The sequence below is a fragment of the Hydrogenophaga sp. genome (assembly GCF_030651625.1).
GTDB lineage: Bacteria > Pseudomonadota > Gammaproteobacteria > Burkholderiales > Burkholderiaceae_C > Hydrogenophaga.
In genome coordinates, this window is sequence record NZ_JAUSCF010000039.1 from 110759 (window position 1) to 168037 (window position 57279).

Consider the following 57279-nt stretch of genomic DNA (forward strand, 5'->3'; position numbering starts at 1 on the left):
CGTCTGCCGCTTCTCCGCAGGCAGCCATCCTGTTTCCGGTGAAGAGTGCGCTCGGTCACCCCGGGAGTTGCGCCCTCATAGCGCTGGCACCGACGGCACGCTGGTTCAAAGACACGGTGCTCACGCGCGCCGGTGTCTGGCAAGTGCGCCTGATCAACAAGTCCCGCCGTGCTGTGGTCGTTGACGCCTACGTAGAGCGCGACGATGTGCCGCTCGGCGTAGCCAACACGGGCGCTCGCCAGTCCTGGCTGGAAGACCGGCACTACGACACCAGCGGTGGTCTGGGGGGCTTCATTGACCACCCGGACAACCCTTCGCTGGTACGACGCAGCGGCACCTTCAATGACATCGCCACCGGCGCAGGCACGGTATCGGTGGGCGGTGTGCGCTACTTTGCCAGCTCTCAGGACCCGATGGCCCTCTACAGTCCGCGCACACCCGACCCGGATGCCTCACGGCCTGAACGCAAGGGCGTACAAAAGGTACCTGATCGATTTGCCGTCAGTGATGACAGCGCCGGCCTCTGGGGCGTGCGCGCGGCGGGCACCCGTAGCGCGGCTCAGGTGCGACTGGTGGGCACCAGCATGGCCGCACCCCAGATCGCACGCGACTTTGTCAATCAGGGGTGCAAGAAGTGACGTGCTGCCGGCTCAGGGCCAGCCCGTTGCCGATTCAGCTTTTGGCAATTGACTGCAGCCCGTGCCCAGGAGGCACGGCGGCAAGCTCACCAGCGCGCAGGCAGGGTCTTGAGCAGCCAGATCCAGCGCTCGCGCACGGCTATGTAGCCGCCGGTTTCCAGGTCGCGCAGCAGGCGGCTCACCATTTCGCGGGAACACGCCAGGTGCTGTGCCATGGCCTGGTGGGTCAGCCGCTCGCGCAGCATGCGCTCGCCCTTCGCGTCGGGCTCCCTGGCCATCTGGTTGAGCAGCCGAACCAGCCGGCCATACACGTCAATGAGCGCCACGCTGCGGGCGCTCTCTGTGGCCAGACGCGCACGGCGGATGAGCCGGGCCATGAGTTCAAGGGCGAATTCCGGCTCTGATGCGATGTAGCTGAGCAACACGTCGCGCGAGACGACCGAGCAGGTGCAATTCTCAGACGCTTCCACATTGGCCGAGCGCGGGCCGCCGTCGAGCGACATTTCGCCTACGTACTCCATGGGTCCGTAGCTGCCCAGCGTAAGCTCCTTGCCATTGCCGTCGGCCAGGAACGCTCGCAAGCGGCCTTGCTGAACGATATAAAGCGTGTCGCCCGTTTCACCCTCTTGGATCAGCAAGGCGCCACGACGGTAGCGCCTCTGAACGCCCAGCCGGGCCAGGGCCTGAATATGGTGGGTGGATTGGGGGGCTTGAAAGGTGGGGAGCGCCGCGTTCATCCCTCCGATTATGGATGGACGAACTCCGTTGCGCCATGCGCCATGGGTGTGATGATGCGCAGGGCGGGCACCACCGGGGGCAGGCTGTTCACCCGCTGCATGAGCCGGCGGATGCTGGAGCAGCCGGTTTTCTCGCGCAGCGACTTCACCTGGCTGCGCACGGTGGACTCGGCCACGCCATGCTCACGGGCGATCTCGGGCACGCCCAGACCACGGCACAGACCGATCATGACCGACTCTTCACTGGGGCTCAGCCCCTTGGTGCGGGCAAACATGCGCACCGCCAGGTTGTCGCAGGTGCTTTGGCGCTGCAGCAGCACCAGCACGGTGGGCGATTCGGCCTCCAGCGGGTGGCTCAGGGGGATGAAGGCCAGCGACAGCTCAAGATCGTTGTGCTCCAGCAGGACGAGCTTGCGCTGGCCCTTGCAGGCGTGGTCCAGCCCTTGCTGGATCATGGCGCTGTGTTCGGTGGAGCTGCCGAACAGGGAGTTGCCACGCACCATCACCAGTCGAGAGCTGGCCAGTTCGTGACGGGCGAGGTGGTTGGCGTGCTGGATCTGTCCCTGCCCGTCGATCACCAGAACACCGTAGTCGATCTCGTCGAGCATGCGCAGCAGCATGGCTGCACCGGGGCCCTTGGGGGTGGGCGACTGGCGACCCGCCTGGGCCGCCGTACCGTAGTCCATTTCGTTGAGTTGCCACATGATCGGAACCTCCTGAAGTTGGCTTCAGTGTAAGAAGAAGGTCCGTCAAAAGCGCGTATCAAGGTACCCGTCAGTTTGTGCGGTATTACCACTCTGAATTCGGTACTCCCCCCTGGATTGGGTACTCCCCCCTGCGCCGCTGACGCGGCTTCCCCCCTCTCTTGCGCACCTTCGGTGCTTGGAGGGGGGACGGCACCCTTGGGCCGGCGGAGCCGGACCTTCGGTGCCCCTGGATTTGGCGCTACCTCGTGCGTTGTGGACTGGCTCTTTTGCTCAGGCCCCTTCGTCCAACGCCGATGGTCAGGCCTTCCCTATGGCGCTTAGCGTGGCGCGGGTGGTGATGACTTCGAGGTCCAGTACCACCTCGATGAGTGCACCACCCTCCCCCTGCAGCGCGCGCAGCAGGGCCGGCTCGAACTCGCTGGTGTGGGTGATGCGTTCGGCGCGGTAGCCGTACGCTGTGGCGAGTGCGCAGAAGTCGGGGTTGTGCAGGTCGGAGCCGCTGGTTCGGGCGGGGTACTCGCGCTCCTGGTGCATGCGGATGGTGCCAAAGCTGCTGTTGTTGAGCAGCAGCACGATGCTCTTGGCGCCGTGCATCACGGCGGTGGCCAGTTCCTGTCCGTTCATGAGGAAGTCGCCATCGCCCGCAATGGTGAAGGCTGAGCGCCCGGTGAGGATGCTTGCTGCCACACCAGCGGGCACGCCGTAGCCCATGGCGCCGTTGGTGGGCGCGAGCTGGGTCTTGTGGCCTTTGACCAGGCCGTGGTAGCGGTAGAACCGGTGCAGCCAGCTGGCGAAGTTGCCGGCGCCGTTGGTGAGCACCGCATCTGCCGGCAGGTGTTGCTGCAGGGTGTGAATGATGGCCGGCATGTCGATGGTGCCGGGCAGCGTGATGCCGCCGTTGGCGGGGTCGATATTGGCCAGGTAGTCGGCGTGGCAGGCGTTGGCCCATTCGGCCCAGGGCACCGAGGGCGGTGCCGACAGCACTTCGAGGCTGCGCGCGGCGGCGTTCATGGTGGCGCAGATGGCCAGGGTGGCCTGGTACACGCGGTTGAGTTCTTCGGCGCTGGAATGGATGTGCACCAGCTTCTGCCGGGCCACGGGCGCCTGGATGAGCGTGTAGCCCCCTGTGGTGGACTCGCCCAGCCGGGGCCCGAGCGCGATCAGCAAGTCGCTGTCGCGCACGCGGGCAGCCAGCGCGGGGTTGATGCCCAGGCCCACGTCGCCGGCGTAAAGCGGGTGGTGGTTGTCGAAGGTGTCCTGAAAGCGGAAGGCGTTGGCCACGGGGAGTTGCCAGTTCTCTGCAAAGCGCTGCAGGGCTGCGGCGGCCTGCGGAGTCCAGCCGCCACCGCCTGCAATCACCAGCGGGCGCTTCGCCTGCATCAGCAGCTCGCGCAACTCACGCAGCGAGCCCGGGTCGCTCCAGGCCTGCACCGGCTCCACGCGTGGCAAGGGTTCGGCATCGACAGTCTGCGTGAGCATGTCTTCCGGCAGTACCAGCACCACCGGTCCGGGCCGGCCGTTCATGGCGGTGGCAAAGGCGCGGGCCACGTATTCAGGGATGCGCCGGGCGTCGTCGATGCGCTCCACGCGCTTGGCCATGCCCTTGGTACCGGGGCCAAAGAAGGCGCTGTAGTCGACCTCCTGAAAAGCCTCGCGATCGCGCGCGTCGCTGGCCACGTCACCCACGAAAAGCACCATGGGCGTGGAGTCCTGAAACGCGGTGTGCACACCAATGGAGGCGTTGGTGGCGCCTGGCCCCCGGGTGACAAAACACACCCCGGGCCGCCCGGTGAGCTTGCCCTGGGCTTCGGCCATGAAGGCAGCGCCGCCCTCTTGCCGGTTGGTGATGAAGCGGATGCGGTCGGCACGCGCATGAAAGCCGTCCAGCACGGCAAGATAGCTTTCGCCCGGCACGCCGAATGCGTGGGTCACGCCCTGGGCGATGAGGCAATCAACGAGAAGGTGTCCAGCAAGTTGGTTCGTCATGCGGCAATTGTGCCCGCACACGCGCGACGATGGCTCAGCGGCTTTCGCCTGCTGGACCGCTGTTGTCTTCGTTGCCGGCAATGGCCTGAATGGCCATCTGCACCACCGCGTGCGTGTCCACCGGACGCAACCAGCGGCGGCGAATCAGCTTGATGCAACTGCGCCGGCTCATGGAATGCGCCCTCCCGCCGCTGCTGGTGAACATGAACAGGGTGCCGCGTGCGCTGGCCCAGATCATCTGGGCGCGCAGCCATTCGCCGTGCGAGGACAGGTCGATCCAGTCGCCGACGCGCAACTGGGACAGAACGGTTTCGGCGTCCTGATCCGACATGGGTGCGCCAATGGCGGGCGCTTCGTCGTCGCCGGCCTCATCGGCCGGAAAATCGGACAAGTCGCCAAAGTCGGTGGATGGTCCCTCTTCAAAGCCGGCCGCATGGAGCTCCCGCCGGTCCAGCCAAGGCTCTTCGGCGTCGCGCAAACGCAGTTGCTCCGAGGTGGCCGGCAGCGTTTCATCGAGGTCCATGGACATTGACGAGTTTTCCAGCGGCGTGGGGCCAGAGATCGTTCCGTCGTGCCTAACCCGGGCGCGGCGAGCCCCCAGCACGGGCTCGTGCAGGCGCATGAGCGCATCGAAAAAGGGCTTGGTTTCGTCCTTGCTCATGCCCAGCATGTCGAGCCCTTTGTGCAGGGTCTGGATCAGATCGGGCAAGATTTCAAAAAGCTGGACGGGGCGGCGCATGACCACCTCTTTGCGCCCGCACCAGAGCAGCGGCTCCACGGCGGCGCGGTAGCCACCTGGATCATCGCCACCATGGGGGTGGGTCAGGCGTGCCGAGGCGATCACGAGCGACCAGATACGGCTCAGGAAGTCCACGATGAAGCCGGGCACACCCTCCAGATCGGCCTGCTGGCCCAGTTCGCGGGTGAAGTGGTCGGCCAGTGCCTGGCGCTCGTCGGCAAAGCGCATGGCGCGCAGGCGCTGGTCCTTGAGCACCTTTTCGCGTTGGTCCTGGTTGTCCCAGAGTTCACGCATGGCGGTCAGCACGTCCGCAAAAACCTTGGGGTCTTCGGTGGCGGAATCGTTGAGCAGGTTGAACGCGAGGCGCACCGGCTGCATGAAATCGTTGAAGTCCGCAGAGAACTCGTCGTTGTACTTGAAGGAACGCTGGGCCACGCTTTCCACCAGCCGGCGCGCCGGGTGATCGGCTTCGCTAAAAAAACGCGGGTGAACCAGTGCCAGCCTGAGCAAAGCGGGTTCAACGGCCACTATGCCTTCGCGTACGGGTGCCAGCAGCAACGGGTCGCGCGCCACCTGGTTCACCAGACGCCGAACCACGTCAATGCCCATGGCCTGCGCCACATGCTCGGCCTTCAGCTTGAGCATCAGCACCACGCGAGCGCGCTCGCGTGGATCGGCGAAGGCGCCCCAGTCGGTGGCGTTGAGGCGGGAATCGATGTCGACCTCCCGCGCCGAACGGTCGACCGCTGGCAGGGCCTGGTCAAGATGCGAATGGTCCACCACCTCACTGAGCACCGGCAGGGCTGCGTGTTCGTCAAGCTGCGCCAGTTCCTGCTTGACCTTCTCAAAATAATCGTCTGTCAGCGCCCGCGCAAAGGGCACGCCACCGTGATGCAGAAACGCCAGCAAGATCGCCTGGCTCACTTCCGACTTGGCGCGGGCCAGTGCAGGCATGGTGGGCAGCACCAGCCGCGCCGGTTTCGCCGCAATGGAGAAAGCACCGCCCCGGCCTTCCAGGCCAGATTCGTCGCCGAGCAGGTCCCGGCGCGGTGGCGGTGCGGGCTGGGGGGCTTCGACCAGCCGCACCCGGTAGCTCACCTGGTCCTGGGTGGCACGCTGGAGCATGAGCGCCAGGTGCTGGTAAAGGCGACGCAACTCAAGACCCAGCGTGGGCGAGAGGTGACGAAGCCAGATCGAGCGGGTTCCAGGACTGGGTTCGACAGATGCCATCAGGTCGCGCAACACGCCCACGAAGACCGAGGGTCGCAACGGGGTGTTTTCGACATGCACCGCACTCTGCCCGCTGAGCGAGCTCAAGCGGGCATCCAGCGCCGCCAGGTCCTGTTCAACCAGCGTCTGCAGTTCTTGAAGCAGACGGGCTGCATCAAGCCATTCGTTCACCGCCTGTTCGTCTTCCAGGGCCAGTTCGTGCCTGGAGGCGTGCAGGTGCAGCGCCTTGTCGGGCCCTTGGTTGCCGTGCTGGCCAGCGGTGAAGGCCTCACGCAGCAAGTGGGCGTAGGCATGGCACCAGTCGGCCTTGTTCTGAAGCAGGTCCCACCAGACCTTGGACGCTGCGTCATGAACCACCACCTCGCGCCCCTGCCCAGCCAGCGCCTTGAGAGAGGTCACGGCGTCGTCGAGGCACCTCCCGATCAGATCAGGAGACCGCCGCAGCGCTTCCTTCAGGCACTGTGACAACAAGGGGGAGGTGACCAACATGGCAGAAAACTGACTCGATGCGGATGTAGTGGGTGCGAATTTATACCCGGGAACCGGGTGCCTTCATGAGGGTTGTCGGTCATGCAGGCGATGCCTGAGCACCCGAGGTTCCAGACGGCGCCTACTGAGCTACCGGCGGTCAATTCTGGGATCACCGACCCGTCGATACCCTGGCGGCTGGTCGGACCACCCCCGATGCGGCGCACTTGGCCCGCAGTCGATGGGTCCGGAAATCAGGCCGGCTCTGGTGCCGAGGGCTGGGCCACATCGCGGGCCATGGCCGTGATGGCCTTCTGCACCACGCCGCGCGATTCGATCGGACGCAGCAGGCGGTTGGCGATCAGCCGCTCGCAGCTGCGTTTTGTCATGGAGTGCGGCCGACCCCCACGGCTGACGAACATGAACAGCGTGCCTTTGCTGCTGGCCCAGATGAGTTGAGCCCGCAACCACTCACGGCGCGAGTTCAGATCGACCCAGTCGCCCTCGCGCAGCCCCGCCAGCACGGTCGCCGGGTCGATCGACTCCAGGCTGTCGCCCGCGACCGCCTGCACCATGGCTTGCTCGTCTGCCTCGTGGGCCTGCGCGGCCACCTGGCTTTCAATGAGGTCGGCGTAGTCGGTGGGCAAGGTGTCTTCGAACCCGGCAGCGTCGAGTTCACGCCGGCCCAGCCACGGCTGGCCAGACTGACGGGGTTTGCGCTGCTCGGGCGTCGCGGGCAGGGTTTCGTCCAGATCCATCGACATGGACGAACTCTCCAGCGGCACCGGACCAGACGCGCTGGCGTCGTTGCGGGTGCGGGCGCGGCGCAGGCCCAGCACCGGCTCGTGCAGTCGCATCAGGGCGTCGAAGAAGGGTTTGGTTTCTTCGCGGGTCTGGCCCAGCATGTCCAGCCCAGAATGCAGGGTGCTCAGCATCTGGGGAATGATCTCGAAGAGCTGGGCAGGCCGTTTGAGCGTGACTTCTTTCTTGACGCTCCAGAGCAGGTGAGACACCGTCTTCTTGTATCCACCCGGATCATGGTGCTGCGTCTGGTCGTTGAGCTTGGCCGACGCGATCACCAGCGACCAGGGGCCGTACAGGAAGTCGAGAATCACACCCGGTGCATGATCAATGTCGGCACGCTGGCTCAGATCCCATGCGATCTGGTCGGCCAGTGACTGGCGCTCCTCGGCATAGCGAACCGACTGCAATCCCTGGTCCTGCTGCTGCAGGTCGGCTTCGTCTTGCGACCGCCAGCGCTCTTCCAGGTTCTCAAGGACATCGGCAAAGGCGGTGGAGTCGGCATGCTTAGAGGCGTTGAGCTCCCGGAAGGCCTGCTGCACCGGCTGGAAGAACTGGTCGAACTCGCTTGCGAATTCATCGTTGTATTTGAAGCTGCGCTGGGCGACGCTCTCGATCAACCGCCGCGCAGGGTGCTCGTCCTCGCTGAAGAAGCGGGGATTGGCCATGGCCTGGCGCAGCAGCGCAGGTTCCAGCGCCACCACCGCTTCACGCACGGGGGCCAGCAGCAGCGGGTCGCTGGCCACCTGGTTGACGAGTGTGCGCACCACATCGAGGCCAACCGCCTGGCTGACCTTCTGGGCCTTTTGCTTGAGCTGCAACAACAGCCGCGAGCGTTCGTGAGCGGCGGCGAAATCACCCCATGCGTCAGCGCTGAGCTCACTGCCAATTCCCACCTCACGGGCGGGCCGGTCCACCGCCGTGACGTCGCGGTATTGCATGCGTTGCTGCTGAAGCAACCGCTCGTCAACCGGCGCGGCGGGCGCCATGCGCTCCACTTCCTGCAGCTCGCGCTCAACCTGCTGGTAGTACCCGCCTTCCAGAGGGCGCTCGTAGCGGCTGTGATCGTGTTCCAGAAAGTCATGGAACACGCGGTGCTGCACGTCAGACTGCAACCGCCCCAGGTGCGACATGGGCGGCAGGTCGTGGCCGGGATAATCCAGCGGCGCACCACCGGAATGGCGCCCGTTCGCACCGCCCTGCTCGCTCAGTTGGCCCCACTGCGACCCTTCTGTTCCACCCGCAGCACGCGGACCCTGTCCGTCTGGCGCCAGCCGCACGCGGTAGCCCGCCTCCCTCACGTTGGCCTGCTGCAGCAGCAAAGCCAGCTTTTCGTAAATCTTCTTGAGTTCTCGCCCCAGCGGATGTCCCATGTGGCGCAGCCAGAGACCCCTGATTTCGGAGTCGGGCTCGTCGCTCGACATCAGGTCGCGCAACACCCGCACAAACACAGAAGGGCGCAAGGGGTTCAGTTCGGCGCGAACGGTGCCCTCACCAATGACCGAACTCATCAGCGCATCCAGAACCGCCAGTTCCTGTTCAAGCGCAGGCTGGATGCTCTGCAGCAGGCGCGCAGACTCCAACGATTCATTCACTGCCTCTTCGTCCACCAGCGACAGCATGACCGACTCCGACAGCGTAGCCGGTCGGGAAAACTGGGTATCGCTTGTCACGCCGTCGAAGGCTTCGCGCAATCGCTGCGGGTAGGCTTGCGACCATTGGGCCTTGTGCTGGAGCAGGAGCCACCAGCCCCGGGCCACGCGATCCCGCATGGCCGTGTCAGATCCCTGGTTTTCGGCGGTCTGCAATTCGGCAATGGCGGTCTCCATGCAGCGGCTCAGCATTCCAGGCGCTTCGATGAGCACTTGCTGAAAACACTTTTGGAGCAATCGGGGGGGCGCCGTCATTGTCGGTCTGCGGGTATCTGCCAGGCGATCAGGAAGTGGACAAGCCGCAGTTATACCTTCTCGAACGATGGGCAGCCGCACCAGAGGAAAAATTTCAGCGGCAGCGCAAAGGACTGCGACGTAAATTCAATCGAAAGACCTCAGCGCGGCGGTTGTGCCGCTGGTTTGTTTCCTGATCAAGCCACGGCAAGCGCGGTGCGCCTGACACGACGCACGTTGAATGCACTCACGATGAGCACGCCCTGTACCAGCGCCAGCCCGAGCAGCACACCCTGGAAAAGGCCCCTGTCCATCATCAGGCCGAAGATCAGAGGCGCGATCGCCTGTCCGATGTCCAGGCCAGAGTAAACCACCCCATAAACACGACCCGTGGCGTTCTCGGGTGTGGACTTCTTGACCAGCAGGTCACGGGAAGGCCCGGCAATACCGGCCGCAAAGCCCATGGCTCCGAACAGCACAGGCACCGCCATCGCCGCCAGATTGCCAAACGCGAGCAGCAAGGCAATGCTGGCAGCGATGCCAAAGCCCACGCCCACCACCCGCTCGCACCGAGCGGGGTCGGAAGCCAGGAATCCGCCCAGCACCATGCCCCCGGCCGCGCTGAGCATGTAGGTGGTCAGGCAGACCGCCACCAGGGCCAGTGGCACGTCGTGCAACTGTCGCGCGGCCTCCGGGGCGAACGCCTGCACCACACTGAGCGCCATGGCGAAGAGAAAAAAGAAGGCAAAACACATCCATACCGCCGGGATGCGCAGAAATGCCAGCGAACTCTCGGCAGCGGATGGACCAGTCGCACTGCGGTCGGGCTGCGGAGCGGCGGGCAGGTTCAAGCGTTCACGGTGAAACCACAGCACCGCCAGCACGACCAGAACCAGCACGCCGGCGCTTATCAGCGCCGCGCGCCAGGAATACGCCAGGGCGATGGGCACCAGCATGGCCGGCGCCAGCGCCCAGCCCAGGTTGCCGGTGATGCCATGCACGCTGTAGGCATGCCCCAGGCGCAGGGCGCTGACCTTGCGATTGAGCAAGGTGTAGTCCACCGGATGAAACACCCCGTTGCCCACACCGGCCACCACGGCAAAGGCCGCCAGCATGCCGTAGCTGGTGCTTGCGGCAAAGCCGAAGGCGGCCACCCCAAGGAGAGAAAGACCCGCAAACAGAACCGGGCGCGGCCCGAGGCGATCGACGACAAAGCCAGACGCGGTCTGCACAGCACAGGAAGTGACGAAAAAGACCGTCATCAAAAAACCCAGCTCCGCGTAACTGGCATCGAACGCGTCTTTCAGCCAGGGGAACAGCGGCGCCAGCAACAGCTGGCTGAAGTGGCTGATCATGTGCGCGAGCCCCACCAGCCCGATCAGGCTGGCGTCCTGCCGCAGCGGGACTTGGCCCATGGGAGGCAGGGCGTGAGAGGTGCTTGATGAAGACATGACGAGATCGTAGACTCGACCAGAATCGCCGAATCACGACGATACGTCATGTTTCGTCGATTTGAAGCCAAACTGTGTTCGCCTGCGCATGCCCTCACCTCGACCAAAGCCTCCTCTGCACCGCCCCCCACCAACACCGATCGGCGACACCGATCCCTTCACACCCGATGAAGTCCGGCCGGTGCGGGTGCGCGCACGCGCACTCAGCGCCGACACCCACTTCGAACCCCATTGCCACCCATGGGGCCAGTTGGCGTACTGCGCCACAGGTATCGTGCAAGTCATGGTGGAGCCAGAAAACGTGGGGCTTCAGGCTGTGACCTTCATCGTTCCGCCCTCCCGTGCGGTATGGATTCCGGCCAATACGCGGCACGCGGTCTCGGTGCGCGAAGCGGCTGAACTTCGCACGCTGTACATCCACGCAAATGCCCAGTCTTGTGTGGGGTTGTCCTGCCGCATGATTCGCGTCTCACCACTGCTGCGCGAGCTGGTACAGGCCATGGACGCAGACTCTCGCCGCGCCGCCGAGCCTGTTCGCGATCGTCTGCTGACCGGTCTGGTGCTGGACGAACTGGCCCATGCCGACACCCAACCGCTTGGCGTACCGCTGCCTCATGACAAGCGTCTGAAGGCGCTGTGCGAAGCCGTGTTGCGCGCGCCCGGCGAACGCGCCACCCTGGCGCAATGGGCTGCGAATGCGGGCGCCAGCGAGCGCACCATGGCCCGGCTGTTTCGCGAAGAGCTGGGCACCACGTACCAGGAGTGGCGGCGGCAGGCGATGCTCGCGCACGCCCTGCCTTTGCTGGCGCGCGGGGCGTCTGTGGGTCTGGTGGCGGCTGCCACTGGCTACAGCAGCGACAGCGCCTTCAGCGCCATGTTCAAGGCGGCAGTGGGACACCCGCCCACGCGCTGGAGCCAGCAGGCGGATTTTTAGGCCGTGCTGCACGCCTCCCGAGCGCTGGCGCGGCAAACGGTCAAGGCACTGTCATATCTGACAGGTAACCTGTTAGAGGGGTAGCGTCACCTCTGTCAAAGTGACGTCGTGTCCCACTGACGCAGGGAGAAAACACATGCCCACCATCCGACGATTCATGAAGACACCTCGCGCATGGGAAGCGCTGGCACGACCCGACCTGATGGGTCGGGAAGCGCACACCCTGCTGCTGATGGCCAACGGCAGGCGCAGCAGGCTTGAACTCTCGACCCTGCTGGGTCAAGACATCGACGAGCTGGCGAACAGGTTGCAGGCGAGGGGTTACCTCAAGGAAACGGAACTGAGACTGCCCGGCGATGTCGACGAGGAAAGCTCAGCCAGCGCCTGAACTGGAATTGCCAGAATCAAGCGAGCGGGTCATCAAGCCAACGTAGCCTGCGAATCGACCTCTTGAAGAACACGGGTGCCGGTGCCGCGAAGTGCGGGGGGCAGCCTCCATTTGCGTCAGAGCCAGCGTTTCAACAGGCCAATGACCTGAGCAAACCGCTTACCGTAAGGGGGGTAGAACAGGTGGCCCATGGCGAACCTGGACTGCACCAGCACCGGCTTCTCCTGGGTGAAGCGCAGGAAACCCACCTTGCCGTGGTAGGCACCCCAACCGCTTTCACCCACACCGCCGAATGGCAGGTGTTCGTGCGCCACGTGCATCAGGGTGTCGTTCACACTGACACCTCCGCTCACAGTGCGCATGAGAACCTTGTCGCGGTTGGCATCGTCACGGCCAAACCAGTACAGCGCCAGGGGGCGGGGGCGGGCGTTGATGGTGGCAATCGCCTCGTCCAGACTGCCATACGAGAAAACCGGCAAGACGGGACCAAAAATCTCCTCTGTCATCAATCGCGCATCGGGCCGCACATCAAACACCAACGCTGGCGCCAGCTGGCGCCGGGCCGAGTCTGCCGAAGGGGTCACATCCCACCCCGACACACGCGCACCCTGCTTTCGCGCTTCATCGACCAGCGCCAGCAGCCGGACACGGTGACGTTCGCTGACGATGGATGCGTAGTCGGGATTGCCTTCGAAGGAGGGGAACAGTTTGCTTGCGGCAGCCCAGTAGGCGCTCTCGAAGGCGGCCTCCGTACCCCTGGGCAACATCACGTAGTCCGGAGCGATGCAGGTCTGGCCGGCGTTGAGCAGCTTGCCATGGGCAATCTTGATGGCCGCATCTTGCAGGTCACAGGACGCGTCAATGATGCAGGGCGACTTGCCGCCCAGTTCCAGGGTGGTGGGCGTCAGGTTGGCGGCTGCAGCCGCGGCCACCTGCCGGCCCACCTGCGTCGAGCCAGTGAAGAAGAGGTGATCGAACGGCAGCCGGGAAAACGCCTGCGCGACATCGCTGCCGCCCTGAACCACACAGAACTCGTCAGCCGCGAAAGTCTGGTGCACCAGTGAAGCCATCAGCGCAGAGCTCTGGGGTGTGAGTTCGCTGGGCTTGAGCATCACGCGGTTGCCTGCGGCCAGCGCCGTGGCGGCAGGACCCAGCGTGAGCTGCAGTGGGTAATTCCAGGGACCAATCACTCCAACCACGCCCAGTGGCTGAGGCTGGATGTAACCCCGGGCTGGCAGCAGGTAGAAGGGCGTGCGCACCCGGTGGCGCTTCATCCATCGCGGCAATTCCTTGTGCAGCTGGGCCATGCCGGCGCGCAGGACGAAGAGATCGGCGGCTTCGGTCAACGACCTGGAGCGCACGCCGAAGTCCGCCTCTACAGCATCGGAAAGGGCCGCCGCATGGGTTTCGATCAGGTCACGCAGCCGGCCAAGCCGGTCACGACGCAAGCTCAAGGGCACGTCCACTTGCGCCCGGCTTGCGGCGTGCTGCGCCTCGAACAAGGCATGCAGCGGAAAATCTGGCGGGTTCTGGGTCATGAGAGGCATGATAGGCCGCGAAGCCTGTCTCGGGTAGGGCCTGGGCTCCAAACGGTCTGGAGCCCAGGCCTTTGCCGTCCGGTGACGCTCAGGCAGCGCTCAAGGCCTCGCCGAACTCGAACACACCGGGGTTGCGCACCGGATCCACCCCTACCGGAATCACCGACTTGGGTGGATACCGCCCTTCCAGCAGCAACTTGGAAAGCGGGTTCTCGATGCGCTGCTGGATGGCGCGCTTCAAAGGCCTGGCACCAAACACGGGATCGAAGCCCACCTTGGCCAGTTCGGCCAGGGCGGCGGGTGCCACCTCCAGCCGCAGGTCCATCTTCTGCAGGCGCGCTTGCAGCGCCTTGAGCTGGATACCCGCGATGGACTCGATGTGCTGAGCGTCCAGCGCGTGGAACACCACCGTCTCGTCAATGCGGTTCAGGAATTCGGGCCGGAAGTGGTTCTTCAGCTCGCCCCAGACCGCGTCCTTCACGTCCTCGTAGGGATCGCCCACCATGGCCTGGATGAGGTGCGAGCCGATGTTGCTGGTCATCACGATCACGGTGTTCTTGAAGTCCACGGTGCGGCCCTGGCCGTCGGTCAGACGACCGTCGTCCAGCACCTGCAGCAACACGTTGAACACGTCGGGGTGGGCCTTCTCCACCTCGTCGAGCAGCAACACGCTGTAAGGCTTGCGGCGCACCGCTTCGGTGAGGTAGCCGCCCTCCTCGTAGCCCACGTAGCCCGGTGGCGCGCCGATCAGGCGGGCCACGGAATGCTTCTCCATGAACTCGCTCATGTCCACACGGATGAGATGCTCTTCCGTGTCAAACAGGAAACCCGCGAGCGCCTTGCAGAGCTCTGTCTTGCCCACGCCGGTCGGGCCCAGGAACAGGAACGAACCGGTGGGCCGGTTCGGGTCAGACAGCCCCGAGCGCGAGCGGCGAATGGCGTTGGCCACGGCGGCAATCGCCTCGTCCTGCCCCACCACGCGGTCGTGCAGCTTGACCTCCATCTGCAACAGCTTGTCCCGTTCGCCCTGCATCATTTTGGACACGGGGATACCGGTGGCACGGCTCACCACCTCAGCAATCTCTTCGGCCCCCACCTGGGTGCGCAACAGCTTGGGTGCAGACCCTTCGGTGCCTTTGGCGGTTTCCTTGTCCTGTGCTTCCTTCAACCGCTTTTCCAGTTCTGGCAGGCGGCCGTACTGCAGTTCGGCGACCTTGTTGAAGTCACCCTTGCGGGTCTGTTCCTCGATCTGCAGCTTGAGCTTCTCGATTTCTTCGCGCACGTGCTGGCTGCCCTGGGCCTGGGCCTTTTCGCTCTTCCAGATTTCATCCAGGTCGGCAATCTCTTTTTGCAACCGGTGGATCTCTTCCTCGATCAGCGCGAACCGCTTTTGCGAAGCTTCGTCCTGCTCCTTGCGCACGGCTTCGCGCTCGATCTGCAGCTGGATCAGGCGGCGATCGAGCTTGTCCATGACTTCCGGCTTGGAGTCGATCTCGATCTTGATCTTGGCGGCGGCCTCGTCGATCAGGTCGATGGCCTTGTCGGGCAGGAAGCGGTCGGTGATGTAGCGGTGCGAAAGCTCGGCCGCAGCGACGATGGCCGGATCCGTGATCTCCACGCCGTGGTGCACTTCGTACTTCTCCTGCAGGCCACGCAGGATGGCGATGGTCTGCTCCACCGTGGGCTCGTCGACCAGCACCTTCTGGAAACGGCGCTCCAGCGCAGCGTCTTTCTCAATGTATTTGCGGTACTCGTCCAGCGTGGTCGCGCCAATGCAATGCAGTTCGCCCCGTGCCAGCGCAGGCTTGAGCATGTTGCCGGCATCCATCGCCCCCTCGGCCTTGCCGGCCCCCACCATGGTGTGGAGTTCGTCAATGAACAGGATGATTCGGCCCTCGTCCTGCGAAACTTCCTTGAGCACCGACTTGAGGCGTTCCTCGAATTCGCCGCGGAATTTGGCGCCCGCCAGCAAGCCCGCCATGTCGAGCACCAGCACGCGCTTGTCGCGCAGGCTCTCGGGCACTTCGCCATTGACGATGCGCTGCGCAAGGCCTTCCACGATGGCGGTCTTGCCCACACCAGGCTCACCGATCAGCACCGGGTTGTTCTTGCTGCGGCGCTGCAGCACCTGGATCGCCCGACGGATCTCGTCGTCACGACCGATCACCGGGTCCAGCTTGCCGGAGCGGGCGCGCTCGGTGAGGTCCAGGGTGTATTTCTTCAGCGCTTCGCGCTGGCCTTCGGCCTCGGGGCTGTCCATCTTCTGACCACCGCGCACGGCTTCAATGGCGCTTTCCAGGCTCTTCCTCGAAAGCCCGTTCTCGTTTGCCAGTCGGCCGATTTCGCCTTTGGCATCGGCAATGGCCAGCAGGAACAGCTCGGAGGCCACGAACTGGTCTCCCCGCTTGATGGCCTCCTTTTCGGTGGCCTGCAGCAGCTTGGCCAGCTCCTGCCCGACCTGCACTTGGTCCTGGCCCTGCACTTCTGGCAGGCGCTTCACGGCGGCTTCGGCTGCCTTGCTCAGGCTGGCCACGTTCACGCCGGCGCGTTGCAGCAGCGACTGCGGGCCGTCGGGCTGGCGCAGCATCGCCAGCAGCAGATGGGCCGGTTCGATGTAGGCGTTGTCATTGCCCAGCGCCAGCGTCTGGGCTTCGCTCAGGGCTTCCTGGAACTTGGTGGTGAGTTTGTCGAGTCGCATGCGGAGGCACTCCGGAAAAATGAATTACAGGCCATCTGGCGCTTTTTCTTTCATTTTCAAGCGGGGTTTGCATTCGCACCCGTCAAGCGCACACAAGGTTGACGCAAGTCAATCGGACCCGAGAGAGTCAGTCGATCGCGCGCCAGTAGCTGTAGGGCCATGCCGTGACCATGCCGGCCCGCCGGTAAAGAACCAGCGCGGCGGTGTTGCCCGCATCGACCTGCAGAAACACCTTTGACAAACCGCGCCTTTGGGCCTCCTGCGCCATCGTGACCAACACGCGGCGCGCAAGCCCTCGACCTCGATGCGCCGCATGGGTGCGCATGCCATGCACGCTGAGCCAGCCCTGGCCGAAGGCCGCCGCACCCGAGGCGACCGTGCACCCCGCCTCCTGCACGCTGGCGAACAGCGTGTTTTCAGCCCGGCTCAACGCACGCGCCCTGCTCGCGCCATCCACCGGGTCGAGGCCGGGCCCCAGAAACATGGCCATCCACTGTGCATCGGCCTGGGCGTGCAGTTCACCTGCCGGACCGGGATGCAGGCTCAAGAGGTTCTCGACGTTACCGACCATTGTGAGCGAAGGCTGCTCGCGCACAAATCCCAGGCTCTGCAGCTGTGCATGGAAGTCGCTGAAAGCAGGCAGGTCCGGCAGGCGAAAAGCGGGGGCAAACCCCAGCGCCAGGTAGCGCTCGGCAATGGGCCCGATCTGGGTGGTGTCGGGCTGGCCATGCTGCAGGGGCACGGCCGATCGGGCCCTTCCCACGGTCCCGTCAAAAATGGGCAGCAACCAACCTTGCATCTGCTCCATGCGATCGGGCACCACCGCCTCCAGCGTGGCGCGTTCAATGGAAGCCACTTCTGCGTCCGCGAGCGGCAATGTCATGGGCGGCCCGGTGTTCAAAGGAGCCGCCCCGGGCTGACGTTCAGGCATTCTGGCCTGCGATGCCCCAGCGCTCCAGGGCCGCATCGTCGCTCACACGCGCATCCACCCAACGCGCACCGGTCGGCGTTTGCTCCTTCTTCCAGAAGGGCGCCTGGGTCTTGAGGTAGTCCATGAGAAATTCGCAAGCCTGGAAGCTTTGTCCACGGTGGGCCGATGTCACGACCACAAGAACGATCTGGTCCATGGGCTGCAAGACGCCCACGCGGTGAATCACCCGTGCGCCGAAAATGTCAAAACGCTGTTGCGCCTCGTCGATCATGGCCTCGATGGCCTTTTCGGTCATACCAGGGTAGTGCTCAAGCTCCATCGAATGAACACCCTGGCCTTCGTTGCGGTCCCTGACAGTGCCAACGAATGCGCAGACGGCACCCACGCCCGGATTGGTCTCGCGGAGCCGGACCACCTCCATGGACAGATCAAAGTCTTCGGCCTGGATACTCACACGTGCCGTCATAAGCTTCACCTGGTGGTTGAGTGCGATCGCAGCGCCAACGTCAGCCGCCGGTGACCGGCGGGAAAAACCCCACCTCGGCACCGTCTGAGAGCGCCGCAGCCTCTTCGCTCATGGTCTGATTCAACGCGACTCGCACCGCCTTTCCACGAGCGAGTGCCTCGGCATAGGCGCCTCCGCGCGCAATCAGTTCATCGCGCAGTGCGCCCAGCGTCGGGGAACTTGTGACAATCGCTTCACTGCTGGTCGAGAGATCCTCGCGGATGGACGCGAAATAACGAATGTTGACGTTCATGCAAGCCACTCGGCAAACGATACAAAAGGAACCAGGTCGCCATGGGCAATGGTGCGACCTGCGGTGTTGTCCACCAGGCCATCGGCCCACGCAACCGATGTGAGCACGCCTGAACTCTGGTTGGGAAACAGGTCCAGACCACCCGCGTCGTTGCGCCGCACACGGATGAACTCACGGCGCTTGTCGGCGCGGGTCACGTCAAAGTGGGCCGGCAGCATCACGGGAACGAGGGTGGCGCGTGCAGCTGAATCTCTCACGCCCTGCAATGCCAGCAAGAACGGACGCACCAGCAGCACAAAAGTGACGAAACTGGACACCGGATTGCCAGGCAATCCGATGAAGTGGCACGGCTGATCATCCGCACCTGGAGCAGCGTGGCGCCTCACCGTGCCGTAAGCGAACGGCTTGCCAGGCTTCATGGCGATCTGCCAGAGATCCAGCGTACCCAGCTGCTGGACAGACGGCTTGATGTGGTCTTCTTCACCGACCGACACGCCGCCGCTGGTGAGAATCAGATCGTGGTGGTCGGCCGCCGACTGCAGTGCTGCAAGCGTCGCATCGCGCCGATCGGGCACGATGCCCAGATCGCTCACCTCGCAGCCCATGCGCTGCAGCAGAGCCCGGAGGAAAAAGCGGTTCGAGTTGTAGATGGCCCCCGGCGGCATTGCTTCGGGCGGTACGTCTCCCGGCATGACCAGTTCGTCACCTGTGGAAAACAATGCCACGCGCGGCCGTACCACCACCGACAACCTGGCCCGACCCAGACTGGCTGCCAGGCCAAGACCGGCTGGCGAGAGCCGCTCACCCCGAGCCAGAACCACCGACCCCAGAGCCACATCTTCACCAGCCCGCCTCACCCACTGACCGGATTGCGGCAGTGCATGAATGTGCACACCGTGGATGTCACCGCCCACTTCCTGTGTGTCTTCCTGCATGACCACGGCATCAGCGCCCGCAGGCATGGGGGCGCCGGTGAAAATGCGGGCACAGGTGCCTTCGCGCAAGGGATTGGCCGGATGGCCGGCGGCGATGCGCTGGGACACCGGCAAGACCACACCAGGTGCGCTCACATCCGCACACCGCACCGCATAGCCATCCATGGACGAGTTGTCGTTGGGCGGTACCTGGAGCGACGAAACCAGGTCTTCGGCCAGCACGCGACGGTCGGCATCGAAAGTGGCAACCGACTCGACGTCTGACAAAGGACGGACGCGCTGCAGCAACTGCGCCAGAGCAAGGTCCAGTTCCATCAATGGGGTACGCGCGTGAACGGGAGCGGTCATGAGAGAAGGGTGTTTGACTTCAGCAAGGAGCGAATTTCAGGCTCGGTCGCCATATCTCGCCTGTCAGCCGTGTGCTTCCGGGTTGTAGACGAAACGTTCACCATTTTCAATCAGCCAAGCCGCCACGTCATCCGGGAGGTTCAAATCCATCACGGGGCGCTGGGTGGGCTCGGGAAGTTGGTTCGGGCTGTTGGTGGCAATGGCCGCAACAAAAGGGTCGTGGGGGTAAAGCGCCGCCTTGCCATTCTCTGCCCGCCAGACCTCGATCTTGAGCAGATCGCAATCCTTGAAGCCTTCGACGAACACCCAGTCGATGCCATCGTACAGCTCAGCAAGCAAATGGTGCACGCCCAGATCGACAGGCCGCTCGAATTCGCGCATCAGCACCATGCGGTGCCTCGATGCCGCCACGACCTCGAATGCGCCCGCTTCTCGGTGACGCCAGGTGTCCTTGCCAGGATGGTCAATGTCGAATTTGTGGTGGGCGTGCTTCACCACCGACACCCTCGCCCCGCGCAACCTCATCGCGGGAATGAGCTGTTCGACCAGGGTGGTCTTGCCGGAACCCGAGTAGCCGGCGAAGGCAACAACTTTCATGCGTCGCTGCAGTGCTGAACGATGTAGCGCTTCACAGCCTCCACGTCTGCCGGCATGCGATGGACCCGTTTGGGCAAGGCCTCGATTCCTTGAAACTGAGGGGGACGATCAGGTTGACGCCCCAGCGCCTCAACAATGGTTTCCGAAAACTTGATGGGCAATGCGGTTTCCAGCACGATCATTGGCACCGACTTGTCCAGATGTTCGCGCGCCACCTTCACGCCATCGGCGGTGTGGGTGTCGATCACCAAACCAAATCGTTCGAACGTGTCCTTGATTGTGGCCAGGCGATCTGCGTGGGTGCTCTTTCCGCTGACAAAACCATAGTGGCTCGCAGCTTCGGCAAACACCGGGTCCGCGCCCAGTTCAAAACGGCCCTCCCGGCTGAGCGCGACGCCGAACAAAGCCTTCACCCGCGCGCTGTCGCGGCCCAGCAGATCGAACACGAAACGCTCGAAATTGCTGGCCTTGGAGATGTCCATCGACGGGCTGGATGTCTCGTAAGTATCGGTGCTGGCTCGCACCCGGTACACCCCGGTGCGGAAAAACTCGTCCAGCACATCGTTTTCGTTGGTCGCCACGACCAGGGTCTGGATGGGCAGCCCCATCTGGCGCGCCACATGGCCCGCGCAGACATTGCCGAAGTTGCCGCTGGGCACGGTGAAACTGACCTTCTGCGAATCACTCGAGGTCGCCTGGAAGTAACCAGCGAAGTAATACACCACTTGCGCCAGCAATCTGGCCCAGTTGATCGAATTGACGGTGCCGATCTTGTACTGGCGCTTGAAGGTGAGCTCGTTTGAGACGGCCTTCACGATATCCTGGCAATCATCGAACACACCATCGATGGCGATGTTGTGGATGTTCTCGTCCATCAGACTGAACATCTGCGCCTGCTGGAAGGGGCTCATTCGGCCGTGCGGGCTGAGCATGAACACCCGAACGCCTTGCTTGCCCCGCATCGCGTACTCGGCCGCGCTGCCGGTGTCGCCACTGGTGGCACCCAGGATGTTGAGTTCTTCACCACGGCGCGCCAGTTCGTACTCGAACAGGTTGCCCAGCAACTGCATGGCCATGTCCTTGAACGCCAGCGTCGGCCCGTTGGAGAGTGCTTCAAGATAGAAGCCGTCTTCCAGTTTCTTCAGCGGCACGATGGCCGCCGTGCCGTACACCGCCTCTGTGTAGGTCTTGTCACACAGGGCTGTCAGGTCGCTGGCCGGAATGTCGTCGATGTAGAGCGACAGCACCTCAAAGGCCAGTGCGGCGTACCCACCGGAGGCACCACCATTGAATACAGCGCGCAAGCGACCCAGCATGGCGGCGTCCACCTGCGGATAGCGCTCGGGCAGGTACAAACCTCCATCGGGCGCCAAGCCTTCGAGCAGGATTTCGCAGAAGCGTTTGCGGTCAGGGTGGCCGCGGGTGGATAGGTACAGCATGTCAGTGATCCAGATACATCAAGCGAAACGCAGCGCGAGTGAGGAACTATCGAACAAGCCACAGAAGCGGCTTCGCCGGACCGCAGGCATTGCCCCCTGGGGGGTTGCGCCGCAGGCGGCGCGAGAGGGTCAGTTCAACTCCTCTTTGCGGATGCGCGTGATCGGCGCCAGCACGGAAGAAAGGCCCTGCATATCGGCCAGCGCCCGGTTCATCACGCCCTCACGGGTTTCGTGAGTCAGGATGATCAGATCGGTCGAGGCGGCGCCTGCTCCCGGCAGATCGGCACTCACCTCCTCGGCCCGGCGCTGCAGCAGCGCATCGATGCTGATGCCGGCCTCGGCCAGCAGGCCGGTGACCTTGGCCAGCACGCCTGCCTCGTCTGCCACGCGAAGCCGCAGGTAATAGCTGGTGACCACCTCGCTCATGGGCAGCACCTGCAGATCGCTCATGGCGTCGGGCTGAAAGGCCAGATGCGGCACCCGGTGGTGCGGGTCGGCTGTGTGCAGCCGCGTCACGTCCACGAGATCGGCGATCACGGCGCTGGCGGTGGGCTCGCTGCCCGCACCTTTGCCGTAATACAGGGTCGTACCCACGGCATCGCCCTGCACCACCACTGCGTTCATGGCGCCTTCCACGTTCGCGATCAGCCGCTTGCTGGGCACCAGCGTGGGATGCACGCGCAGTTCGACGCCAGCCTCCGTGCGTCGGGTGATGCCGAGCAGCTTGATGCGGTAGCCCAATTGCTCCGCATAGCGGATGTCTGTGCCACTGAGCTGGGTGATACCTTCGACGTGGGCCTTGTCGAACTGCACCGGTATGCCAAAGGCAATGGCGCTCATCAACGTGACCTTGTGCGCCGCATCCACACCTTCAATGTCAAAGGTCGGGTCGGCTTCCGCATAGCCCAGCCGCTGCGCCTCCTTGAGCACCACATCGAAGTCCAGCCCCTTGTCGCGCATCTCGGAAAGGATGAAGTTCGTGGTGCCGTTGATGATGCCCGCAATCCACTGGATGCTGTTGGCCGTGAGGCCCTCGCGCAGCGCCTTGATGATGGGAATACCGCCCGCCACTGCGGCTTCAAAAGCCACCATCACGCCCTTGGCCGATGCAGCAGCGAAAATTTCGGTCCCGTGCACGGCCAGCAGGGCCTTGTTCGCGGTCACCACATGCTTGCCAGCCTCGATCGCCTCCATCACCAGGGCGCGGGCAATCCCGTAACCGCCAATCAGCTCCACCACGATGTCGATGTCGGGATTGGCAATGACCGCACGTGCATCGTTGACCACGGCCACGTCAGGCCCCACCAGCGAGCGGGCGCGTGCCACATCCAGGTCGGCGACCATGGTGATCTCAATCCCACGGCCCGCGCGCCGCTTGATTTCCTGCTGATTGCGGTTGAGGACATTGAATGTGCCACTGCCCACGGTGCCTATGCCGAGCAGGCCTACTTGGATCGGTTTCATGCTTTTCTCAGTCAATTGAACAATCGGGATACCGATGCCGCCGGGTGCCTCAGGTCGAAACTAGGCGACAGGCCACACGACATTGATGACCATTGCTGCGTGCAATGATGCCCAGTCAGGTGCCATGCCGTTTGCGCCAGCCTTCGAAGAACCTGGCCACCCGTCCTATGGCTTCACGCAGGTCGTCCTCATGTGGCAGGAAGACGATGCGGAAATGCTGATTGTCCGGGTAGTTGAAGCCCGACCCCTGCACCAGCATCACGCGCGTTTCCTGCAAAAGCTCCAGGAAAAGTTGCTGATCGTCGTCCACAGGGTAGACCTTGGGGTCGAGCTTGGGGAACATGTACAAAGCCGCCGACGGCTTGACGCAGGTCACGCCGGGGATGGCGGTGATCAGCTCGTAGGCGAGGTCGCGCTGGCGCCGCAGCCGACCGCCTTCACAGACCAGATCGTTGATGCTCTGGTAGCCACCCAATGCCGTCTGAATGGCCCACTGACCCGGCACATTGGCACACAGACGCATGTTGGAGAGCATGTTCAAGCCCTCGATGTAGTCCTTGGCCGGCTTTTTGTCGCCCGAGACAATCATCCACCCTGCCCGATAGCCGCAGGAACGGTAGCTCTTGGACAGCGAATTGAAGGTCAGTGTGAGCACGTCGTCCGACAGGCTGGCGATCGCCGTGTGTTTGGCACCGTCGTACAACACCTTGTCGTAAACCTCGTCTGCAAAGATCACCAGACCATGTTCGCGGGCAATATCGACAATCTCGCGAAGGAGCTCATCAGAATAGAGCGCGCCGGTCGGGTTGTTCGGGTTGATGACCACAATGCCTTTGGTGGCCGGCGTGATCTTGCGGCGAATATCATCCAGATCGGGCATCCACCCGTTGGCTTCTTCACACATGTAGTGAACTGGCGTACCGCCCGAGAGGCTCACTGCCGCTGTCCAGAGGGGGTAGTCTGGTGCCGGCAGCAGCAATTCGTCGCCATCGTCGAGCAGCGCATTGGTCGCCATGACGATCAGCTCGCTCGCGCCGTTGCCCAGGTAAATATCATCCAGCGTGACGCCTTTGATTTCCTGCTTCTGGGTTTCGTGCATGACCGCCTTGCGCGCAGCGAAAATCCCCTTGCTGTCCGAATAACCGGCCGAGTTCGGCAGATTGCGGATCATGTCCTGCTGGATCTCTTCCGGCGCATCAAAGCCGAACACCGCGAGATTGCCGATGTTGAGTTTGATGATCTTGTGCCCCTCCTCTTCCATCTGGCGCGCCGCGTCCATGATGGGGCCTCGGATGTCGTAACACACGTTGGCCAGCTTGGCGGATTTATGGATGGTCTTCAAAGTCCCTCCCGCATGGGGCAGTGAGAATGTCTGCAACAGATTGGGGCGGATTAGGGCCGCTATATTCAAGGCTGATGCACTTGGGAAAACCCGCAATTTGAACACAGTTCCGCACCGCGTTCGTGCCTGAAACCTGCCACCTCGCCGCCTTGTGTCCCGGAAACCTTTGATGAAACTCCACGCCGACAAACCCGACGCCAACACCATCACCGCCTACGGCGACGGCTGGATCGCCGTGAATGGCGAGCGCCTGGGCCACAGCGTGGTGCTGGCCTCCAGCGGCGAGCGCATCGACTGGCACTGCAAGGCCCACGACGAACTGGGCGAAGAACACTTCAATTCGCTTCTGGCGTTGATGAAGGCGCCACCCGAACTGGTGATTTTCGGTAGCGGCAAGCACTTGCGATTCGTCCGCCCCGCCCTGCTTCAAACCTTGATCAAGCAAAGAATCGGGGTCGAGACGATGGACACCCAGGCCGCCTGCCGCACCTTCAACATCCTTGCAGGTGAAGGGCGCCGTGTGATCGCCGCCCTGCTGATCGAAAGCGGTGGCTCAGAAGGGCCGCACCCATAGCCGACAGTGGCGGGCGACATGGCCAAGCGGCGGCCGCTGCACGGATCACCGGGCGCGACAGCCGAGCATTGCCAGTTCAGAGTAAAATAGCGGATTGTTTCCTGCCATGACTTCGTTTGCCAGCCGGCAAACCACCAGCATCATGAAGCAGCCGGGAAGCCAACGAATCACCACCAACTTACGTCAGGGGCCCACGCAGTATGGCAGTCGTTGTCAATAAACCTATTCCCGAATTTGAAGCGCTCGCCACCGGCGGTCTCAAGGTCAGCAACCAGACGCACCTCGGCCAGACGATCGTGCTCTATTTCTACCCCAAGGACAACACCCCGGGCTGCACCACCGAGGCCATGCAGTTTCGAGACAAGTACAAGGACTTCGTGAAGGCTGGAGCGCAGGTGTTCGGTGTTTCGCGCGACAACATGAAGTCACACGACGACTTCAAGACCAAGCTCGAACTCCCCTTCGAGCTGATCGCAGACACGGAAGAGAAGATGTGTCACATGTTCGGCGTGGTCAAGAACAAGATCATGTACGGCAAAAAGGTTAAAGGCATTGAACGCAGCACCTTCCTGGTCGGTCCGGACGGCGTACTGAAGCAGGAATGGCGCGGCCTCAAGGTGCCCGGCCATGTTGAAGATGTGCTCAAAGCCGTAAAGACACTGAAAAAAACCGCCTGACGGAGGCAGGTCCTTGCTGGCGCCTGCGAGCGACGATGCGGTCACATGACTCGTGCATAATGAATTCATGACGTTAGGAAGTCCTTCCGCATTCCCCTGTTTTCCCACATCAAGCCGCTCTGAAAGCCGCCCGGTTCTCCCGGCGGCTTTTTGTTTTCTGGCGCTCCGCTGAACACCACTCATCCATGCCACTGCCACCCGCTCCCACCAAACGCGCCGCCCTTCTCGCACCCGAGTCCTACAGTCTCAAAGCCGCCGAAGACCCGTTTGAACCGGTACTGGACACCTTCGCTGACTCAGCACCGGCTCTCGTGCCTGTGACTCAAGCTGGAGAATCGAGGATGCCAGCGCCGCGCAGGGAAAACCGACCCCGAGCGCAAAGAGCCGAAAAAGCGCCGGAACACGATAAGCCCTCGTCCAAGCGTCACATCGCTCCAGTGTTGGCGCCGCCTCCGGCCCAAGCACCTGTGGAATCCAGAAGCAGCCAGCCACTTGCCGAAGCACGCGCACCGGCCAAAGCGTCCGGTGTCTCACCCGTCGCAAGCAACCGACGCTCTGGTCGCGGCAAAACCGCCACCAACGGGACCCGCCGGCTGTTCGTGCTGGACACCAACGTGCTGCTGCACGATCCGATCAGTCTGTTTCAATTTGAAGAGCACGACATCTTTCTCCCCATGATCGTGCTCGAAGAGCTTGATGGGCACAAGAAAGGCATGACCGAGGTCGCGCGCAACGGTCGCCAGACCAGCCGTACCCTGGATGCCCTGGTGGCCCAGCAGGGGGCCGACCTCACCAAAGGCCTCAAGCTGTCTGCAACAGGTCACCAGGCTGCCCGAGGCTCCCTGTTCTTCCAGACAGAACCATTGGACAGCGAGTTGCCATCCAGCCTGCCACAGGGCAAGGCGGACAATCAGATCCTGGGGGTGGTGAATGCGCTGAGGAACAAGTTTCCACAAAGGGAAGTGATTCTTGTCTCCAAGGACATCAACATGCGGGTCAAGGCCCGGGCTCTGGGCCTGGCAGCCGAGGACTACCAAAACGACAAAACCCTGGAAGACGGCGACCTTCTGTATGCCGGTGCGCTGGCGCTTCCCCAGGATTTCTGGACGCGACAAAGCAAGACCATCGAAAGCTGGCAAAGTGGGAGCCACACCTTTTACCGCGTCAGTGGTCCTGCGGTGGGCCAGTTCTATATCAACCAGTTTGTGTATTTCGAGGCACCCGGTGAGCCTTCGTTGTATGCCCGAGTCACCGAAATCCGCGACAAGACGGCCGTCCTCAAGACCCTGAAGGACTACACCCACCTGAAAAACGCGGTGTGGGGTGTGACCAGCCGAAACCGCGAACAGAACTTCGCGCTCAATCTCCTCATGGACCCGGAGATCGACTTCGTCACCCTGGCTGGCACGGCCGGGACCGGAAAAACCTTGATGGCGCTGGCCAGCGGCCTCACGCAGGTTCTTGACGACCGTCGCTACACAGAAATCATCATGACGCGTGCCACAGTGAGTGTGGGCGAAGACATCGGCTTTCTGCCAGGCACCGAAGAAGAAAAAATGGGCCCCTGGATGGGCGCACTCGATGACAACCTCGAGTTCCTTGCCAAAGGCGATGGCGGCAACGCAGGCGAATGGGGGCGCGCCGCGACCAACGAACTGATCCGCAGCCGCATCAAGGTCAAAAGCATGAACTTCATGCGGGGTCGCACGTTCATGAACAAGTACGTGATCATTGACGAGGCGCAGAACCTCACACCCAAACAGATGAAGACGCTGATCACACGCGCCGGCCCCGGCACCAAGATCATCTGCATGGGCAACCTGGCCCAGATCGACACACCCTACCTCACAGAAGGTTCATCAGGCCTGACCTATGCGGTAGACCGCTTCAAGGGCTGGCCACACGGCGGTCATATCACCCTGGCACGAGGCGAACGTTCAAGGCTTGCAGATTTCGCCAGCGAAATACTCTGAACACCGCTGCACAACAGGCCGTCCGAAAAACGAAGAAGCCCTGGTCGCAAGACCAGGGCTTCAGTTTTTCTGGCAGGACATAGAGGGCTAAAAGGTGGTGGACTGTCACACCCCGAAAAGAGAAAAGCCCGCTACCTGTCAGATAGCGGGCTTTTCAACCCCCTCGAGGGGATACTGGTGGGACGTGCGGGGGTCGAACCCACGACAAACGGATTAAAAGTCCGCTGCTCTACCAACTGAGCTAACGTCCCGTCAAAACAAAAACTTGCTGCCCGCGCGATCCAGAGGATGGTGGGGCGTGAGTGACTCGAACACTCGACCTACAGATTATTTGACTGCTGCGCCAAGCCTCAAATTATAGCGTCATTCTGCGCGGTCTTTCAATCGAAGGTGATTTTCGTGCGCCTCTTGCCAACGTATTCAATACCCAGCCTGCTGCACACATACCAAAGGTCGCCGTCACGCTCACCACCGAACCGTAGCCATGGCAGTTCAACGTCCCATCCGTTGCTGTGAGTTCGCACGACGCATCGGGAGGAGCAACCGTCTCCCTGCTGCATACACAGGGCACGCCCATAAGACCTGCGCGAACGCCGCCATGATGGCGTCGAAGCCCGTAGCGCAGTTTGGCCAGCAACGGATCGTGCGTGACTTCGCCAAGATCGCTCAGTTCCACCCGTTGTGGTTCGCGTTTGCCGCCAGCGGCACCCACGGTCACGAAGCGCACGTGATGGGACAAGGCCCATGCGGCCATGGCAGTCTTGGCCTTCACCTGATCACACGCGTCGACGAGAGCAAACGAATCGAACGCTTCGTCTTCATCCAGATGCGCTCCGGCCAAGAGCATGTCTGGCCAGTTTTCTGGCGTCACAAAATCGTCAATGACGTTGATCTTGCAGTCCGGGTGAAAGTGCTTGATTCGCTCGCGCATGGCCTGCACCTTGGCTTGCCCCAACGACGGCTCCACGGCGTGAATCTGTCGATTGAAGTTCGATTCCGACACATGATCCATGTCGATCAGCGTCAGTTCGCGCACACCGCTGCGGGCCAGAGCCTCGACCGTCCAGGAGCCCACGCCACCCACACCGGCCACCACCACATGCGCATCAAAAATGCGTTGCGCGCCTTCGATGCCGTACAACCGGCGCAATCCACCGAACCGCCGCTCAAAGATCTCTGTGGCCAAATCGTTCACTCGCGGTCCAGCAGCCACATCTGAAAACGAAACCCGCCAAGCGCACCGAGCATGATCCCGGTGACAGCGATCACGCTGGACAGACTCAGTGTGGAAAGCCCTGACAGGCCCTGCCCCACTGTGCACCCCAAGGCTGTCACGCCGCCCACACCCATGCAAGCAGCGCCAACCATGTGCAGGGCCGTGTCCTGCGTGCTGTGAAACCCCTCCCATCGAAAACTGCGATCGAGCAAAGCACACAGCAGCGCCCCGACCACCACGCCCGCCACCGTGACCACGCCAAAGGTGAGCACCTTGGAGGTGTCGCTGTAGAAAATGATCCAGTCCAGTGTGTAGGCCATGGGCGCTGTGAAGGTAAGTGACTCCATGCGCCGCGAGTTGCTGGCCAGGTAGACCGATTCAAGCGTTTCTGGATGTTCCGGCACAAAGCCCAGATGACCGCTGACCCACCACATGGCCACGATGACCATCCCCAAGCCCAGTCCTGCAAGAAGATTGTTTCCCGTGCGAAAGTCAGGGCCCGCCAGCGCCCAGATGATCAATCCCCCACCAATCACGAGCGCCGCCAGCAGGCCAGCGACTGCTGGGGTCCAGCCAAGTCCTGCAGAGAGCCAGAATGGCACTGCCCCGCCAGCGCTCACTTCAAGAACAACCTGATCGATCGTGCTGTTTCGCCAAACCGCCACCACGCCGCGCAGGGTTGCAAAGGCGGCAAACCCCATCACGAAAAACACCACGAGAGACTTCAAGCTCCCTGCACCGATGCGCACCAGCGTCTTGCTGCCGCAACCTGATGCCAGCACCATGCCAAATCCAAAAAGTGCGCCACCTGACAGCGCCGACAACCAGAGAATCTGGCCCGATGTGTAGATGGACTGGGTAGGGTCTATCCACCCCATCCATGCCATGCCATAGAACCCGATCATGGCCACACCGACTGCCATGCCCCACATGCGCATGCGGGTCCAGTCGCCCATGTTCACGATGTCACTGACGGCCCCCATCGTGCAAAAGTGCGTGCGTTGCGCAATAAAGCCAAAGGTTGTTGCAACGGCAAACGCCGCCCAGAGAACCCATGCGTAGAGTTTGTTGAGTTCGTCGATTTCCATGGCCGCCATTGTAGGAGCGGGCCGGGCGTCACATTGAACCCGACCCTGACGCCACGCGCGCCGGGAATTTATCAGTCCTTACCTGAACATCTCGCTGTTCAGAGGCTCATTGCAGCCGAAATCGGCAACCAGCGCTCAGACAGTGCACGTGCAGTTGGTCAACGCAAGCGCGACAGGCGCTCCCGAGCCACGGTGGCTGCTTCAGATCCAGGATGCATCTTCACAAGATCTTCAAGGGTTCGGCGAGCGGCTCTGCTGTCTTTCATTTCCACCTGGCTGTTCGCCATCGCCAACATACCCTCGGGCACGCGCTGGTGTCCGGGGAACTGGGCAATCAGCCGTCGATGGCTTTCGATCGCCTCGCTGTAGGCCCGGTTTGCATACTGGGCATTGCCAAGCCAATACAGAACCGAAGGTGTATAGCCACTCTCAGGATAGCGCTGGAGGAACCCTGCGTATGCGGTGGCGGCAGCAGGAAACTCCGAGCGCCGAAGCACAGCCATGGCTGCCTCATATTCACGCTGCTCCGCCGGTGTCGCGGTGAACTCTCGCCCGTCCAGGGTAACGGTGGTGGGGGCAACCTGCTTCAGGCGCTCTTCGAGCCCCGACTGCACGTCTCTCTGTTTACGCTGCAATTCGGTGACTTCGCGTGCCAGTTGTTCATTCTGACCGCGAAGATTCGCGACCTCAGATCGAAGCTGTTCGATCTGATTGGCCAGATCCAGCAAGCTTCGCTGACCGGTATTGCCCTGTGAACGGGCCTCTTCAGCCAGGCGTGCCTGTCGGGCTTCACTGGCTTCAAACCGCTGACGCAATTCGATGATGGCCCTACGAGCTTCGTCATCACCCAGGAAAGCTTGCGCCTGCATGGGTGCAAGCATCGAAGCAATCGCAACGCCGCTGGCAACCAGTTGAAAGGAAAGCCGCTTCATCGAATGGAACATGCTGATCAACGGTAGGTGATTTCGACCCGACGATTCTGGGCGAATGCGCTCTCATCGAAGCCATAGACAGCGGGCTTCTCTTCGCCAAAGCTCACGGCCTCCATCTGTGCTTCACTCACTCCCAGCAACTGCATGGCACGCCGCACGGCCTCGGCGCGTTTCTGCCCAAGGGCCAGGTTGTATTCACGACCACCACGCTCATCGGTGTGCCCTTCAAGCGCCACGCGGCGGCTCGGGTTGGCCTTCAGAAAAGCGGCGTTAGCTTCCAGGGCACCCATGAACTCTTGACGCACCTCAAAACTGTCATAGTCAAAGTAGACCACTCGAGCCATATTGGCTGGCTGCTGTGCGTCGATTCCAGGCACCTGCACACCCGACACCCCGCTGGGATCCACGCCACTGCCTGCTCCACCTTGCGAACCAGCGGCTCCTGCAGCAGCGCCGCGATCTTCCACCGGTGCTTCGTCGAGTTTGACGTTGGAGCCGCAAGCAGCAAGGGACAGCGCCAGCACCACCGCAAAAAACCCACTCACCAACGATCGATTTGAACGTGGCGTGGCAGGTGCGAACAGCTTGGTTGGGTTGAGCATGAAGGATTCCTTTTCAGATGGGATTGAAGTTCGAACGAATGGGAGAAAACTGCTGCACAGAGGACATTGACACTAGCGTGCGAACGGGCCCCACTGGGGTTCGCGTATGTCGCCGCGCGCACCCGCAAGCCGTGTCTTGATGCGACCGTCAACCGTGGTGGTCATCAGCGCCTCCTGGCCGTTTTCACGGGTGGCGTAGATGATGAGACGGCTATTGGGCGAAAAGCTCGGGCTCTCGTCAGCACCGGTTGAGGTCAGCGCAGTGACGTTGCCGCTGGCCAGCTCCATGACGTGCAGGCGAAAGGCACCGCTCACACGCGAAATGTAGGCAAGCCAGCGGCCATCTGGACTGGGCGAAGGCGAAATGTTGTAGTTGCCCGTGAACGTCAGGCGCTGCGGATTTCCTCCTTGGGCTCCCATTCGATAGATCTGTGGTGAGCCCCCGCGGTCGCTCACAAAAAACAGCGACGTGCCGTCGCCGGAAAACACAGGCTCGGTGTCGATGCTGCCAGATTGGGTCAACCTGCGCGGCTCGCCACCATTGGCGCTCATCACGTAAATCTGGGCATTGCCCGAAATTGACAGCGTGGCAGCCAGTTGACTGCCGTCTGGAGACCACGAGGGCGCGCTGTTCGAACCGCGGAAATTGGCCAGCAGTCGACGCCGGCCAGTGGCCACGTCGTGCGTGTAGATCACCGGTTTGCGAGACTCAAAAGAAACATAGGCGAGTTGATTGCCGCTGGGCGCCCAGTTGGGCGAGATGATGGGCTCAGGACTGGTGAGGGCCGCACGTGCGTTCTCTCCATCGGCGTCTGCCACCCAAAGAATATGTTGTGAACCGGCTTTGGATACGTAGGCAATCCGGGTGGCGAACACGCCCTTTTCACCGGTGAGCTTCTCGTACACGTAATCGGCAATCCGATGCGCCGCCAGTCGCAGGTCCTGTGTGGTCACCGGGTAGCTGAGACCACCCAGATCCCTCGCTTGAACCACATCCCAGAGCCTGAAGCGCACGTCATGGCGGCCGTCTGGCAGGCGCGTCACGCTTCCGGTGAGCAAGGCGTCGGTGGTGCGCGCGCGCCACGGAGCAAGATCGGGCCGCGACGTCTCATCCAGTTGGCCGGGCAATGGGTCCACGAAACGGAACTGGCCGCTTCGCTCCAGATCAGCGCGAACAATGGCCGCCATATCCTGGCCTACCTGCGCATTGCCACGAAAGGCAGTGGCGGAAAACGGGATCTGGGTCATGCCAACCCCTGTCACCTCGACGCGAAACTGCGCCAAGGCATTTGACAGGGGCAGAGCACCGGCTGGAAGTAGAACGGCCTGAGAAAGCAACCGACGCCGTGATAGCGGCCAATGATCTCGATTCAAATCCTGCATTCCTTATGAGTGAATGGATGCTTTGGCCCGAAAACTCAGATTGAGTTCCCCTTGCAAACCTCCAGCAGATAATACCGGATCAATCTCGTGCACCCGTGACAAGATGTGCTCGAATGCCAGTGTCTTTCCCGGGCGCCCATCCCAGAGTTGCGCGCGAAGCTTCTTTCCCGCTTTACCCCTTTCAGGCTGCCACGGACTTGACAGAATCACTTCACACAACACCCGCTCCGCAAAGGTCAATCGCTCAACGGCTGTTACGTTTCTGGCCGTATTTTCAGTCGGCGAAGGCCGGTATCGTGCTGGCGGCCATCTGTTCGGTCGTGGGAGCGCTGACAGAACCGCTCATCCCGGCACTGCTAAAGACACTGCTTGACCGAGGCTTTTCGGAAGGAAATATCGCGCTGTGGATGGTTCCCGTCGCATTGATGGGGCTTTTCGGCATCAGGGGTCTGGCAGGGTTCCTGGCGCAATATGCGCTGTCCCATACCGCCAGCCTTGGGCTCTTGAATCTGCGGCGCGCCATGTTCCTCAAACTCAATGATGCTCGCATGGACCTGTTCGCCCAGCAAAGTGCCAGCAAGTTGTCCAACACACTGGTGTACGAAGTGCAGACCGGCTCGACGCTGCTCGTCAATGCACTGCTCAGCCTGGCCAAGGACAGCCTGACCATGTTGGCCCTCATGGGCTACCTCATGTACCTGAACTGGAAGCTCACGCTGATCGTGCTGTTGATCTTTCCGGGTCTGGTGATGATCATGCGGGTGCTGTCGCGGAGGCTGTATCGGCTGACCCGTTCCAGCCAGCAAGCCACGGACGAACTGGCCTACGTCGTGGAGGAGAACGCACTCGCGCACCGGGTGGTTCGTCTGCACGGCGCACAAGGGAGCCAGACCGCGCGCTTCAACGCACTCAGCACGGCCCTGCGTCGCCTCGCATTGAAATCGACCATCGCTCAGGCGGCCATGACGCCGCTGACCCAGTTGCTGGCGTCGGCGGCGCTGTCGGCCGTGATTGCGGTGGCCCTGTGGCAAAGCAGCAGCAGCGATGTGACGGTTGGCAATTTCGTGGCGTTCGTGACCGCCATGCTGATGCTGGTGGCGCCCATTCGGCACCTCGCTGAAATTGCAGGCCCCATCACCCGGGGTCTCGCCGCACTTGAGCGAGGGCTCGATCTCATCGAAAACACCCCGGACCAGGTTGGTGGCAGCCATGCGGTCGACCACGCGCAGGGCGCGCTTGACCTGCGCAATGTGTGGGTGAGCTATCCGTCAAGGGAGGCCACGGATGGCTCGGAAGGCGCTGGACGGGCCGCGCTCAAAGGCATCAACCTGACGGTGGCACCGGGTGAGGTGCTGGCACTGGTGGGGCCCTCGGGCTCCGGCAAAACCACCCTGGTCAACTTGCTGCCACGCTTCGTGGACGCCACCGGGGGCGAGATCTGCCTCGACCACGTGCCGCTGCAGGACTGGGACCTGGGTTGCCTGAGGCGCCAGTTTGCCCTGGTCAGCCAGGATGTGGTCATGCTCAATGACACCTTGGCGGCCAATGTGGCCCTGGGTGACAACCCCGATGCACTGGACGAAACACGGGTGCGGAGTGCCCTGATGTCTGCGAACCTGCTGGATCTCATCCAACAGCTGCCACAAGGCATGCACAGCAAAGTGGGGCACAACGCGGCGGAGCTGTCCGGAGGACAACGGCAACGTCTGGCGATTGCTCGTGCCATCTACAAGAACGCACCGGTGCTGATTCTGGACGAGGCCACGTCGGCGCTTGACAACGAATCGGAGCGGCTGGTGCAGGAGGCCCTGTCCCGGCTCATGAAAGGCCGGACCACGCTGGTGGTGGCGCACCGCCTGTCCACGATCGAGCACGCCGACCGGGTCGTGGTGCTGGCGGACGGGCAGATCAGCGAGCAAGGGACACATGCGGAGTTGATTGCCGCAGACGGGCTCTATGCCCGGCTGCACGCCCAAGGCTTCAAAGTGGACACTGCGGACCCCGAGCGACAGGCTGAACAAACCCTGGACGACACGGCACCGCAAAGCTGATCTTTCCTTTCGCGGGGCGGCAGAAGCCGTGACCCGAAGGCGTACACCGGTTATCAGGCGGTGCAGTCTGCCCCCTGACGCGTGGCAGGCAACGCATGACTTTTTGAATGAAGCACGGAAGGGCGTGTGCCCGCTTTCGTTGGCCCAGGGGCCCTCATCGCGCGTGAAAAAGCCCGGGAAGCGCTGTTGCGAGCGCTTCCCGGGCCATGTTCATTTGCCGGTTGCCCGGCAGTCGTTCCAGATCAGAAGTTGAACTGAAGACCCACACCAAAGTAGTTCGAATTGCGCCACTTCGGATTGTCACTTCCGCGCTTCTGATAGTGATCAAAGTCGGCACGCAGAGCGAGCCTGTCGGTCAGGTCAAAAGTGGCGCCAATGCCCACGGTCGGGCGCGTCTGGGAGACCGAATAATCCACCGTGCCGGCAGCTGGCTGGGTCCAGAAGGTGGTGTTGCCGCTGCTGTTGTGGTGGTTCACGCGGGCCAGACCGACCTTGGCAAACACGCGCGCCTTGTCACTGACATTGCGGCCAATGGTTGCACGGGCACCGAAGATGCGGGTTCCGTAGGCGTTGTCGTAACCATTTGCTGCCGCGTACGACAAGAACTTCCCGCCCTGATAGAACACTTCCGCGCCCACGAGGTCGTTGAACTGGACGCCAGCGCCAATCTGAGCGCCGACTTTGCGGTCGTTGTCGTCCACGTTCAAGCCAGGAATGCCGGAGGCGTAGGTGGCGCTGTCGTTCACCATACCAATGGTGCCGAAAGCGTAAGGCCTCATGCCCTGCGCCACAGGTGCTGGCGCAACAGGTGGTGGCATCACGGCCATGGGTGCGGGCGCAGCAGCGACAGGCGCTGGGGCCGGTGCTGGAGCTGGAGCTGGCATGGCCACGGGCGCTGGTGCGGGAGCCGGTGCAGCGGCCACGATCACCGCCCTTGGCTTGACGTCCGAGAAGCGGTTGTCGCATCGCGCCATGCTGGCCCGCACGGCTTCGCCTTGGGCGTTCATGTACAGGTTGATGGGCATGTCGGGGCTGTAGGGCACATATTTGCCCTGCAACACCCTTGCCACGCCATTGCGCCCGTCGCCACGACCAACGCCCATGTCGCAGGCGCCAGTGGCATACTGCGGACCCAGGTCGGACAGGCGCGCGGTGCGCACACTGGTTTCACCCCTGCGGCGCAGGGGTGCCATGTTGGTGGACGGCTCGTAGAAGCGAGCGGTACCGGATTGCACCGCTCTGTCGCACTCTGCTGCGGTGTCATAGCCCACGTTGCCGTGGGAATCCGTGACCATGCCCGCATGCGCACTGAACGACAACGCGGCCGCACCCAGGGCAGTAAGAACGAAAGCAGATGATTTGATTTTCATATTGAAGCCATGGAGAAAATATTTACGAAAGGGCTATCGCAGCCTGTAGACCTCGTCCTGCATCGGTTCACAGATCGCCAGCTTCGGAGATTTTCATTATCGACAGCTGAGCAGCCGCAAAGTGCAGATCTGCAGGCTTCAATCCCATGTCAGCAACACAGGAGACATTCAGCGATCGCGACTGTGGCAGGCAAATTTCCGTTGCTGCCTTGGTGAGACATGCCGTCGTCAGAGCAAGACGATGTCGTACTGCTCCTGCGTCATGGAGCCCTCGCTCTGCAGTGAAATCGGCTTGCCAATGAAGTCCGAAAGTCCCGCGAGATGCTGACTTTCTTCGTCCAGAAAAAGCTCGATCACCTGCGGTGAAGCCACCACACGGAACTCACGAGGATTGAATGCGCGCGCCTCGCGCAGGATTTCACGCAAGATGTCGTAACAAATGCTTCGAGCGGTCTTCACTGTGCCCTTGCCACTGCAGGCCGCACAGGACTCACTCATGACATGCGCCAGCGATTCGCGCGTGCGCTTTCGCGTCATTTCCACAAGGCCAAGTTGCGAAAAGCCGCCGATCATGGTCTTGACCCGATCTCGCGAGAGCTGCTTGCGAAACTCGGTGAGCACGGCTTCCTTGTGATCTTCCCGAACCATGTCAATGAAGTCGACGATGACGATGCCTCCCAGGTTTCGCAGGCGAAGTTGGCGGGCTATGGTCTGCGCAGCCTCCAGATTGGTGCGAAACACTGTGTCGTCAAAATTCCGTGCCCCCACATAACCGCCCGTGTTCACATCGACCGTTGTGAGCGCCTCGGTCTGGTCGATGACCAGGTAGCCACCCGACTTGAGCTCCACTCGACGACTGAGTGCGCGAACGATGTCTTCATCGATGTTGAACAAATCAAAGATCGGCCGTTCGCCGCTGTAGTGCTGCAGCTTGTTGACCGTGTCAGGCATGAACTCACTGGCAAAGGTCTTCAGCAATCCGAACTGCTCCCGGGAATCGATGCGGATCGACTGAGTGTCGGCGCTGACCAGGTCGCGTAACACCCGCTGGATGAGGCTGAGGTCCTCATGCAGCACCGAAGCAGGCGGCTGTTTTGTCGACGCTTCCTTGATGCGCAACCAGGTTTTCCGTAGGTACGCAATGTCTTCACCGAGTTCGTCGTCGCTCGTGTCTTCGGCATTGGTGCGCAAAATGAATCCGCCTGCCTGCCCACCCTCACCCACCGCGGTGAGACGCAACAACCGCTGGCGCAATGCATCGCGCTGGGCCGGAGGGATCTTTTGCGACACGCCGATGTGTGTGTCCTGCGGCAAAAAAACCAGGAGGCGCCCGGCTATGCTGATCTGCGCCGTGAGCCGGGCGCCTTTGGTGCCTATGGGGTCCTTGAGTACCTGCACCATCAACGACTGGCCTTCGAAAATCTGGCGCTCGATGGGGAGCACCGGGTTCGGCGTCAGTACCTTGGTGGCTTGCCCATTGCCCGAAACCGCAGGCTGTGCGGACTGATCTGCCGAGCCATCGACAGGCACGGTGGCTGCCAGATTGCGCTCCCGTGGCGCTGCGTGCTTGGCGGCGATGTTGGGCATCAGGTCTGCCACATGAAGGAACGCCGCGCGGTCCAGACCAATATCGATGAACGCGGACTGCATGCCGGGCAAAACGCGCGAAACCTTGCCAAGATAGATGTTGCCCACCAAGCCACGCTCCAGCGTTCGCTCCAGATGCACCTCCTGAACAGCGCCCTGCTCGACCACGGCGACCCGGGTCTCCTGAGGGGCCCAATTGATCAAGATGTCCTGGCTCATGGCATCACTCGATTCTTCTTTGCATTCATGCGCCCATCCCCGTCAGATCAGACGAACACCGGCGGCATTCAACACCCGCGCTGTCTCGTGCGCAGGCAACCCCATGATGCCTGAATAGCTGCCACTGATGTGGCTCGTCCACAATGCTGCCAGCCCCTGGATGGCATACGCGCCCGCCTTCCCCATGGGCTCGCCTTTTTCAACATACCGGCGGATCTGGGTCGGGGTCAGCGTCGCAAATTCCACCCATGAGGTGGACAAAGCAGACCACACCTTGATCCCGCCTCGCGACGGTCGACCAACAGACACCGCCGTCAACACGCGATGGCGGCGCCCGGAGAGATCGCCCAGCATGCGCATCGCATCCGCCTTGTCCTCAGGCTTCCCCAGGATGCGTGTGCCCAGTGCAACGGTGGTGTCGGCGCAAAGCACAGGTGCAGGGGGCAAATGGCGATGTTCGAGACGAGCCAGCGCCACCTGAAGCTTCAACTCGGTGACGCGCTTCACATAGGCAGCTGGTTTTTCCCCCGGATTCACCACTTCCAGCGCCTCGACATCCTCGTCTGCTTCGGGCAGCAAGAGCCTGCAGTGCACCCCCCACTGCTCCAACAGCTGCAAACGCCGCGGGCTCTGGGAGGCGAGGTAGATGAAATCAGTCATGGGTCGCATTGAAAAGCGCTGCGCCGCCGGGCAGCGCCCTGCGCAACTGTGAAGCGTGGGGGAAACGGGCCAGTCATTCCCGGTGGTATGGGTGATTGGCATTGACCGACCAGGCTCGGTAAAGCTGCTCGATCAGCAGCACCCGGACCATGGCATGGGGCAGCGTGAGGTCAGACAATCGGATGCGCTGGTGCGCGCTGGCCCGGAAACCTGGCTCCAGGCCGTCGGGGCCTCCGATCACCAGCGCCACGTCGTCGCTGGCGAGCTGCCATTGCTTGAGCTGCTGCGCGAGCGCCAACGTCGACAGCGACGTACCACGCTCATCCAGCACCACCACCCTGCAGCCTTTGGGCAATGCAGCCAAAATGCGATCCCTCTCCGCAGCCAGAAGCGTTTCAAGCGTCTTGGAGCCTCGCGGCTCGGTTTTCACGGCCTTGAGTTCGACCCTCAGTTCTGGTGGGAATCGCTTGGCATAGTCGTCGTACGCGGTCTGCGCCCAGTCCGGGACGCGTTGCCCGACCGCGACGATCAACAGCTTCATGCCTTTTTCTTGGCGGGCGTGCGGGACGCGGTCCTCGTTGCTGGTTTGCCCGCACCCTTGACTGCTGGCTTGGTTGCAGTACGCGGCTTGACCACCATCTTCTGCATGGCAGGCTTGCTCGCTCCCGTGGCGCCCGCTTTGGTGGTGCGAACCGTTTTGGCCGAAGCTGCCGTTCCCGAAGACTTGGCGGGTGCTTTGGGCGTCGCCGTTTTCCCCGAAGCGGGGCGCTTTGTCGCGGCAATTGAAGATTTGGCTGCCGTACCCTTACCCGCTTTTGCAGGAGCGGATGCAGCCTTGGCAGCCGACTGCGCGGCTTTGCGCACCACGGTCTTGGCAGGCACGGCCTTGGCGGGGGCTGCGGCCTTTTTGCGACTGGCTTTTGCAGGCTTTGCCTCGGCGGGCTCTACCGGCTTGGCCGCACCGTGCTTCATGCGCACCGGCTTTTCACCCCAGATTTCTTCCAGGCGGTAATAGGCACGGATGACCGGCTGCATCACGTGAGCAACCGCTGCGCCGCAGTCCACGATGATCCACTCGCCATTGTCTTCACCTTCAACGCGTGGCTTGTCGAACCCCGCATCGCGAACGGCGTCGCGAACGCTGGCAGCAAGTGCCTTGGTCTGGCGGTTGGACGTGCCACTGGCCACGATGACGCGTTCAAACAAGGGAGACAGGTGCTCGGTGTTGAAGACCGCGATGTCCTGACCTTTGACATCCTCCAGTCCGTCGATGATGGCTCGCTGGAGTCGTTGCAGGTCTTTTTTGGCTGTGGTTTCGCTGGTCATGTAGGCGTCTGGTAAAGGGAATGTTGTGAAATATAGCTTGCGACGGCTTCTGGCACCAGAACATCGAGGGCGGCTTCCCTGCTCCTGGGCTGGCTGACCCGGGCCCTGACCGCCGAAGCACTGATGTTTTTCAAAGGCATGCGAAGCCGTACAAAAGGCAGGTCGACGCCGGAGAGATCGGTCTCGGATTCCTGGTCGAGCCTGGCGTCGGCCCCGATGTTGGTGGCCCGGTTGGCGACCGCCAACGTGGCCAGGTCGAGCACCTCCTGCCAGCGAATCCAGTTCTTGAAAGCGAGCAACTGGTCGGCGCCCAGCACGAGAAACAACTCTGCTCCAGGGTACTCGCTGCGCAGTTCCCGAAGGGTGTCGGCCGTGTAGCTGGGCCCTTGGCGATGAATTTCACGCTCGTCCAGACGAATGCGGTCCAGATCCGAAAATGCAAGGCGACACATGGCCACACGGTGTTCCGCCGAGGACAGCACCCTGGCTTTGTGCCACGCATGGCCGGTCGGCAGAATGTGCAGCACGTCCAGCGACAACTGATCCAGCGCGGTCTTGGCCAGTTCGCAGTGTGCCCAGTGTGGCGGATCGAATGCCCCGCCGAACATGCCCACTCGCGTGACAGGATTGGGGGCAGGCATCAGACCCACTCCCGGCGCACGAGAAACGATTTGTACAAACGGTCCTCAGGGGTGCCCTTCTTGGTCACCCGGTTGTAGGCCCAGCTCACCAGAGGTGGCATCGACAAGAGGATGGACTCGCTTCGCCCTCCGGACTGCAGGCCGAAATGGGTGCCCCGGTCCCAGACCAGGTTGAATTCAACGTAACGACCACGGCGGTAGAGTTGAAAACTGCGCTCACGCTCACCGTAAGCGTCATTCTTGCGCCGGTCCACGATGGGCAGGTAAGCATCGAGGAACGCATCGCCAACGGAGGTCATCATGGCAAAGCTGCCATCGAACCCCAGTTCAGAAAAATCGTCAAAAAACACGCCGCCGATACCGCGCTGTTCGTCGCGGTGCTTGAGGTAGAAATACTCGTCACACCAGGTCTTGAATCGAGGGTATTTGTCCACACCGAATGGGTCGAGCGCGCTCTTGCAGGTGGTGTGGAAGTGCACGGCATCCTCTTCGAAGCCATAGTAAGGCGTGAGATCCATACCACCGCCAAACCAGCAGACCGGATCGCCCTTTTCAGGCGTCGCAGCAATCATTCGCACGTTCATGTGCACCGTGGGCACGTAGGGGTTGCGCGGATGGAATACCAGTGAAACACCCATGGCTTCAAAAGGGGCACCAGAAAGCTCTGGCCGGTGCTGCGTGGCGGATGGAGGCAGCCGGGGACCTCTCACATGGGAGAACCCGCACCCGGCCCTCTCGAACACCTGACCACCTTCAAGAATCTGGGTGTTGCCATTGCCTTGCAAAGACTCGCCAGGTTCCTTTTTCCAGCGATCCACCAGAAACTGGCCCCCATCCACAAGGGCCACGGTGGATGTGATGCGCTCCTGAAGGTCGGTCAGGTAGTCCCGAACGTTCTGCGTCTGTTTGCTCATGATGAGGAAGATGTCTCCAGGGACCTTTTTTGATTTGCAACAGACGTGCGGCCAAGCATGATCACGTCGTCACAGCCTTCGGTGCGCACAAGCCCGAAATGTAATGGGAACGCAAAAGGCGATTCAATTGAGGGCCCAAAGGCGCAAAGTGATCAAAGTGCTCTGTGGCCGATGTCGCGGCGACACTGCATGCCTTCAAAGTGAATGGTGTCAACAACACCGTATGCTTTGCGCTGCGCATCGGTCAAGGTGTCTCCCAGAGCGGTGACACACACCACCCGCCCCCCTGAAACCGAAACGTTTGCCCCGCTGACGCTCGTGCCGGCGTGAAAGACCACAGCGTCGGGCGTATCGGCGGGAAGCCCTGTGATCGGGTCTCCCTTTCGGGGGCTCAGCGGATAGCCAGCTGCCGCCAGAACCACACCGAGCGCCACGCGCGGATCCCATTCCAGCGTCACGCGGTCCAGTTCGGCCCGCGTCGCCGCCAGCAGCACCTGGGTCAGGTTGCTCCTGAGGCGCATAATGATGGGCTGCGTCTCCGGGTCGCCCATGCGGCAGTTGAATTCCAGCGTCTTCACACGGCCATCGGGTGTGATCATCAGACCCGCGTAGAGAAAGCCCGTGTAGGGAACGCCATCTGCGGTCATGCCTCGCAGCGTGGGCAGGATCACCTCGTTCATCGCACGCTCGTGCACGGCGGGAGTGACCACTGGAGCTGGGGAGTACGCTCCCATGCCACCGGTGTTGGGTCCCTGGTCAGCGTCCAACAAGCGTTTGTGGTCCTGGCTGGTGGCCATGGCCAACGCGTGCACGCCATCGCACAGCACGATGAAGCTGGCTTCTTCGCCTTCCAGAAACTCTTCAATGACGACGCGCGCTCCCCCTTCGTTATGGGCAACGCCCAGCCTGTTGTCCAGCAGCATGAAATCGATCGCCTCGTGCGCCTCAGCCGCTGTCATGGCCACCACAACGCCCTTGCCGGCCGCCAGCCCGTCGGCCTTGACGACGATGGGTGCGCCCTCTGCGTTCACGTAGGCGTGAGCGAGCGCTGGGTCGGAGAAGGCCTGGTACCTGGCGGTGGGAATGCCATGGCGCTGCATGAAGGCTTTGGAGAATGCCTTGGAGCTCTCCAGCTGGGCCGCCGCCTTCGTGGGGCCGAAGATGGGCAGACCGTGGGCGCGAAACTCGTCGACCACGCCGGCAGCCAGCGGTGCCTCGGGCCCCACCACCGTCAACGCCACGCCCTGCGACTGCACCCATTCGCGCAGCGCCACCTTGTCCGTGATATCCAGATTGATCAGATCCGGGTCGCGCGCCGTGCCTGCATTGCCAGGTGCAACGAACACCTGGCTCACGCCATCGTCCTGCTTGAGTTTCCACGCCAGCGCATGCTCGCGGCCACCGCCACCAATCACCAATACTTTCAAACCATTCTCCAAAAATCCAAGCACGACTCAGGCAGTTTGCCGGAGCACGATGTTCCAGTCCAGAACGCGGCGGAACCGGCTTTGCCGGGCCGCATCGCGCTGCCTCCTTGAGGGGGTGACGCGCGAAGCACAGCGCGGGGGTATGTTCTATTCTGCGCAGCGGCGGGTCACAACCCAGCGTTATGAAAGACCTCTTGCACGTCGTCCAGATCTTCAAGAACATCCAGCAGCTTCTGCATGCGCAAGGCGTCTTCACCGGTCAACGCCACCGTGTTCTCGGCGCGCATGGTCACCTCGGCAATCTCCGGCTTCAGACCAGCGGCCTCCAGCGCGTCTTTCACCGCTTCGAATTCGGTTGGCGCGGTCAGCACCTCGATGGCACCGTCGTCGTCACTGATCACATCGTCGGCGCCCGCCTCCAGCGCGATTTCCATCACTTTGTCTTCGGAGGTGCCCGGCGCAAATACCAGTTGGCCGCAGTGCTTGAACTGGAAAGACACCGAACCATCGGTACCCAGGTTGCCGCCGTGCTTGCTGAAGGCGTGCCGCACCTCGGCCACCGTGCGTACCCGGTTGTCGGTCATGGTGTCGACGATCACCGCAGCGCCACCGATGCCGTAGCCTTCGTAGCGGATTTCCTCCAGGGCCTGACCTTCCAGGTTGCCCGATGCCTTGTCCACGTTGTACTTGATGCGGTCGGCCGGCATGTTGGCGGCCTTGGCTTTGTCGATCGCCAGCCGCAGCCTGGGATTCATAGCTGGATCACCTCCCCCCTGGCGAGCAGCCACGCTGATCTCGCGGATGACACGTGTCCAGATCTTGCCCCGCTTCTCATCCTGGCGACCCTTGCGGTGCTGAATATTTGCCCATTTGCTGTGTCCGGCCACGAAATTGTCCTTCTGCCCGTGCTGGCTTTGATCTAATAAGGTTGCGATTTTACGATTTCACCCGCCCTGCTCCGAACAACGCCCAGATAGGAAGTCCCCGCCATGGCCGAACCGATGTTGATCGCCCAGAACGCCCACACCACCTGCCAGCTGTTGCCGGGCCTGGCCAACCGACACGGCTTGATCACAGGCGCCACCGGCACCGGCAAGACGGTCACGCTGCAGACCCTGGCCGAACAGTTTTCCAACATTGGCGTGCCGGTGTTCATGGCCGATGTGAAGGGAGACCTCTCCGGCATCAGCCAGAAAGGCAGCTTTGGTGAAAAAATCAGCAAAGTGCTGCAAGACCGAGGCATCACCCTGCCCGATCCCCAGTCCTGTCCCACCACACTGTGGGATGTTTTTGGCGAGTTGGGCCATCCGGTGCGCGCCACCGTGAGTGATATGGGCCCGCTGCTGTTGGCGCGCATGCTCAATCTGAACGACACGCAGTCTGGCGTGCTGAACCTGGTGTTCAAGATCGCAGACGACAACGGTCTGCTGCTGCTCGACATGAAAGACCTGCGGGCCATGTTGCAGCACGTCGGTGAAAACGCCAGGCAGTTCACCACCGAATACGGCAACATCAGTGCGGCGAGCATCGGTGCCATCCAGCGCGGCCTGATGCAGGTCGAGCAACAGGGAGGGGACCGGTTCTTCGGCGAGCCCATGCTCGACATCAGCGATTTCATGCAGACCGTCGATGGCAAGGGGGTGATCAACATCCTGGCGGCCGACAAGCTCATGAACGCTCCGCGCCTGTACGCCACCTTCCTGCTGTGGATGCTTTCCGAGCTGTTCGAGACCCTGCCCGAAATCGGCGACCCGGACAAACCCAAGCTGGTCTTTTTCTTCGACGAGGCCCACCTGCTGTTCAACGAAGCACCCAAGGTTCTCATCGAGCGCATCGAGCTGGTGGTCCGGCTGGTGCGGTCCAAGGGAGTGGGCGTGTATTTCGTGACCCAGAACCCACTGGACATCCCCGACAGCGTGCTCGGCCAGTTGGGTAACCGCGTGCAGCACGCCCTGCGCGCCTTCACGCCGCGCGACCAGAAAGCGGTGAAAGCCACCGCGCAAACCATGCGCCCCAAAGCCGGGCTGGACATCGAGGCCGCCATCACCGAGCTGGCTGTGGGCGAGGCACTGGTGAGCCTGCTCGACGCCAAGGGCCGCCCGTGCGAGACCGAGCGCGTGTACGTGGTACCGCCGGGCAGCCAGCTGGGGCCCATCACTGCAGAACAGCGCCAGCGGTTGCGCGAGGTATCGCTGGTGGCTGGCGTCTATGAAAAAGTGATGGACCGCGAGAGCGCCTACGAGATGTTCGCTCAGCATGCAGCCCAGCGCGGCGGCGCAGAAGCCGCGCCTCAAGCGGACAAGGCCGCTCCCAAGACGCCAACCATTCCCGGCGCGGCGAAGCAGTCGCCCGGGACCAGCGGTGGCGGCATTGGCAACAAGGTCAATGAAACCCTGTTCGGTCGAACCGGACCGCGCGGTGGTCAGTACGATGGCCTGGTCCAGACCATGGCGAAGACGGCCGCTCGCACGGTGGCCAACGGGCTGGGTCGGCAAATATTGCGGGGTGTGCTGGGTGGGCTGATGGGCGGCAAGCGCTGAAGGGAGTCCATCCTTTGAAATGGGCGCTCTACCTGCTTCTCACGATCGTAGGCGTCGTGTTCGTCGCGGTACAAGTCGGTCTGCTGAACGGCCAACAGCCTGACGATCTGGGCGTGAAGAATGGTCGATTCAAGCCACCGTCGATCACACGGAACAGCGTCAGCAGCCAGGCAGCGTTGCACCCTGAACACCCACAGCGCACCCACGCCAGTATCGAGCCGCTGCCATTCAAGGCGGGCGGCCCTGCCGACTCGATCAAGGCCCTGGAAACGGCCCTGAGCACGTTGCCCGGCATCACCGTGATCGAAAGAAGTCCCTACTACCTCTACGCGCAGGCACAAACCCGCTGGCTCCGGTTTGTTGACGACCTCGAGTTCTGGGTGAACCCGGCCAGCCATTCGATCGAGATGCGCAGCGCCAGCCGCCTTGGGCGTGAGGATCTGGGCATGAACCGCCAGCGCATCGAGGCGCTTCGGGCCGCCTACCTTGCCATGCCTTGACCGAACAACACGCAGACCTTCTCCCAATAAAGAAGGCCCGGGTGACCGGGCCTTCTTTCATGGGCTCACACCAGCCTAGCCTGCGGTGGCTTCCTCAGGCTTGGCCTTGCCTTCCTTCTTCTGCAAGGGCTGGATGTCGAGCTTGACCTCCTGGGTCTCCTTGCCGGCGTCGTCGGTGACCGTCTCCAGGTCCACGGTCAGTCGCCCACCTTCGGTCAGGCGGCCAAACAGCAGCTCGTCGGCCAGCGCACGACGGATCGTGTCCTGGATCAGGCGCTGCATAGGACGCGCACCCATGAGCGGGTCGAAGCCCTTCTTCGCCAAGTGCTTGCGCAGGTTGTCGGTGAACGCAACCTCCACCTTTTTCTCTGCGAGTTGCCCTTCGAGCTGCAGCAGGAATTTGTCGACCACCCGCAGGATGATGTTCTCGTCCAGTGCCTTGAAACCCACGATGGCATCGAGCCGGTTGCGGAATTCTGGCGTGAAGAGGCGCTTGATGTCGGCCATTTCGTCGCCCGCTTCCCGGGGGTTCGTGAACCCGATCGTGGCCTTGTTCATGGTCTCGGCACCCGCGTTCGTGGTCATGATCACGATCACGTTGCGGAAGTCGGCCTTGCGCCCGTTGTTGTCGGTCAAGGTGCCATGGTCCATCACCTGCAACAGCACGTTGAAGATGTCCGGGTGGGCCTTCTCGATCTCGTCCAGCAGCAGCACGCAATGCGGCTTCTTGGTCACGGCTTCGGTCAGCAAGCCTCCCTGGTCAAAGCCGACGTAGCCCGGAGGCGCACCGATCAACCTGCTCACGGCATGGCGCTCCATGTACTCCGACATGTCGAAGCGGATCAGGTCAATACCCATGATGTAGGCGAGCTGTTTCGCCGCTTCGGTCTTGCCCACGCCGGTCGGACCGCTGAACAGGAAGGCGCCGATCGGCTTGTCGCTCTTGCCCAGTCCGGACCGCGCCATCTTGACCGAGGAAGCCAGCACTTCAAGCGCCTTGTCTTGACCAAACACCACGCTCTTCAGGTCGCGCTCGAGCGTCTGCAGCTTGCCACGGTCGTCATTGGACACGTTGGCGGGCGGAATGCGCGCAATCTTCGCCACGATCTCCTCGACCTCGGTCTTGCTGATCGTCTTCTTGCGCTTGGACACCGGCAAGATGCGTTGCGCAGCACCGGCCTCGTCGATCACGTCGATGGCCTTGTCGGGCAGGTGGCGGTCGTTGATGTACTTGGCGCTCAGTTCGGCAGCGGCCTGCAGCGCGGCCAGTGCGTACTTCACGTTGTGGTGTTCCTCGAAGCGGGACTTGAGGCCCTTGAGGATGTCCACGGTCTGCTCCACGGTAGGCTCGACCACATCAACCTTTTGGAATCGGCGGCTGAGCGCCGCATCTTTTTCGAAGATGCCACGGTACTCGGTGAACGTGGTTGCACCAATGCACTTGAGCTGGCCACTGGAGAGCGCCGGCTTGAGCAGATTGGAGGCGTCCAGTGTGCCACCCGAAGCTGCTCCGGCGCCAATAAGGGTATGGATCTCGTCAATGAACAGGATCGCATTTGGCTTGTCCTTGAGCGACTTGAGCACACCCTTCAAACGCTGCTCAAAATCACCGCGGTACTTGGTGCCGGCCAGCAGCGCGCCCATGTCCAAGGAAAACACGCTGGATTCGGCCAGGATTTCCGGGACGTCGCCTTGCGTGATGCGCCATGCCAGACCTTCGGCAATGGCCGTCTTGCCCACGCCGGCTTCACCCACCAGCAGCGGGTTGTTCTTGCGGCGGCGGCACAGGATCTGGATGACACGTTCGACCTCGTATTCGCGTCCGATCAATGGATCGATCTTGCCGTCTTTGGCAAGCTGGTTCAGGTTCTGGGTGAACTGTTCCAGTGGTGAGGCTTTCTCATTGCCCTTGGGCTCGGCAGCTTCTTCGTTTTCAGCGGCGCTATCGCCGGGCTTGCCGGTGTCTGGCGGGTCGCTTTTGCGAATGCCATGCGCAATGAAGTTCACCACGTCCAGTCGGGTGACGCCCTGCTGGTGCAGGTAGTACACGGCGTGCGAATCCTTCTCGCCAAAGATGGCGACCAACACGTTGGCACCAGTGACTTCCTTCTTGCCATTGCCGGTGCTTTGCACATGCATGATGGCGCGCTGGATCACCCGCTGGAAGCCCAGCGTGGGTTGTGTGTCCACTTCGTCGGAGCCAGCCACCTGCGGGGTGTTGTCTTTGATGAAATTGGTCAAAGACTTGCGCAGGTCGTCGATATTGGCCGAACAGGCCCGAAGCACCTCCGCCGCGCTGGGATTGTCCAGCAGGGCAAGCAAAAGGTGCTCCACGGTGATGAATTCGTGTCGCTGTTGCCTGGCCTCAACGAAGGCCATATGCAAGCTGACTTCAAGTTCTTGGGCAATCATGGACACGTCCTTTGGCTGTGGGTGATCTGAATCGCAAACGGTGAGAGCAGTGAATGGGTGAATACGTTCACATCTGGGGCAGGTTCGTTCTTATTCAACAGGTTCACTCAAGCATTGCAGTGGGTGCCCTGCACCTCTGGCTGCCTGCGAGACTTGGTCGACCTTGGTACTGGCCACATCGCGAGAATAAACCCCGCAAATACCTTTGCCTTCCAGGTGAATCTTGAGCATGATCTGCGTGGCTGTTTCCCGATCCTTGCCAAAATACTCTTGAATGACGTGCACCACGAACTCCATGGGCGTGAAGTCGTCATTGAGCAGCACGACCTGAAACATTTGCGGCGGCTTGGTGCGCTGGGTTCGGCGCTCAAGCACCACTGCGTCGTCACTGCCCACGCTGGGCGGGGTGACTGGTGTTTCCGGTTTTTTTGGATTCTGGGTGGCCATGAAATCCATTCTAGCGGTGCGCACACATCCCCAACGAATGCTGGGCATAGCAACCGTGATTCCGCTCCGGGGCAGGTAGCCAGGTAAAAGATGGCACAGCGATTCATGCACCATTGTGCAGCGCGCACCCAAAACAAAACCGCCGAGGAGCCATGCTTCCCGGCGGCTATTTGAGGCATTTGCTTCAGCCAGGACTTCATCCGACAAGCGGATGAAGCCGCAAACTCAAGCTCTCACATGTTTTCGATCATGACCTGGCCAAAGCCAGAGCAGCTGACTTGGGTGGCCCCTTCCATCAGGCGGGCGAAATCGTAGGTCACCTTCTTGCTGGCAATCGACTTTTCGATCGAGCTGATGATGAGGTCTGCGGCTTCTGTCCAGCCCATGTGGCGCAACATCATTTCGGCAGACAGGATTTCGGAACCGGGGTTCACGTAGTCCTTGCCGGCGTACTTGGGTGCCGTTCCGTGAGTGGCTTCGAAGCAGGCCACCGTGTCAGACAGGTTCGCGCCGGGGGCTATGCCAATGCCACCGACCTGAGCGGCCAGGGCGTCGGAGATGTAGTCGCCGTTCAGGTTGAGCGTGGCCACCACGGAATACTCCGCAGGGCGCAGCAGGATCTGCTGCAGGAAGGCATCGGCGATGCTGTCCTTGACGATGATTTCCTTGCCCGTCTTCGGGTTTTTGAACTTGCACCATGGGCCGCCGTCGATCAATTCAGCGCCAAACTCCTTTTGGGCCAAGGCATACGACCAATCGCGGAAGCCACCCTCGGTGTACTTCATGATGTTGCCCTTGTGCACGATGGTCACGTTGGGCTTGTCGTTGTCAATGGCGTACTGGATCGCCTTGCGCACCAGACGCTCGGTGCCTTCGCGGGACACGGGCTTGATGCCGATACCCGAGGTGTTCGGGAACCGGATCTTGGTCACGCCCATCTCTTCCATGAGGAACTTGATCAGCTTCTTGGCCTTGTCGGATTCCGCTTCGTACTCAATGCCGGCATAGATGTCTTCAGAGTTCTCACGGAAGATCACCATGTTGGTCTTCTCGGGTTCCTTCAGTGGAGAAGGCACACCCTTGAAGTACTGCACGGGGCGCAGGCAAACGTAGAGGTCGAGTTCCTGGCGGAGCGCCACGTTGAGCGAGCGAATGCCGCCGCCCACCGGTGTGGTCAGCGGACCCTTGATGGAAACCACGTACTCCTTCAGCGCAGCCAGCGTTTCTTCCGGCAGCCAGACGTCAGGACCGTAGACCTTGGTTGACTTCTCGCCGGCGTACACCTCCATCCAGTGGATTTTTTTCTTGCCGCCGTAGGCTTTGGCCACAGCAGCGTCCACCACCTTGAGCATCACGGGGGTGATGTCCAACCCAGTGCCGTCGCCCTCGATGTAGGGAATGATGGGCTCGTCAGGCACGTTGAGTGACATGTCGGCATTGACGGTGATCTTTTGGCCTTCGGCGGGCACTTTGATGTGCTGGTACATGGAATCGGGTCTCCGGTAAGAGCTTGGAAAGCGACGCAGCAAATTGGCAACTGAGGCTGCATCGACTGAAACATCATTTCACATGATGCATTCGGCGATTTTATCCCCTCCGACTGTACCGGGCCTGACACCGGGTGTCACCCCGCGCTCGGCCGGTCACCCTTTCCCTGCTGCGTTGGACCCGCCCATGCGACGTTAAGATGCCGCCATGAAAGCTCGCGCCGCATCATCCCAGATTCGAAAGCCAGCCCGGACCATGCGCTGGATAGTGTTGCTGACCCTTGCCTCTGCAGCACCTTGGGTGGCCCTCGCCGACCAACGGACCGACCAGCCTCAACTGGACCTGCCCCGTACCCGATTGAGTGCAGGCATGCACCAGATCGACGCCCAGGTCGCCCAGACGCCCGGTCAACGCCAGATCGGCCTCATGCACCGGCGCGAGATGCCACAACATGAAGGCATGCTGTTCATCTTTGAACAGCCAAGCGTTCAATGCTTCTGGATGAAAAACACCCTGATTCCCCTGACGGCCGCTTTCGTGGCCGACGACGGAAGCATCGTGAATCTGGCGGACATGCAGCCGCTGTCCGAAAAGAGTCATTGCTCGGACCGACCGGTGCGCTTCGTCCTTGAGATGAACCAGGGCTGGTTTGACAAACGCCGCATTGCGCCAGGCTACCGGCTGACGGGTCCGGTCTTCCAAACCCGGTAGGTTGTTGCATCCGGGCGCAAAAAAGCGGCCTGTCGGCCGCTTTTTTGTGCTTCCTGGCCCGTCAGGTTCAGGCGAAATTCGATTCGGCAAACGACCAGTTGACCAGTTTGTCGAGGTACGTTTCAACGAACTTCGGGCGCGCGTTACGGTAGTCGATGTAGTAGGCATGCTCCCATACATCCACCGTCAACAAGGCCTTGTCGCCCGTGGTAAGCGGCGTTCCGGCGGCACCCATGTTCACGATATCCACCGTTCCGTCTGCCTTCTTGACCAGCCAGGTCCAGCCGGAACCGAAGTTGCCCACCGCACTCTTCACGAAAGCTTCCTTGAAAGCGGCGTAGCTACCCCATTTGGCATTGATGGCGGTCGCCAGCGCGCCCGATGGCTCGCCACCGCCATTGGGCTTCATGCAGTTCCAGAAAAAGGTGTGGTTCCAGATCTGGGCGGCGTTGTTGTACACACCACCGCTGGCCTTCTTGATGATGGACTCAAGATCGAGGTTCTCGAATTCGGTCCCCTTTTGAAGGTTGTTCAGGTTCACCACATAGGCGTTGTGGTGCTTCCCGTGATGGAACTCTAGCGTCTCGCGGCTGTAATGCGGAGCCAGATCGTCCAGGCCGTAAGGCAATGTGGGTAGGGTATGTTCCATGGGTTTTCCTCGTGTGATTGAAGTTTTGAAAACAACGAACGATGATCCAACTGCGAAAACCGCACCACCGTCCCAGCACACCATTGTAGGAAACCCCGATGCAAGCAACCGCAACAGGGTTTTACCGAGTGTCCACCGTCATTCCAATCTGCCCATCGGCGAGTGTGGCCACAACGGCCTGACCGGGATGGCTCTGGTCTGCGCGCGTGATGGCCACCCCCTGCTCATCGCTCAGATAGGCATAGCCACGTTGCAGCACCAGTTGCGGATCCAGCATTCCCAGCGATGTTTCACAGGTCTGCAGGCGTCTGTATTGCAACTCGACAGCGCGACTCAGCGCCTTCGGAAGCGAAGCCCCTACGGCCTCGATCTGTATCCGGTGTCGCTGGGCGACATGCATCACACCGCTGTGCATTCTGTGTTGAAGAGCAGACAGCCGCTGAGCGCTCTCATGCAAACGGGTTGAGGGCCGTCCCAGGCGCTGGGCGATGTAATCGATACGCTGCGCACGGCGATCCAGGCCACTCACCATCTCATCTCGCAGGCGCTCCCCCAGATAGGTCAACTCGCCCAGGCGCTGCTCCCTGGCCGGGGAACACAGCTCTGCCGCGGCCGTTGGCGTGGGTGCACGCAAGTCCGCGACAAAGTCGGCCAGGGTGAAGTCCGTTTCATGGCCCACGCCACAGACCACCGGCATGGGTGCCTGCGCAATGGTTCGTACCACGCTGGCATCATTGAACGACCAAAGATCTTCCAGCGAGCCGCCGCCACGCACCAGCAGCAACACATCGCTTTCGCCGCGCTCTTCGAAACGCCTGAACGCGGTTCGCAGGGCAGCACAAAGCTCGGCAGGCGCCTGATTGCCCTGCACAGCCGCCGGATAGACCACCACCGGCAGATGCGGGACACGTCTGCGAAGCGTTGTCACGACATCTCGCAAGGCCGCAGCGCCCAGTGATGTCACGACACCGATGCTCCTGGGTTGGTCCGGCAGGGGCCGTTTTCTCCCTGCGTCGAACAATCCCTCGGCTTCGAGCTTTGCCTTGAGCAACAGAAATTGTTCAAACAGGGCACCCTGCCCCACGGGCTGCAGGCTTTCGACGATCAATTGAAGATCGCCCCTCGGGCCGTACACGTCCAGCTTGCCGCGCACCTCGACCAGTTGCCCGTCTTGAGGCTGGAACTTCAACTGGTCGGCCGCCCGCCGGAACATGGCGCAACGCACCTGGCCCGTTTCGTCCTTGAGTGAGAAATAGCAATGACCGCTGGCCGCCCTGGAAAAGGCTGAAAGCTCGCCGCGGACGGCGACAGGGTTGAACCGGGCCGACAAAGTGTCCGCAACCGCTCGCATGAGAGGCCCAACCGCCCACACCCGGCCCGCAGCATCAGCTGATACAGAAAAAAAACCTTCAGACACAGGGCCTCCAAGCCAAAAGGTGTCCACAGGCCGCGCTGTTCCGAGCGTTCGGCATACAAGAGCCATCAGCAGGGTGAAAACAAGTACAAGTCATTGATTTCATGGTGTTTTGCGTGGTGCTGCTTCAAATCCTGAAGCAGCGCAGTCTGGCTTGCATTGAAGTCGGGCCCGTCCACACCATGTTTTTCACAAAGTTATCCACAGACCGATCGGGGCCGCGGGGTACGCTGGACAAACCCTCATGGGTGCGCTTTCGGGGTGCAAGCCCGTGGAGAAAAGCCAAATGGGGAAGGCGGTGCTCGTACGCCATAATCCCATCGATCGAAATCAGTCCGCCAGTTGCGGCGGCGACCGCTTGGAGCCCTGTTTTGTTTTCCATCATACAAGCCGCTGGCTGGCCCATCTGGCCTCTGATCGCCTGTTCCATCCTGGGTCTGGCCCTCATCATCGAGCGCTTCATCAGCCTGAAAACCGACCGGATTGTCCCGCCAAAGCTCCTGGACGAGGCGATCATGGTTTCCAATGCGAGCATTCCCGGCCCCGACGTGGTGGCCCAACTCGAGCAGAACTCGGTGCTGGGCGAGGTACTTGCCAGCGGATTTCGCACACTCAACAGCAACCCGAAGGTCAGCGAGAGCGATTTGCGATCGAGCCTTGAAGGTGCGGGGCGTCAGGCCGCAGCCAAGCTGCAACGCTACCTGGGTGCACTGGCCACGATTGCATCGGCGGCGCCCCTGCTTGGCCTGCTCGGCACCGTGATCGGCATGATCGAGATTTTTGCCTCCCAGGGGAGCGCGGGCGGCATGGGTACTTCGCCGGGTGGCGGCGACCCCACCCAACTGGCACGCGGCATTTCGATCGCGCTGTACAACACCGCTTTCGGCTTGATGATTGCCATTCCGGCGCTGATCTTCTGGCGGTACTTCCGGGCGCGGGTGGATGCCTACCTGCTGGTCATGGAAGTGGCCTCCGAACGATTCGTTCGCCACCTGATCAGGGTCCGCAAATGAACTTCCAGACGACCAGCCGGGATGAGCCTGAGATCAATCTGATCCCGTTCATCGACATTCTTCTGGTGGTTCTGATCTTCCTGATGTTGACCACCACCTACAGCAAGTACACCGAGCTGCAGGTGAACCTGCCAACGGCTGACGCCGAGTCATCCCGGGACAAACCCAGGGAAGTGATCGTATCCATCAGCAGCGATGGTCGCTACGCCATCGACCGCCAGGTGCTCACTGAAACCGGCGTCGAAGCGCTGACCAGAGCACTGTCGTCGGCCAAGCCGAGCGAAGGCGATGTCGTGATCGTCATAAGCGCCGATGCCGCCGCCACGCACCAATCGGTCATCAACGTCATGGACGCCGCGCGACGGGCCAACCTCGTTCAAATCACCTTCGCCACCCAGCAGTCCAGCAGCGGTCCGGCCGCCCGCACCCGCCCCTGAACGGGGGCGTTCCCCATTGAGCGCCACACAGGCAACACGCGAAGCCCGATGGCAGGCGCTCGCGCAGACGAAGGGCGTTCTGGCGAGGGCCTTGTGGCCAGTCTCGGTGGTCTACGGCACCCTGATGGCACTGCGCCGCTGGCTCTACGCGACCGGCCGCCTGACCACCCACCGGTTGCCCGTCCCAGTCATTGTGGTGGGCAACGTCGTGGTCGGCGGTGCGGGCAAGACGCCCACCGTGATCGCGCTGGTGAAGCATCTTCAATCCAGAGGCTGGCGACCGGGCGTGGTGTCTCGCGGTCACGGCGGCACCCACACCAGGCCGATACAGGTCAAGGCAGACACGCCGCTCACAATCAGTGGCGACGAACCCGCCTTGATCCATCGAAACACGGGCGCGCCGGTGTTCGTTGCGAAACGCCGCGTGGACGCGGCCCGTGCGCTGCTTGAGACCTGCCCGAACACAGATGTACTGATCTGCGACGACGGTCTTCAGCATCTGGCACTGGCGCGCGATGTGTCGATTGTGGTGTTCGACGACCGGGGCACTGGCAACGGATGGCTGTTGCCAGCCGGGCTGCTGCGTGAACCATGGCCGCCCCATGGCGAGTTGGGCAAGCCCGATTTCGTGCTGCACCAGCATCGCGACGACCGGCAGCCAACCGCCGTGCCCTTGCCACCGGGCACGGCGGCCTTCAATGCCACCAGACACCTCTCAAACGAGGTGATTGGCGCACAAGGCGAGCGGCTGACCATGCAAGCGCTTCAGGGCACTTCCTTGAGCGCTGTGGCCGGCATTGCACGGCCTGATGTTTTCTTTGACATGTTGCGAGCGCGCGGTCTCACGCTGCTGAACGAAGTGGCCCTGCCCGACCATGCAGAGCTGGCCGACTACGCGGCGCTGCTGTCGGCCGGGCCCGCGACACTGATCTGCACCGAAAAGGACGCGGTCAAACTGTTTCAGCAGGCCATCCCTGCCGGCTCGGCCGTGTGGTCGGCCCCCCTCGAAGTCGATATCGATCCCGCTTTTTTCAATGCCATCGAGAAGCGAGCTTCTGCATGGAAAGCTGAGGACTGAATCCCGTCGATCCACATGCCGCAGCTATGATCCGGAAAGCGGCAGTTGACCGCGCTGACTTCCGCCGGAGATGCCCATGGACACCAAACTGCTCGATCTGCTGGTCTGCCCTGTCACCAAGGGGCCGTTGATTTACAACCGTGAAAAGCAGGAGCTGCTTTCCCGCAGCGCCCGTCTGGCGTACCCGATCCGGGACGGCATTCCGATCCTGCTCGAACATCTTGCGCGCCCGATCACGGAGGAAGAGGCAGCGAGACCTCCCGCACCGACACCACAACCATGAGCCTGCATGCCCATGAAGGCGCCGGCTTCACCGTTCTGATTCCCGCAAGGATGGCCTCCAGCCGGCTGCCGGGCAAGCCGTTGGCCGACATCGCAGGTTTGCCCATGATTGTGCGCGTGGCACGCCAGGCGAACCTCAGCCGGGCCTGCCGTTGTGTCGTTGCCGCTGATGACGAGCGAATCGTGGCAACCTGCAAAGCGCATGGGGTAGAGGCCTTGCTCACGAGAACAGATCACCAGTCGGGCAGCGACCGACTGGCCGAGGCTTGCGATCTGCTCGGCCTGCCAGACGACGCATTGGTTGTGAACGTGCAAGGTGACGAGCCTTTGATGGACCCTGATCTGATCAACGCGGTCGCGCGCGAACTCACCCGCAGACCCGATTGCGTCATGAGCACCGCCGCCCATGCCGTTGACAGCCTTGATCAGTTCGCCAACCCCAACGTGGTCAAGGTCGTGCTGGACCGCTCGGGCATCGCTCTCTATTTCAGCCGCGCGCCCATCCCCTGGTGGCGAAACAGCGAGGGACTGAACGGCTCCCCTCCCCTTGACGCCCTGAAGGGGCTGGCCGGGCCAGCGCCACTGCGCCACATTGGCATCTACGGCTACCGCTCGGCGTTTCTGCGCTCATTTCCGAAACTGGAACCTGCCGCCATTGAGCAGGTTGAGGCACTGGAACAGCTGCGGGTGCTCTGGCATGGTCATCGCATTGCGGTGTACATCAGTGACAACGAACCCGGTCCAGGCGTGGACACGCCTGGCGACCTTGAGCGGGTTCGCGAGTTGCTCCAATCCACCTCATCCCCGCTCTGAATAATGAGTGATTCCATGGCGCTGACCCTGTAAGGCAGCGGCCGGGAAGCACATGCTATCCTCGATCGGTTGCCCCGGGGGCCCTGCCTGCTGGGCAGGCACGCCAGAGACTGCGTGCCATTCCATTGAAACTCAGATAAAGGAAAGCGATGAGACTGATTCTGTTGGGTGCACCCGGCGCCGGAAAGGGTACGCAAGCCACGTTCATTTGCCAGAAGTACGGCATCCCCCAGATTTCTACGGGCGACATGCTGCGCGCTGCCGTCAAGGCTGGAACGCCGCTTGGCGTGCAAGCCAAGTCCGTGATGGAATCGGGTGCTCTGGTCAGCGACGAACTCATCATCAATCTCGTCAAGGAACGCATCAGTCAGGCCGACTGCGCCAACGGCTTCCTGTTCGACGGCTTTCCACGCACCATCCCCCAAGCAGACGCCCTGAAGGCGGCCGGCGTCAAGCTCGACTATGTGCTGGAGATAGACGTCCCCTTCGAAGCCATCATCAATCGCATGAGCGGGCGCAGGTCTCACCCCGCTTCCGGGCGCACTTACCACGTCACCTTCAACCCGCCCAAATCGGAAGGCGTGGACGACATCACCGGCGAGCCGCTGATTCAACGCGATGACGACAAGGAAGAAACAGTGAAAAAGCGCCTGGAGGTGTACAGCGCCCAGACGCGACCACTGGTGGATTACTACAGCGAGTGGGCCAAGCAGGACGCAGCGGCCGCACCAAAATACCGCGCCATCAGCGGCATCGGAAATGTTGAAGAGATCACCGCTCGCGTGTTCGAGGCGCTTGGCCACTGAACCCAGGCAGCACCTCGCCTCTACCGAACCCGGC

General features: G+C 61.9%; 51 protein-coding genes and 1 tRNA gene (1 of these 52 running past the window's edge). 16 read left to right on the forward strand and 36 right to left on the reverse strand.

Annotation, left to right across the window (positions count from 1 at the left end):
• A protein-coding gene (locus Q7V46_RS18875) for a hypothetical protein (RefSeq protein WP_304915115.1) crosses the window boundary here: on the forward strand, positions 1 to 638 show its 3' end. 1396 nt of this gene lie to the left of the window's left edge; only the last 638 of its 2034 coding nucleotides appear in the window; its start codon lies beyond the left edge, outside the window; it ends in the stop codon at positions 636 to 638.
• An 86-nt stretch (positions 639 to 724) separates the two neighbouring features.
• Here the strand turns inward: Q7V46_RS18875 and Q7V46_RS18880 are convergent, their stop codons facing one another.
• The 6 genes from Q7V46_RS18880 to Q7V46_RS18905 all read right to left on the reverse strand — a co-directional run bounded on the left by Q7V46_RS18880 (position 725) and on the right by Q7V46_RS18905 (position 10643).
• A complete protein-coding gene (locus Q7V46_RS18880; RefSeq protein WP_304915116.1) occupies positions 725 to 1375 on the reverse strand; it encodes a Crp/Fnr family transcriptional regulator in 651 nt (216 codons plus the stop codon).
• Positions 1376 to 1383: 8 nt separating this feature from the next.
• Positions 1384 to 2079 carry a LuxR C-terminal-related transcriptional regulator gene (locus Q7V46_RS18885; protein WP_304915117.1) on the reverse strand — a complete coding sequence of 232 codons (696 nt, stop codon included), beginning with the start codon at positions 2077 to 2079 and terminating at the stop codon, positions 1384 to 1386.
• 300 nt (positions 2080 to 2379) lie between these two features.
• Entirely contained in the window at positions 2380 to 4068 is a 1689-nt protein-coding gene (locus Q7V46_RS18890) for a thiamine pyrophosphate-binding protein (RefSeq protein WP_304915118.1), read from the reverse strand.
• 34 nt (positions 4069 to 4102) lie between these two features.
• Positions 4103 to 6526, reverse strand: a complete 2424-nt coding sequence (locus Q7V46_RS18895) for a DUF1631 family protein (protein WP_304915119.1) — start codon at positions 6524 to 6526, stop codon at positions 4103 to 4105.
• Between the two features lie 233 nt (positions 6527 to 6759).
• Entirely contained in the window at positions 6760 to 9213 is a 2454-nt protein-coding gene (locus Q7V46_RS18900; protein ID WP_304915120.1) for a DUF1631 family protein, read from the reverse strand.
• A gap of 176 nt (positions 9214 to 9389) precedes the next feature.
• Entirely contained in the window at positions 9390 to 10643 is a 1254-nt protein-coding gene (locus Q7V46_RS18905) for an MFS transporter (RefSeq protein ID WP_304915121.1), read from the reverse strand.
• 88 nt (positions 10644 to 10731) lie between these two features.
• On the opposite strand from Q7V46_RS18905, the gene Q7V46_RS18910 reads away from it, so the two are divergent.
• Together Q7V46_RS18910 and Q7V46_RS18915 are read left to right on the forward strand one after the other, a co-directional pair.
• Positions 10732 to 11577, forward strand: coding sequence for a helix-turn-helix domain-containing protein (locus Q7V46_RS18910; RefSeq protein ID WP_304915122.1), 846 nt, complete (start codon positions 10732 to 10734; stop codon positions 11575 to 11577).
• A gap of 136 nt (positions 11578 to 11713) precedes the next feature.
• The gene (locus Q7V46_RS18915) at positions 11714 to 11965 is read left to right on the forward strand and encodes a hypothetical protein (protein WP_304915123.1); all 252 of its coding nucleotides are present in this window, start codon (positions 11714 to 11716) and stop codon (positions 11963 to 11965) included.
• A gap of 116 nt (positions 11966 to 12081) precedes the next feature.
• Here the strand turns inward: Q7V46_RS18915 and Q7V46_RS18920 are convergent, their stop codons facing one another.
• The 10 genes from Q7V46_RS18920 to Q7V46_RS18965 all read right to left on the reverse strand — a co-directional run bounded on the left by Q7V46_RS18920 (position 12082) and on the right by Q7V46_RS18965 (position 24015).
• A complete protein-coding gene (locus Q7V46_RS18920) occupies positions 12082 to 13503 on the reverse strand; it encodes a coniferyl aldehyde dehydrogenase (RefSeq protein WP_304915124.1) in 1422 nt (473 codons plus the stop codon).
• An 88-nt stretch (positions 13504 to 13591) separates the two neighbouring features.
• Positions 13592 to 16201, reverse strand: coding sequence for an ATP-dependent chaperone ClpB (gene clpB, locus Q7V46_RS18925; RefSeq protein WP_304915125.1), 2610 nt, complete (start codon positions 16199 to 16201; stop codon positions 13592 to 13594).
• A gap of 127 nt (positions 16202 to 16328) precedes the next feature.
• Positions 16329 to 17084 carry a GNAT family N-acetyltransferase gene (locus tag Q7V46_RS18930; protein ID WP_304915126.1) on the reverse strand — a complete coding sequence of 252 codons (756 nt, stop codon included), beginning with the start codon at positions 17082 to 17084 and terminating at the stop codon, positions 16329 to 16331.
• 40 nt (positions 17085 to 17124) lie between these two features.
• Positions 17125 to 17598 carry a molybdenum cofactor biosynthesis protein MoaE gene (locus tag Q7V46_RS18935; RefSeq protein WP_304915127.1) on the reverse strand — a complete coding sequence of 158 codons (474 nt, stop codon included), beginning with the start codon at positions 17596 to 17598 and terminating at the stop codon, positions 17125 to 17127.
• 40 nt (positions 17599 to 17638) lie between these two features.
• A complete protein-coding gene (gene moaD / locus Q7V46_RS18940) occupies positions 17639 to 17890 on the reverse strand; it encodes a molybdopterin converting factor subunit 1 (RefSeq protein ID WP_304915128.1) in 252 nt (83 codons plus the stop codon).
• Entirely contained in the window at positions 17887 to 19173 is a 1287-nt protein-coding gene (gene glp / locus Q7V46_RS18945; protein ID WP_304915129.1) for a gephyrin-like molybdotransferase Glp, read from the reverse strand. Before glp ends, moaD begins: the two co-directional genes overlap by 4 nt.
• A gap of 63 nt (positions 19174 to 19236) precedes the next feature.
• Positions 19237 to 19770 (reverse strand): molybdopterin-guanine dinucleotide biosynthesis protein B, encoded by a 534-nt coding sequence (gene mobB, locus Q7V46_RS18950; protein ID WP_304915130.1) that lies wholly within the window; start codon positions 19768 to 19770, stop codon positions 19237 to 19239.
• Entirely contained in the window at positions 19767 to 21209 is a 1443-nt protein-coding gene (gene thrC / locus Q7V46_RS18955) for a threonine synthase (RefSeq protein ID WP_304915131.1), read from the reverse strand. The genes mobB and thrC overlap by 4 nt, the downstream gene beginning before the upstream one ends.
• 129 nt (positions 21210 to 21338) lie before the next feature.
• Positions 21339 to 22673: a homoserine dehydrogenase gene (locus tag Q7V46_RS18960; protein WP_304915132.1), complete on the reverse strand. Its 1335-nt coding sequence runs from the start codon at positions 22671 to 22673 to the stop codon at positions 21339 to 21341.
• Positions 22674 to 22788: 115 nt separating this feature from the next.
• Positions 22789 to 24015 carry a pyridoxal phosphate-dependent aminotransferase gene (locus tag Q7V46_RS18965; RefSeq protein ID WP_304915133.1) on the reverse strand — a complete coding sequence of 409 codons (1227 nt, stop codon included), beginning with the start codon at positions 24013 to 24015 and terminating at the stop codon, positions 22789 to 22791.
• A 169-nt stretch (positions 24016 to 24184) separates the two neighbouring features.
• On the opposite strand from Q7V46_RS18965, the gene Q7V46_RS18970 reads away from it, so the two are divergent.
• From Q7V46_RS18970 to Q7V46_RS18980, 3 genes are all read left to right on the forward strand, one after another.
• Complete coding sequence (locus Q7V46_RS18970) at positions 24185 to 24589, forward strand: Mth938-like domain-containing protein (RefSeq protein WP_304915134.1); 405 nt, start codon at positions 24185 to 24187, stop codon at positions 24587 to 24589.
• Positions 24590 to 24789: 200 nt separating this feature from the next.
• Positions 24790 to 25266 carry a peroxiredoxin gene (locus tag Q7V46_RS18975; RefSeq protein WP_304915135.1) on the forward strand — a complete coding sequence of 159 codons (477 nt, stop codon included), beginning with the start codon at positions 24790 to 24792 and terminating at the stop codon, positions 25264 to 25266.
• A 185-nt stretch (positions 25267 to 25451) separates the two neighbouring features.
• Entirely contained in the window at positions 25452 to 27239 is a 1788-nt protein-coding gene (locus tag Q7V46_RS18980; RefSeq protein WP_304915136.1) for a PhoH family protein, read from the forward strand.
• Positions 27240 to 27414: 175 nt separating this feature from the next.
• Here Q7V46_RS18980 and Q7V46_RS18985 read toward each other — a convergent pair.
• The 6 genes from Q7V46_RS18985 to tolB all read right to left on the reverse strand — a co-directional run bounded on the left by Q7V46_RS18985 (position 27415) and on the right by tolB (position 32460).
• A tRNA-Lys gene (locus Q7V46_RS18985) sits at positions 27415 to 27490 on the reverse strand.
• A 104-nt stretch (positions 27491 to 27594) separates the two neighbouring features.
• Positions 27595 to 28434: a tRNA threonylcarbamoyladenosine dehydratase gene (locus Q7V46_RS18990; RefSeq protein WP_304915137.1), complete on the reverse strand. Its 840-nt coding sequence runs from the start codon at positions 28432 to 28434 to the stop codon at positions 27595 to 27597.
• Positions 28431 to 29543 (reverse strand): YeeE/YedE family protein, encoded by a 1113-nt coding sequence (locus tag Q7V46_RS18995; RefSeq protein ID WP_304915138.1) that lies wholly within the window; start codon positions 29541 to 29543, stop codon positions 28431 to 28433. Before Q7V46_RS18995 ends, Q7V46_RS18990 begins: the two co-directional genes overlap by 4 nt.
• 158 nt (positions 29544 to 29701) lie before the next feature.
• Positions 29702 to 30475, reverse strand: coding sequence for a tol-pal system protein YbgF (gene ybgF, locus Q7V46_RS19000; protein ID WP_304915139.1), 774 nt, complete (start codon positions 30473 to 30475; stop codon positions 29702 to 29704).
• Between the two features lie 17 nt (positions 30476 to 30492).
• Positions 30493 to 31077, reverse strand: a complete 585-nt coding sequence (gene pal, locus Q7V46_RS19005) for a peptidoglycan-associated lipoprotein Pal (RefSeq protein ID WP_304915140.1) — start codon at positions 31075 to 31077, stop codon at positions 30493 to 30495.
• 72 nt (positions 31078 to 31149) lie between these two features.
• Positions 31150 to 32460 (reverse strand): Tol-Pal system beta propeller repeat protein TolB, encoded by a 1311-nt coding sequence (tolB, locus tag Q7V46_RS19010; protein ID WP_304915141.1) that lies wholly within the window; start codon positions 32458 to 32460, stop codon positions 31150 to 31152.
• Between the two features lie 197 nt (positions 32461 to 32657).
• Between tolB and msbA the strand changes: the two genes are divergently transcribed.
• Entirely contained in the window at positions 32658 to 34511 is a 1854-nt protein-coding gene (msbA, locus tag Q7V46_RS19015; protein ID WP_370690388.1) for a lipid A export permease/ATP-binding protein MsbA, read from the forward strand.
• Between the two features lie 242 nt (positions 34512 to 34753).
• Here msbA and Q7V46_RS19020 read toward each other — a convergent pair whose 3' ends face one another.
• From Q7V46_RS19020 to Q7V46_RS19060, 9 genes are all read right to left on the reverse strand, one after another.
• Positions 34754 to 35881, reverse strand: a complete 1128-nt coding sequence (locus Q7V46_RS19020) for an outer membrane beta-barrel protein (protein WP_304915142.1) — start codon at positions 35879 to 35881, stop codon at positions 34754 to 34756.
• A 228-nt stretch (positions 35882 to 36109) separates the two neighbouring features.
• Positions 36110 to 37687, reverse strand: a complete 1578-nt coding sequence (locus Q7V46_RS19025; RefSeq protein ID WP_304915143.1) for an Rne/Rng family ribonuclease — start codon at positions 37685 to 37687, stop codon at positions 36110 to 36112.
• A 42-nt stretch (positions 37688 to 37729) separates the two neighbouring features.
• Positions 37730 to 38347 (reverse strand): nucleoside triphosphate pyrophosphatase, encoded by a 618-nt coding sequence (locus tag Q7V46_RS19030; protein ID WP_304915144.1) that lies wholly within the window; start codon positions 38345 to 38347, stop codon positions 37730 to 37732.
• Between the two features lie 73 nt (positions 38348 to 38420).
• Positions 38421 to 38888, reverse strand: coding sequence for a 23S rRNA (pseudouridine(1915)-N(3))-methyltransferase RlmH (gene rlmH, locus Q7V46_RS19035; RefSeq protein ID WP_304915145.1), 468 nt, complete (start codon positions 38886 to 38888; stop codon positions 38421 to 38423).
• Complete coding sequence (gene rsfS, locus Q7V46_RS19040) at positions 38885 to 39673, reverse strand: ribosome silencing factor (protein WP_304915146.1); 789 nt, start codon at positions 39671 to 39673, stop codon at positions 38885 to 38887. Before rsfS ends, rlmH begins: the two co-directional genes overlap by 4 nt.
• The gene (gene nadD, locus Q7V46_RS19045; protein WP_304915147.1) at positions 39670 to 40314 is read right to left on the reverse strand and encodes a nicotinate (nicotinamide) nucleotide adenylyltransferase; all 645 of its coding nucleotides are present in this window, start codon (positions 40312 to 40314) and stop codon (positions 39670 to 39672) included. The genes rsfS and nadD overlap by 4 nt, the downstream gene beginning before the upstream one ends.
• Complete coding sequence (hemF, locus tag Q7V46_RS19050) at positions 40314 to 41228, reverse strand: oxygen-dependent coproporphyrinogen oxidase (protein ID WP_304915148.1); 915 nt, start codon at positions 41226 to 41228, stop codon at positions 40314 to 40316. The genes nadD and hemF overlap by 1 nt, the downstream gene beginning before the upstream one ends.
• 152 nt (positions 41229 to 41380) lie before the next feature.
• The gene (gene purD / locus Q7V46_RS19055; protein WP_304915149.1) at positions 41381 to 42655 is read right to left on the reverse strand and encodes a phosphoribosylamine--glycine ligase; all 1275 of its coding nucleotides are present in this window, start codon (positions 42653 to 42655) and stop codon (positions 41381 to 41383) included.
• A 167-nt stretch (positions 42656 to 42822) separates the two neighbouring features.
• The gene (locus Q7V46_RS19060; RefSeq protein WP_304915150.1) at positions 42823 to 43542 is read right to left on the reverse strand and encodes a YebC/PmpR family DNA-binding transcriptional regulator; all 720 of its coding nucleotides are present in this window, start codon (positions 43540 to 43542) and stop codon (positions 42823 to 42825) included.
• A gap of 102 nt (positions 43543 to 43644) precedes the next feature.
• On the opposite strand from Q7V46_RS19060, the gene Q7V46_RS19065 reads away from it, so the two are divergent.
• Both Q7V46_RS19065 and Q7V46_RS19070 read left to right on the forward strand, forming a co-directional pair.
• On the forward strand, positions 43645 to 45195 hold the full coding sequence (locus Q7V46_RS19065; protein ID WP_304915151.1) for a helicase HerA-like C-terminal domain-containing protein: 1551 nt from the start codon (positions 43645 to 43647) through the stop codon (positions 45193 to 45195).
• Positions 45196 to 45209: 14 nt separating this feature from the next.
• Complete coding sequence (locus Q7V46_RS19070; protein WP_304915152.1) at positions 45210 to 45695, forward strand: DUF1499 domain-containing protein; 486 nt, start codon at positions 45210 to 45212, stop codon at positions 45693 to 45695.
• Positions 45696 to 45770: 75 nt separating this feature from the next.
• Here the strand turns inward: Q7V46_RS19070 and clpA are convergent, their stop codons facing one another.
• The 3 genes from clpA to icd form a co-directional block, all read right to left on the reverse strand.
• On the reverse strand, positions 45771 to 48107 hold the full coding sequence (gene clpA / locus Q7V46_RS19075) for an ATP-dependent Clp protease ATP-binding subunit ClpA (protein ID WP_304915153.1): 2337 nt from the start codon (positions 48105 to 48107) through the stop codon (positions 45771 to 45773).
• A gap of 90 nt (positions 48108 to 48197) precedes the next feature.
• Positions 48198 to 48563 carry an ATP-dependent Clp protease adapter ClpS gene (gene clpS, locus Q7V46_RS19080; protein ID WP_304915321.1) on the reverse strand — a complete coding sequence of 122 codons (366 nt, stop codon included), beginning with the start codon at positions 48561 to 48563 and terminating at the stop codon, positions 48198 to 48200.
• A 224-nt stretch (positions 48564 to 48787) separates the two neighbouring features.
• Positions 48788 to 50041, reverse strand: coding sequence for an NADP-dependent isocitrate dehydrogenase (gene icd / locus Q7V46_RS19085; RefSeq protein ID WP_304915154.1), 1254 nt, complete (start codon positions 50039 to 50041; stop codon positions 48788 to 48790).
• A gap of 208 nt (positions 50042 to 50249) precedes the next feature.
• Between icd and Q7V46_RS19090 the strand changes: the two genes are divergently transcribed.
• Positions 50250 to 50753 (forward strand): DUF192 domain-containing protein, encoded by a 504-nt coding sequence (locus tag Q7V46_RS19090; RefSeq protein WP_304915155.1) that lies wholly within the window; start codon positions 50250 to 50252, stop codon positions 50751 to 50753.
• 67 nt (positions 50754 to 50820) lie between these two features.
• Here the strand turns inward: Q7V46_RS19090 and Q7V46_RS19095 are convergent, their stop codons facing one another.
• On the reverse strand, positions 50821 to 51402 hold the full coding sequence (locus Q7V46_RS19095) for a superoxide dismutase (RefSeq protein ID WP_304915156.1): 582 nt from the start codon (positions 51400 to 51402) through the stop codon (positions 50821 to 50823).
• 121 nt (positions 51403 to 51523) lie between these two features.
• Positions 51524 to 52753, reverse strand: a complete 1230-nt coding sequence (gene xseA, locus Q7V46_RS19100; RefSeq protein ID WP_370690389.1) for an exodeoxyribonuclease VII large subunit — start codon at positions 52751 to 52753, stop codon at positions 51524 to 51526.
• Between the two features lie 434 nt (positions 52754 to 53187).
• Between xseA and Q7V46_RS19105 the strand changes: the two genes are divergently transcribed.
• From Q7V46_RS19105 to adk, 6 genes are all read left to right on the forward strand, one after another.
• Complete coding sequence (locus Q7V46_RS19105) at positions 53188 to 53829, forward strand: MotA/TolQ/ExbB proton channel family protein (protein ID WP_304915157.1); 642 nt, start codon at positions 53188 to 53190, stop codon at positions 53827 to 53829.
• Positions 53826 to 54266 carry a biopolymer transporter ExbD gene (locus tag Q7V46_RS19110; protein WP_304915158.1) on the forward strand — a complete coding sequence of 147 codons (441 nt, stop codon included), beginning with the start codon at positions 53826 to 53828 and terminating at the stop codon, positions 54264 to 54266. Before Q7V46_RS19105 ends, Q7V46_RS19110 begins: the two co-directional genes overlap by 4 nt.
• 16 nt (positions 54267 to 54282) lie before the next feature.
• Positions 54283 to 55344 carry a tetraacyldisaccharide 4'-kinase gene (gene lpxK / locus Q7V46_RS19115; RefSeq protein ID WP_304915159.1) on the forward strand — a complete coding sequence of 354 codons (1062 nt, stop codon included), beginning with the start codon at positions 54283 to 54285 and terminating at the stop codon, positions 55342 to 55344.
• A gap of 76 nt (positions 55345 to 55420) precedes the next feature.
• Positions 55421 to 55627 carry a Trm112 family protein gene (locus Q7V46_RS19120; protein WP_304915160.1) on the forward strand — a complete coding sequence of 69 codons (207 nt, stop codon included), beginning with the start codon at positions 55421 to 55423 and terminating at the stop codon, positions 55625 to 55627.
• Positions 55624 to 56439 carry a 3-deoxy-manno-octulosonate cytidylyltransferase gene (kdsB, locus tag Q7V46_RS19125; RefSeq protein ID WP_304915161.1) on the forward strand — a complete coding sequence of 272 codons (816 nt, stop codon included), beginning with the start codon at positions 55624 to 55626 and terminating at the stop codon, positions 56437 to 56439. Before Q7V46_RS19120 ends, kdsB begins: the two co-directional genes overlap by 4 nt.
• Positions 56440 to 56588: 149 nt before the next feature.
• Positions 56589 to 57245: an adenylate kinase gene (gene adk / locus Q7V46_RS19130; RefSeq protein ID WP_304915162.1), complete on the forward strand. Its 657-nt coding sequence runs from the start codon at positions 56589 to 56591 to the stop codon at positions 57243 to 57245.
• Positions 57246 to 57279 lie beyond the last annotated feature (34 nt).

Bases quoted from the DNA above. Each gene is read 5' to 3' on its own strand.
- pal (WP_304915140.1), bottom strand. From the start codon at position 31,077: ATGCTCAACCCAACCAAGCTGTTCGCACCTGCCACGCCACGTTCAAAT.
- Q7V46_RS18920 (WP_304915124.1), bottom strand. From the start codon at position 13,503: ATGACCCAGAACCCGCCAGATTTTCCGCTGCATGCCTTGTTCGAGGCG.
- kdsB (WP_304915161.1), top strand. From the start codon at position 55,624: ATGAGCCTGCATGCCCATGAAGGCGCCGGCTTCACCGTTCTGATTCCC.
- Q7V46_RS19110 (WP_304915158.1), top strand. From the start codon at position 53,826: ATGAACTTCCAGACGACCAGCCGGGATGAGCCTGAGATCAATCTGATC.
- thrC (WP_304915131.1), bottom strand. From the start codon at position 21,209: ATGCTGTACCTATCCACCCGCGGCCACCCTGACCGCAAACGCTTCTGC.
- Q7V46_RS18975 (WP_304915135.1), top strand. From the start codon at position 24,790: ATGGCAGTCGTTGTCAATAAACCTATTCCCGAATTTGAAGCGCTCGCC.
- Q7V46_RS18900 (WP_304915120.1), bottom strand. From the start codon at position 9,213: ATGACGGCGCCCCCCCGATTGCTCCAAAAGTGTTTTCAGCAAGTGCTC.
- Q7V46_RS19095 (WP_304915156.1), bottom strand. From the start codon at position 51,402: ATGGAACATACCCTACCCACATTGCCTTACGGCCTGGACGATCTGGCT.
- Q7V46_RS18995 (WP_304915138.1), bottom strand. From the start codon at position 29,543: ATGGAAATCGACGAACTCAACAAACTCTACGCATGGGTTCTCTGGGCG.
- Q7V46_RS18905 (WP_304915121.1), bottom strand. From the start codon at position 10,643: ATGTCTTCATCAAGCACCTCTCACGCCCTGCCTCCCATGGGCCAAGTC.
- Q7V46_RS19030 (WP_304915144.1), bottom strand. From the start codon at position 38,347: ATGACTGATTTCATCTACCTCGCCTCCCAGAGCCCGCGGCGTTTGCAG.
- Q7V46_RS18890 (WP_304915118.1), bottom strand. From the start codon at position 4,068: ATGACGAACCAACTTGCTGGACACCTTCTCGTTGATTGCCTCATCGCC.
- glp (WP_304915129.1), bottom strand. From the start codon at position 19,173: ATGACCGCTCCCGTTCACGCGCGTACCCCATTGATGGAACTGGACCTT.
- ybgF (WP_304915139.1), bottom strand. From the start codon at position 30,475: ATGAAGCGGCTTTCCTTTCAACTGGTTGCCAGCGGCGTTGCGATTGCT.
- Q7V46_RS18915 (WP_304915123.1), top strand. From the start codon at position 11,714: ATGCCCACCATCCGACGATTCATGAAGACACCTCGCGCATGGGAAGCG.
- xseA (WP_370690389.1), bottom strand. From the start codon at position 52,753: ATGCGAGCGGTTGCGGACACTTTGTCGGCCCGGTTCAACCCTGTCGCC.
- Q7V46_RS19025 (WP_304915143.1), bottom strand. From the start codon at position 37,687: ATGAGCCAGGACATCTTGATCAATTGGGCCCCTCAGGAGACCCGGGTC.
- Q7V46_RS18970 (WP_304915134.1), top strand. From the start codon at position 24,185: ATGAAACTCCACGCCGACAAACCCGACGCCAACACCATCACCGCCTAC.
- clpS (WP_304915321.1), bottom strand. From the start codon at position 48,563: ATGGATTTCATGGCCACCCAGAATCCAAAAAAACCGGAAACACCAGTC.
- clpA (WP_304915153.1), bottom strand. From the start codon at position 48,107: ATGATTGCCCAAGAACTTGAAGTCAGCTTGCATATGGCCTTCGTTGAG.
- moaD (WP_304915128.1), bottom strand. From the start codon at position 17,890: ATGAACGTCAACATTCGTTATTTCGCGTCCATCCGCGAGGATCTCTCG.
- Q7V46_RS18885 (WP_304915117.1), bottom strand. From the start codon at position 2,079: ATGTGGCAACTCAACGAAATGGACTACGGTACGGCGGCCCAGGCGGGT.
- adk (WP_304915162.1), top strand. From the start codon at position 56,589: ATGAGACTGATTCTGTTGGGTGCACCCGGCGCCGGAAAGGGTACGCAA.
- rsfS (WP_304915146.1), bottom strand. From the start codon at position 39,673: ATGACCAGCGAAACCACAGCCAAAAAAGACCTGCAACGACTCCAGCGA.
- Q7V46_RS19090 (WP_304915155.1), top strand. From the start codon at position 50,250: ATGAAAGCTCGCGCCGCATCATCCCAGATTCGAAAGCCAGCCCGGACC.
- Q7V46_RS18895 (WP_304915119.1), bottom strand. From the start codon at position 6,526: ATGTTGGTCACCTCCCCCTTGTTGTCACAGTGCCTGAAGGAAGCGCTG.
- Q7V46_RS18960 (WP_304915132.1), bottom strand. From the start codon at position 22,673: ATGAAACCGATCCAAGTAGGCCTGCTCGGCATAGGCACCGTGGGCAGT.
- mobB (WP_304915130.1), bottom strand. From the start codon at position 19,770: ATGAAAGTTGTTGCCTTCGCCGGCTACTCGGGTTCCGGCAAGACCACC.
- icd (WP_304915154.1), bottom strand. From the start codon at position 50,041: ATGTACCAGCACATCAAAGTGCCCGCCGAAGGCCAAAAGATCACCGTC.
- Q7V46_RS19120 (WP_304915160.1), top strand. From the start codon at position 55,421: ATGGACACCAAACTGCTCGATCTGCTGGTCTGCCCTGTCACCAAGGGG.
- Q7V46_RS19065 (WP_304915151.1), top strand. From the start codon at position 43,645: ATGGCCGAACCGATGTTGATCGCCCAGAACGCCCACACCACCTGCCAG.
- Q7V46_RS18930 (WP_304915126.1), bottom strand. From the start codon at position 17,084: ATGACATTGCCGCTCGCGGACGCAGAAGTGGCTTCCATTGAACGCGCC.
- clpB (WP_304915125.1), bottom strand. From the start codon at position 16,201: ATGCGACTCGACAAACTCACCACCAAGTTCCAGGAAGCCCTGAGCGAA.
- nadD (WP_304915147.1), bottom strand. From the start codon at position 40,314: ATGCCTGCCCCCAATCCTGTCACGCGAGTGGGCATGTTCGGCGGGGCA.
- tolB (WP_304915141.1), bottom strand. From the start codon at position 32,460: ATGCAGGATTTGAATCGAGATCATTGGCCGCTATCACGGCGTCGGTTG.
- Q7V46_RS18935 (WP_304915127.1), bottom strand. From the start codon at position 17,598: ATGACGGCACGTGTGAGTATCCAGGCCGAAGACTTTGATCTGTCCATG.
- hemF (WP_304915148.1), bottom strand. From the start codon at position 41,228: ATGAGCAAACAGACGCAGAACGTTCGGGACTACCTGACCGACCTTCAG.
- rlmH (WP_304915145.1), bottom strand. From the start codon at position 38,888: ATGAAGCTGTTGATCGTCGCGGTCGGGCAACGCGTCCCGGACTGGGCG.
- Q7V46_RS18880 (WP_304915116.1), bottom strand. From the start codon at position 1,375: ATGAACGCGGCGCTCCCCACCTTTCAAGCCCCCCAATCCACCCACCAT.
- Q7V46_RS19020 (WP_304915142.1), bottom strand. From the start codon at position 35,881: ATGAAAATCAAATCATCTGCTTTCGTTCTTACTGCCCTGGGTGCGGCC.
- Q7V46_RS18910 (WP_304915122.1), top strand. From the start codon at position 10,732: ATGCCCTCACCTCGACCAAAGCCTCCTCTGCACCGCCCCCCACCAACA.
- Q7V46_RS18980 (WP_304915136.1), top strand. From the start codon at position 25,452: ATGCCACTGCCACCCGCTCCCACCAAACGCGCCGCCCTTCTCGCACCC.